Raw genomic sequence first — 54,839 nt, forward strand, 5'->3', positions numbered from 1 at the left:
TATTTTTAAGATGGGTTGGAATACTTTCATGACAAGGGTCTTAAAAAGAAGAAAAGAGAGTAAGAGGAGGAAGGCTACCTGTTTCCGCAACAATAATTAGGCTGCCTGAATGGTTTACGCAAACGGTGGTTTTTGTGTCCTTTCTAGAGGCAGGAATGGGGGAGTACTTCGGGGCTCACTTTATTAAACCCCATCATGACACGTTTTCTTCTTTTAGGTGCCGCCCTGCTGCTCGGGAGTACGGTGGCCACCAGTGCCCCGCCGCCCAAGCATGACTTGGTCAGTTACATCGACCAGGCTCAGGACCAGTTTAGCCAGCAGCTAGAGGTGCATTTCACCGAGCAGGCCACTGTCGACAGCCCCAGCGTGAGCACCCTGGTGCCAGCGGCCGCAGCGCCCACCCGGCTCTACCAAGTGGCCGAAGGCGCTAAATTCCGGACTTATCACAGTAAGCAGCTGCGGTACCGGAGTAGGTGGCACAAGATTCAAGGCCGCTGGTACAAGTTTTATCACCTGCCCGGACGAAAACGGCCCCTGCCCAGGGCGGATAATAAGGCAGAATCAGATCGAATCGGCTAAAAACTGCCACTGAATCTGCCACTGACAAATAAAAAAGGCCTCTAGCGTTGCGCTAGAGGCCTTTTTGGTGGTCGTATAAGTAAACGGACCGGCCGGCACAGTACAGCAAAAGGCGGTAAAAGGTGGCAAGATATGGCAAACACGTCGGCTTTATACCGTTTGCTATTTACCATGCTTTACCGCGCCGTGCCACGCCTTGCCGCCATCCGTCACACACCATTGCCTTCGGTGTGCGACGCGCGTAATTGTTGGAAGGCGCTTTTCGTTGCTGCGTGCCGCTTCGGTTCCCGGCTCTTGGCATAGCGCCGGGTGGTCTGAATAGCGGAATGGCCCATGCTGTTTTGTACCTGGCCCAGGTCGGCGTTGCCGTCGAGCAGCAGCGTGCCGAAGGTATGCCGTGCGACGTGGCAGGTAATGAATTCCCAGTAAGGGCCGCGCCGCTCAATGCGGTGAGGGCCGCGCATGCGTACCTGCAGGATAGGACGGTCCAGTCCGGCTTCCTTGGCCACAAGCTTGATGGAGGTATTGATTTCCGTATTGGCTGGTACGCGCAGGTTTCCTTCGTAGCGCTGCCAGATTTCCAGGGCTACCTCATCCAGGGCTACGCGCACTTTGGTTTTTTTACGCCGGCCCTTGTGCTGCACATATTCTAGGATGTACTCGCCATGGTCGAATACTACATCAGTAGGCTGCATCGAGCGCAGGTTGCTGTAGCGTGGACCCGTGAAGCAGCCGAACACGAAAATATCCCGGATGTGGCCCAGGTGCTCAGTCGGCATCGGAGCATGATAGAGCTGCATCACCTCATCGAAGCGGAGAGGTTCGATTTCCACTTCATAGGTGTACTCATCCGTCAGCCAGGCAAAAGGGTGGCCGGCGAACTTGAGCAGCTGGCGCAGGGCCTGCACGTAGCGGCCCACCGTGTTGCTCTCCAAGCCGATGCCACCATCCCGGCGCACGGCTTCTTCAATTAGGTATTCACACCATTCCTCGACCAGGTTCGAGCGGCGGGTTTTGGGGTCAGGCAGTATATCCTCCAAGGTGGTGCCCGGCCGGAAGGTTTCCCAATGGGTCACCATGGGATCTACCTTGCGCAGGTAGTTGGCCGAATGCCGCGCCTTATAGAAGCTCTTCCACTCAGCCGCCACATCGGCAATGGTAGGCAGCCCAGCGGGTGCCGAGTCCTGAGCAGGAGAGGTGCCAGCCTGGGTATCCTTGTCCTGGGCAAGTATCAATTCCCAGAACAGCTCAGGCGTCAGCGTCTGTTTCTGCAGGCGCGCCTTCTCCAGCACGTCGCCGGCCCACTCTTCCAGGCGGTTGAGACGGCTGTTTATCTCGTGGGCCTTGGTGTCTTTCTTAACTCGCTGCTTATCGGTGAAGTGGGCCGGGTCGCACTTCTTGCCCGTGCTCTTGCGCAGCACCAGGGTTTCCGAGCGGTATGCACCGGGTTGCTCTGGGAAGCGGATTTCCATGTAAATAGCCCGCTTCGGACTATTCGCATAAACCTTGCTGTGGAGGTAGAAACGGACGGTCATTTATTTATAAATCGGACCCCGCTTTTTTAGCTGCAGCTTTCGCATCTTCCTCCTTCTGCTTTGCTATTTCAACACTGGAAAAACTAACTGTAGTATCATGTGTCACACTATTTTCATCATATGTGCCGTTCACTTTATTACCAAACCAATAGTAGTTCTCCAGATAGCGGTTGCTTTTATAGCCACTCCCGTATTGAGTTTCTAATGCAGCAAGTACTTTGCGGCTATCTACTATGCCCTTAATTCGAACAACCACATAGTGTAATTTTCCCTTGTAAAATCCGTAAGTGATGCTATGCAAATCTGCGTCACCAATCTTCAGATTCTCATCGGTTTTTGTGTAGTACTTAGTGTCTCCGCTCTTTTCTACCTCTTTGAGACCAGGAATGGTGCTGACATCATCACCAAAGTGATAAGTTCGAAACCCATTTTTATCATCCAGAGCCGCCAGTTTTGCATCCTTCTTTTTGGCATCAGCTAAAACTGTGTTGATGCTTTCCTGTACGGAAGGCTCCAAGTTGCTTTTTCTGGTGAAATAAACTTTGTTTTTAAATTCAACAGCCAGCCATTTTGGCGAGGAAGTCGTGCCAACGACGTAGTAAAAAGGCGGCGTTTTGCCGGTATTTTCTATTGTAGGGGTGCCAGCCGTGTCGCTAAGGGATTTAAACAAGCCAACCTTTTCAATATTTTCCTTTCTATTAAGGAAACGTAAATCACGCTCGGTTTTGGTGTATTCTTGGGCGACCAGCGTTAATGGTGCCGACAAAAGGGATAGGCAGAGCAGGTGCTTAATCATGGTATAAAAAGGGTGGGTGAAACAATTAGTTCTTAATCTTCAGCAGGCATAAAAGTGGCTTCACCTACCTTCCACATGCAGTTGATGTCGCCCAGCGTGATTTCCATTTCATCGCCATTGTTGTCGCTCTTCAGGCGTAGGATGCCGTTCACGTTATTTACGATGCGCTTAATGATGAACATCTCACTGCGCAGAGCTATAGCGTGCACGCCCAGGGCATGTTGCCAGTTGCCGTCGGACACGGGCCGCACGACGTGGCAGCTGCGCTCGGGGTAGCGCGGGGCCATGCTGTTGCCGCGTACCTCCAGCACCACGGCGCCGGTGTAGTCGACGCCGGGCTGTTTGACAATGCGCACGGTGTCGAAGTCGCCGTAGTTGCGGTCGTGGCAGCTATTGGTAAAAGAGCCGTAGGCGGATGGGATAATAAAGGGGAGTTCTAGGAGTTCCTGTAAGGAGGTGTCTACAAACACGAAGTTGCTTTCTGGGTGAGGGTCGGCTGGCTTCGAGTTCTTGCCAGTCTCTATGTATTCCGGTGTGGTTTTATATGCAGCAGCAAATTTCTTCAGCACGGAAGGCTTGATGTATATGGTATCATTCTTCTCAATCTTACTGATCTGAGAGAATGCCAGCCCAACCGCTTCCGCCGCTTCTCTAAGCGTCAACTCTGCCTGTTGCCGAAGGCGTTTCATCCGTTCACCGCGGACGTTGGTTGTGTCTATTGCTGTCATAATGGACACTAAGTAGCACAAGACTACACGTCACTACAAATATTTTGTCCTCATGTGTAGCTTTGTTTCCAAAAGTGTCGTATACTTGTCATATCAATTCACCTATTACCGCGCCATCATGGTCGACACTTCTCAAACCAAAGCAACAGACACGACATACCATGTCCGGTGTCTCGGGTCTGCAAAGCTGCGCCAAGCGCTGCAAAACGAGCAAGCCAGAAGGTTTTTACAAACAGGTCAAAAGGTCAATGTCATGGACATTGCCTCTGAATGGCTTGAGGAAAAAGCTAGCCAAATGGCAGCTTAAAAAATTTATCCTGTTTGTTTCCTTTTGTTTCCAATAGTTTCCATTATTCTACTTTTTCACTCATCACAATGACTTCCCCCGTAACCAATCAACACCTCACTGCTGCCCCCGGTGGTGCCCAGCAAAACCCGCACTGGGTACAGATGCTGGAAATCAATGCCCGCGCTCAGGCAGATGCCGAAGTTCTGAACCGGCGCTACGTCCAGAGCCCGAAGCAGACCCAGGGCCTCAACTACGATGACCGCCTGCATGTGCGCCTAGGCTGCGGCAAGACCAAAGCCTACGAGCTGCTGAATGCCTATACCAATGGCCAGCAAGGTGGCCTGCGCCATCAGCGCATCGGCAATAAGTACATCGTGACCGAGCAGGCAGTACGCGAGTGGTTCGGTGATTTCGGAATGCAGGCTTCTAGCAGCAAGGCAGCCTAATGAAACTGCATTACACCACCCCGGCCCCAACCAGCGAACTGCCCGCCACTTCTACTGGGAAGCCCTGCATTCGGGACTACTCAGAACTGGTAACCAAGATAGTACCCGAGCCTGTGGCTCAGTTGGTGCCCCTGCCTGAGCTGCGCCGCCGCCTCTCCGAAGTAGTCCGCAAGGATAAGCGCTATGCGGAAGAGGCCCCCATCTACCTCCAGAACGAAACCAACCGCCGCGCTGCCTTCGATGGCGCCCACCTCCGCTAACTGCCATGCACTTCCTCTCCACCGCCGCCATTAACCCTTCCCTGGTGCTACTCCCTTCCCGGATGCTGGCCCGCACGGCCTGCGAGTTCTGGCTGAGCAATCCACTGCTGATAATCCAGCATACTGCCCTGGTTGAGGAGCGCACGGAGCAATACCCTGGCTGGTCGGAAGCAGAGCAGCGCAAGCTAGCTACCCGCCTTTCCACGGCTCGGGACAAGGCCAAGAACATCGTTCCGGTAAAGCCTGCCCAGCCGCCCATGTCGGAACTGCTAGCCGAGCTGGACGCCCACGAGACGGTGATTGAGGAGAGTGAACTGCGGCAAGCCCGGCACCTGGCCATGACGTGCCACCCCTTAGAGCGCAGCTGGCTGCTAGCTCACTTCCGCTCGGTGCTCAAAGCCCGCCTCGTGGTGATGGAAGAGCAGCATGAGCAAGACGAGGAACAGTACGAAGAAGCCGCCTAATCAACCCATTACACCCTCATCACTCAGACTCATGCAGAACTCAACCAAGGTGCCGAAGATGTCGGCCGCCGGCTCGATGCAAGATATCCGGGATGCGGCCCGCGCCGCGGCTATCCGGGCCAACAGAATAACGGTGGTAGTGATGGTCAGCCTGCTGCTGGCCCAGGCCTGCCACCGCAAAGCCTTCACCCAGAGCTCGGGCACGAAGCACACCCGGCCCGCCTGGAAGCGCACCAGCCTCAACATGCTGGACAAGGAGCAAGCCAACCCTTCCCGCCTCTAAAACAAACGAGGGCTGCGCCCGGCATGGCGCAGCCCTCATTAAACCTCTTAATCACAAAAGGTCATCACACGGCACAAAGTTATGCAAACCAAAGAACAACTAGAAACATTCCGGAATCTGTGCAAAGCCAACGGGCTGGGTAAAACTGATGTATGGCAGCACAAACAGTCCGGTAACTGGATCATCGGCCGGGCCGGCATTGAGAAAATCCAGGGCCTGAACAACATTCAGATCGGCATCGAGCTGGCTGCTGCCGGTGTGGACTTCGCCGTGGTCAAGGCCTCCGCCGCCCGCACCGTGGAGCGCAAGAAAATCAAAGTAGAGTCGCTGGGCTCGGCCAACGCCAAGAACAGCCAGGTGAGCTACTACGCCGAGATGGCCGAGAAGCGGGCCAAAAGCCGCAGCATCCTGATGCTGATGGGCTTCTACGAACTGGGGGTGTACGGGGAAGAGGAGTCCGACGAATTCAAGCAGTCCAAGAATGTGGGTGCGCCTACGCTGGATGATGTTGAGGCCGCGCCCACTGCGCGCCCTATCCAGCCGGCCGCCGCACCCGTGGCCACGCCGCCGGCTTCAACAACCCCTACTCAACCCGCGGCACCCGCCCAAAAAGTAGTAGGTCACACAATGCCCCAGGATGATAATATGGGAGAGCCTGTGCCTGTCTACGGTGTAACTGCTGAACAGCGTAAGCGCCTGCTCCAGCAGCTGGAAAGCCCACTTATCACCGAAACCGAGCGCACCAAGTCGACGGCCCGCATTGATTCGCTTACGGAGCGGGAAGCTACGGACGCCATCGTGAAGATGGAAGGCATCCTGGCCTGGCGCGCGGCCAGCAATGAGCTCTACGAATTCGCCAAGATGAATGAGCCCGAGTTGGGCCAGGCTGAAACCGGACGCCTGCTGGCCCTGTGCAAGGATACCAGCGTCACCGCCGAGGCCCTGCTGAAGGAAAAGGAGTTGGGCCTGGCCTACCTGGCTGACGAGGCCACGCTGCCCCTGCCCAGCCTGGAAGATGCGCGGCAGAACCTGCGCGGCTTTGCCGACGACAACGCTGCCAAGCTGGGCTCGGTCGAATATGACCGCCTCGTGAAACGCTCCCAGGCCAAGACGGCCAATGCCGAGGAGCTGGTGCAGGAGCTGGTTGACGCGCAAGCCCGCCTGCAGCCGATTGCTGCCTAGTTCACATGCCCCGCTGCCGCTGGTGGCGGGGCTTTCTCGTGCCAATTCCAACGCATTGTACTCATGGAGGTTAATAGCAATTCTAGAATATTCAGGGGGGGCATTACTTCCGAAGAGAGGAAGCGCAACCGGCTGAAGTACCTGCGCCGCCGGCTTCGTCTCTTCCTGCCTGCCGTCAACATGACGCTCGATACGCAGGTGCGGCGCATCAACGTTCCGTACGATTTCCAGCCGGAGTTGCTTCCGGCGAAGGCGCAGCCTTACTGGCGGGAGCTCGTGCAGAAGTACGGGTATGTGGCTCAGGTTTTCATCTCCTAGCAGATGGCTAAGAAGTCCACCGCCAGAAAGGCCCCGTTGACCAAAGAGCAGTGCTTGCCACTGCTGGGCACCTATGTCAGTAGCACAGGCGGCATATTCTTGGCTGCCTGGCAGGATGGTGGTTTCGGGTTGTACCGATTGCCGATGACAGGTGCAGGGCAAAGCAAGCACTTGAATTGTGCCCACGCCTTCAAGCGCTTACTTGGCTTTGGTGCCTTTACGCTGGTGCCGAGTGAGGCACTCGTGGTGCCAGATCCACAGCCGATGATACCGGCTGCAGCTTTGCCCGCTGCAGCCTTGCCAGCTCAGCCCTTATCCACCCTTCACTTCCTGGCCGACTTCACGGCTATCGACCTGGAATTCCAGGGCACGGACCTACTCGAATTGGCGGCCATTCGCTACCAAGACTGGAAACAGGTGGGCCAGGTGAACTCCTTCGTTCGGTTCCGTGGGCCCATTAAAGGCATTGTGTCCAGCCTAACCGGCATTACCTCGGCCGATGTATGGAATGCTCCCGAGGAAAGGGCCGTGCTGCGTCAGTTCAAGGCCCTGGCCGGCGACTCCCTGCTGGTGTGCCACAACCTGAGTGCCGACCGGCGCATCCTGGAAATTGCCCGCACCCGCCAGGGCGCGCCCGCTCCTTTGCCCAACGAATGGTTTTGCACGCTGGCCCTTTCCCGCCAGCGGCTACCCACTGCACCCAGCCATAAGCTAGGCGACCTGTGCACCAGCTTTGGTATTGCTGCTCATGGCGCCCACCGGGCCCTGCGTGATGTCGAAATGTGCGCCGGCCTGCTCCAGCGCCTGCACCAAATGGAACCCATCAACGGGCCGCTGGTGGCCAAGGCCAAAGGCAAGAAGGCCGCGGCTGGTACCCCCTCACTCTTTGAAGCTGCCGCCTGATGAGTGCCCAACGCTTTCTCCACGCCGACGGCCCTACTGCTTTGCCCTCGCTTACCATCCCGACTACCCGCCCTATGCTTCCGATTCGTCAGCACCTGAAAACCTCCCCCCTAAAGCCCGGCCCCAAAGCTGTGCTGATGGAGGTGTGTGAGTTGCACGAAAATGGCAAGAAGGGCGCCTGCTTCATCTCCAATACCGAACTGGCCAAGAGCCTGGGTATTTCCCTCAAGACAGCAACGCGCACCATCCAGGCGCTGGTTGCGGGTGGGCTGCTTACTTCCCGTGTAGTGGAGGCCGAAGCCAACCGCCGTTACCTGGCACCAACTGCCCCTGTTCGGGCCTGCTACATGGGGGGTGACATTGCAGCGCAACTCTTGGCTGCGTCCAATTTGACTATAGTCAGAAGTAGCGACGATGAAGAGCTGACTATAGTCAAAAGTGAATCTGACTATAGTCAAAACGGTACCGTGACTATAGTCAAAAATGACCCTGACTATAGTCAAAACGCCTCGCGCGTATATGGAGACAATCAGGACAAGCATTCTACAAGCAAAGAAGAAGTAGAAGCGCTGCGTGCCACCCTCGCCGCCGCCGAAAAAAAAATAGAGGCATTGCAAAATGAAAATGCCACGCTGACGGCTAGCCTGGAAACCGTTACTCACCAGCGCGACCAACTTCGCCACACGCTGAAAGCCCAACCCACTACCGGGAATACCCGGGGGGCGGGGCCCGCGGCCCCCGCAGCCGATCCGCACAAGGTGCCCTTTGCTCAGAGCCGCCACGCCACGCCCGAGGGCTTTGCGAAGCTGGCCACGGCCCTGAACTACGGGGCGGCCAGCTATGCCCACTACCGCCCGCAAATGCTGGTCAAGGCTGGCGATGAGCTTCGAGACGAGAAGGGCTGGCAAAACTTCGTGCAGCGCTACCTGACCAATGATGCCAACTCGGAAACCGGACTTGTGACCAAGGTGGCTAAAACGCAACCATCAGCCGCTGGCCGCGACTACGCCGCCCAGCAACAGCAACAACTTCAAAAAGACTACCTGTAATGGAATCTCCTAAGAATTTCAATCACGTTCCCCCACACGCCGACGATCTGGAGTTGGCCGTCCTGGGTGCCATGCTGGTCGACGCCGACGGCCTGCGCATGGCCATGGGCCTGCTCGGTACCACCGAGGAAGTCTTCTACCAGATGCCTCACCGCTTGCTCTTCCGTAGCATGGTGCGCCTCTTTACCGCCGGCCGGGCGGTGGATGCCGTTAGCCTGCACCTGCGCCTGGGCCAGGATGGGGCACTGCCCAAGTACGGCGTAATGGATGCCTACGAAGGTATTGTGCAAAGTGTCAGCACCTCGGCTCACGTCGAAACCCATGTGCTCCAACTGCTCGAGCTCTACACCAAGCGCCGCATGGGGGATATCGGCCGGCTGCTCGTCTCGAAGGCCTACGACTCCATGCAGGATTCTTTCGAACTGCTGACTGAGGCCCAGCAGCTGCTCAACTCGGCCCATGCTGTCCTACAGCTCAAGCGGCCCCAGGCGGTAGGGGAGGTGTACGACTCCATCATCGATGATATCGTACGGGCCACCCAGCAAACGGGTGGGCTGACCGGGGTGCCTTCTGGCCTGAGCCTGCTCGACCGGCTGACCGGCGGCTGGCAGGATTCCGACCTGGTGGTGATTGCGGCTCGCCCCGGCATGGGCAAAACCAGTCTAGTGCTGTCCAACGGGGTCTTTGCAGCGAAGGCAGGCTACCCGGGGGCTATCTTCTCGCTGGAGATGGGCCTGCGCCAGCTGGTGCGCAAGATGATTGCCTCGGAGGCGGGCTATACCACCCAGCAGCTACTCAAGGGCAAGCTCGACGGGGGGCAGGAAGAGGCCGAAGCCATTCGCCAGCGGGCCAGCGCACTCAAAGCCATCGGCCTCTACATCGATGACACGGCCTCGCTGAGCCTGGGTGAGTTGCGGGCCAAGGCCACCAAGCTCAAGGCCGAGCACGGCATCCGCTGGATTGTGGTGGACTACCTGCAGTTGATGACGGCCCCCGAGGTGAAGGGCAACCGGGAACAGGAAATCAGTGCTATCAGCCGTGGCCTGAAGAAGCTGGCCAAGGAACTGAACATCCCCGTCATTGCCCTTTCCCAGCTCAGCCGCTCGGTCGAGCAGCGTGGTGGCGACAAGCGGCCCATGCTCAGTGACCTGCGCGAATCGGGCGCCATTGAGCAGGATGCCGATATGGTCATCTTCCTCTACCGGGCCGAGTACTACAAGATCCTGGAGGATGATATGGGCAATCCCACCAAGGACACAACCGAGCTGATTGTGGCCAAGCATCGCAACGGTAGCACGGCGGTCGGTGATGAGGCCCTAATCGTGTCGTCGAAGATGGCCTTTGGCCGCTACTCGGATCTGAACGAAAGCCCAGCCCCTGCTGGGGAGCGGCCCTTCTACGACAAGGAAACCAAGCAGACGGTGCAGCTGGGCAAGCTGCCGGCCAGCAAGTTCGAGGAGGAAGTTGATATGCCTTTCTGATGGAAGCTTACTCCCCCGAAATGGCCCAGTGGGTAGCCAAGGTGCTACGCAAGGCCAGCCCCAAAGACTTCGAGAACCTGCGCAAATACTACCAGCAGCGCGGCGGCCCAGGCCTGGAGCTGGTGCAGGCCGAAGAGGAATACCGCAAGTATAAACGGGCAGCCTGATGACTATCGGACAATCTATTCTCGCCGGCCAGACTTGTCCCTACTGCGAAGGCCAAAGCGCCCTGGTTGATACCAGCGTCCTGTATGGTGGCAACGCCACGGGCAAGCACGCCTACCTCTGCCAGCCCTGCTGGGCCTACGTGGGCTGCCACCCCGGCACTACTGTCGCACTGGGCACCCTGGCGGATGAAGACTTACGCACCTGGCGCAAGCACACCCATCAGCTTTTCGATACGCTCTGGCGGGGGCCTGGCTCCTCGAGGAGCAGAACCCAAGCCTACCAGTGGCTGGCCGAGCAGCTTGGCACCAAGCCTGAGCACACGCACATCGGCATGTTCGATGAGGAACTATGCCAATGGACCCTGCATCTGGTGCAGGCTGAAATCCAACAACGTCAACTTTCTACTTCCAACTCTTAACTCTCCATCATGGAAACCCCCTCAAAATTCGAAGCCTGGGCCATTCTCGAAATCATGGGCCACGTCAAACTCGCTGGCAAGGTCAGTGAAACCACCATTGCCGGCGCGCCCCTGCTGCGTGTCGATGTGCCGGCTACCGACGTGCATCCAGAATTTACCCGCTTCTATGGGGCCAGCTCTATCTACTGCCTGACGCCGGTATCGGAAGAGGTGGCCACGCTGGCAGCGAAGCGGATGACGGTGAATCCCATCAACGTCTACATGCCCGAAATCCAGCCGCTGAAGCAACTGGCTGCCCGTCGGGATGATGAAGAGGCGGAAGAAGAATGTGAGCAATGTGGGTGGGCGCAGTCGCGCTGCAACTGCATGTGATGAGTGCCATCACCAAAATCAAAGCGCGCCTGCGCACCGAGCACACGGAGGGGCTGCCGCGTTTGCTGCGACTCTATGCCCCCGATGCCGAGGCCCGCAAACTCATCCAAGCCGAAATCCGCCACCGACAGCAGCTGGCGGACATCAAAGCCAAAGTTCAACGATACCGCAAATGAAAGTCCCCGCTATTGAAATCCTGAAAGAAGCCTTCGATGAACTAAACGAATGGCAAGAGCACACCAGTACACCCGAAGATCTGTGGCCATCGGCCATGCTGCTGGTGGTAGAGCCCTCTCACAACCCGAATGCCCGGGCCCGCATTACCGGCGACCCTGACCTGTTGGTGCAGGTGCTGCACATGGCGCTTAAGGACCCGAGTAATGCCGAGTTCGTCCGCGCTTTTAACGAAGCATTCCAGCAGCCCACCGCTGAACTTCAGGAAGCAGCCCGCGAAGTTCAGCGGTGGGCGCAGGAGCTTAACAATGCTCAGGTTAAAATTCAGCAGCTGTATGCCGAAATAAACGACGGTGCAGCCTACTGTGAGCAGCTCGAAAGAGATAACCAGCGGCTGACAGAGGAAACCCACCGATGGAGTGATGCGGTGAAGAAGCTGGAATCTCAACGCACCCAGCAGCCCGCGGCCGTCTGCCACGCCAACATCGTGTTTCGCCGGCGCCACGAGAAGATTCACTGCCGTTTGTTCAAATGGGAGCTGAAGCCGGGCCCCGTGCTCAACGGCCTGCTGGCCCAGGATGAGCTGGAGGGGAAGCGGGTGCGGGTCACGATTGAGGTGCTGGAGCCTGCCATGGATATGTTGCTGAGCAAGCGGGCTCTGAAGGCCCTATCCTTCCAGCAAAAGGTGGCCCTGTGTGACGAGGTGGGCGTGCATTTCGCTTTGCTGGATGCGGTGTTGTTGCAGCCTGGAGCCCAGCAAAGCTCCTTCACTGCGACCCAGTTTTCGCACCTGATGAACCTGGCGGCCGCGCGCTACGAAGTCGTTGCCAACATGCTGGAAGGAGGTGAGGGGAAATGAAGACCTACGACGAATGGGAAGCCACTGAGGTGAGCCTGACCCAATACCTGCAGCCCTGCGACGAAATAGACGAGGAGCTCTACGACCACATGGGCGGCGTGGTAAGCCCGCAGTACTGCACCCAGCGGCTGCTGCAATCCGGAGAGCCTGAGCGCGAGGAACGGGGCGTGATGCACTACCTCAGCTTCATGGCCCGCGAAGACGGCAAGTACTTCTACCTGGGCATCCTGCCCAAGTTCAAGCAGCCAAAGCATTAAATGGCGAAACAACCCGCCCCACCCAAATCAACAACCCCGCCCGGGTATGCCGTCGCCACCGGTGTGCCCGGGCGCGTGGTGTTTACCAATGCCCCGCCCGAGGTGATTGCCGACCTGCACCGGCTGGCCAAGCACTACGGTATCCGCTGCATGAACCTGACCATTACCGCCTCTCACCTCGACGAATAGCCCAAGCCATGGCAACCACCGTTCGCACTAGCCCTATTTTCCTGCCCATTCTGGCCCAGGCGCCCAGCCAGCCCTGGCAGCAGCACGCCGAGTTCCTGCGCCAGGCGCTGGCCCAGCTCGACCCCAAGGAGCGCCGGCGCATCCTCGACTACATCAGCATGCCTCCCGAGCCGCCGAAGCCCAAGGCCTATCCCATCGGGGAGTGCATGAAGGCCAGCCGCCGGGTGGCTGAGCTACTCCAACTGCATCAGAAGTGGACCCAGGCCAAGGCCCGACGGGAGACGGCCCGGGAGCTGGGGGTAAGCCCGGTGCAGCTGCGCCGGATGCTGCGCCACGTCGAACAGTAAACTGCGCGACGTTTTGCCCCAGCTCCGCGACGTTTCGGGCTCTGGGCGTTTTGTACCCACCCGGGATGGTTGGAGTTTCGTGGTATGGCTATACATGCTATTCAACTCGTGCCCATCGAGCAGGTTCAGCTTCACCCGCAGAACCCGCGCCTGATCAAAGACAACCGCTTCGAGCAGCTGGTACAGTCGCTTATTGACTTCCCAGATATGCTCCATGCGCGGCCCCTGGTAGTCGATGAGGACTTCATCGTACTCGGTGGCAACATGCGCCTGCACGCGGCCCTACGCTTGGCCTACGCTGAAATACCGGTGATGCAAGTCACTGGTTGGAGCGATGCCCAGAAGCGCGAGTTCATGATTAAGGACAACGCCAGCTTTGGGGAATGGGATTTTAGCATTCTGGCCAACGAATGGAGTGAGGAGCCGCTGGGGGCCTGGGGTATCGACCTACCCAAGGACTGGTTGGAGCCAGAAGAGGAAGCCACCAGCAGTGGTAGTGGATCTGGTGATTCGCCGGATGGTGAAGAGGAAGAGGAATACAAGCCCGAGCCGCGGATGATTATCACGTTCCCGTCGGCTGAGGACCTACAGCATGCCGAAGCCGATGTGCAGGAGCTGCTGGACCGCAAGTACCCAGGTGCACGCTTTACGGTGCAGGTAGGAGAGCGGAATGGCTAGGAATACCGAACATACCGCACAACAAAAAAAGAAGATGTTGGAGGCGCTCAGGTCAACCTTGGGCGTCGTGGAAACAGCATGCCAACGCGCCAGCATCGGGCGTACCACGCATTATGATTGGCTGAAAAAGGATAAGAAGTATGCCAAGCAAGTAGCAGACATTGATGAAGTAGCCATCGACTTTGGTGAAACGCAGCTTATTAAGCTGATGAAGGGCTACGACCTACCCGATAGCAAGGTGTTCTTAGTTGACCACATTGAGCTAAAGTCCGGTAAGACACTGACCACGAAAAAACCGCTGGTAGTGCCCATTACAAAGCATTTTGGGCCAGATGCCTCATCGGTCATTTTCTTTCTGAAAACCCGAGGCAAGAAGCGTGGCTATGTTGAGAAGACGCAGGTAGAGACGGAGAACAAAGTACAGGCACTCAATGCCCAGGTTACAATTGTGCCCGCTGTGGGTGGCATTCCTGTAGCCACTAGCGAGAAGGAGGTGGACGGTGTTTAAGGCAGGCCCTCTCTTTGCAGCCAACTACCAGAGTAGTGCGGAAACCTTGGTAAATCAGGGCGGCACTTCGTCGGGTAAGACCTACGGCATTCTGCAGGTACTCTTCACTAAGCTCTCCCAGCTCACTCGCCGGGTGTGCACCGTCGCCGGCCAGGACATTCCCAACCTGAAGGCCGGCGCGCTGCGGGATGCGCTGGATATCTACAATAACAGTCCTGAGTTGCAGAGCCTGATCAAGTCCTACAATAAGTCGGAGCGCATCTTCGAATTCCATAACGGCTGCGTGATGGAGTTCAAGAGTTACACCGATGCCCAGGATGCCAAGAGCGGTAAGCGGGACTTCCTCTTTGTCAATGAGGCCCAGGGTGTAATCAAGCCCATTTACGACGAGTTGCAGCTGCGCACGAAGGAGCAGGTGTTTATTGACTACAACCCCAACGCCGAGTTCTGGGTGCATGAATCGGTTCTAGGCCAGTCCGGGGTGCAGCTCTTTATCACTGACCACCGGCACAATCCCTTCCTGCTCGACAAGCAGCGTTCCAAAATAGAGGGCCTGAAGGCCAAGGATGAGGAGTTGTGGAAGGTGTATGCCCGCGGGCTCACGGGCAAGATTGAGGGCCTGGTGCTGCGTAACTGGACGCTGTGTAACCACGAGGACATTCCGGCCGGGGCCCGCTTCCTGGGCCGTGGCATCGACTTCGGCTTCACCAACGACCCCACCACCGCCATCGACGTGTACCTGTCTGGTGGTGAGCTGTGGGTGGATGAGGTGCTCTACGAGGAGGGCCTGACCAATCCGGATATCCACCGCCGCCTGCTGGCCGAAGACCCAGCGGCCACGCTGAAGGTGACCATTGCCGACTCGGCCGAGCCCAAGAGCATCGAGGAGTTAAGGCGCCTGGGCTTCGCCAAGATTGAAGGGGCCGTGAAGGGCGCCGACTCGGTGAGCAACGGCATCGACATCCTAAAGCGCTACCACCTCAACGTCACCCGCCGCAGCACCAACCTGCGCAAGGAGCTCAGCAACTACAAATGGCGGGTAGATCGGGCCACGGGCAAGTCCACCAATGAGCCAGTCGACGCCTTCAACCACTGCATTGACCCACTGCGCTACGTGGTCCTGAATGTCCTGGGCAAGCCCCAGGCTGCCCCCATCACTCACTTCCAATCCTTCGGCACAACCCGCCGCCGCTAAGCTTATGCTCGCACTTCACACCTTGCCCACCGAGTGGGGCGCTGTTACCCTGAAACAAGCAGCTGGCCTGGCTGCCCTCGGTGACGAGGCTCCCATTCAGGCCTGCCTGGCCGTGCTGCTGAACTGCCCGCCCACGGACCTGCTCACGATGAGCCCGAAGGAATTGGGCGCGGCCCTGCATCAGGTGCTGTTCCTCTCCGAGCCCATGCCCCACCGGGAAACATGGGCGCGCCCCTTATCCATCATGCTTGGTGAAGTAGAGGTGCCGGTGCTCGACACGCTGGAGGACCTGACCTTCGGCCAGGCCGCCGACATCGGGGCCGCCATCCAGGAGCTAGGCGAGGATGTGCCTGCTCTGCGCCTGCGGGTGCTGGCCACTATCCTGCAGCCAGCTTACCATGGCACTGCCTACGACTCGGATCAGGTAGCCGAGGTAGAGCAGCTCTGCGGCCAGGTGCCCTTACGCGAGGCGCTACCGCTCACCGATTTTTTTTTGCCGAGTTCGACCGCATCCGCCGAGAGCACGCCAGCAAGCTCAAGCGCATCCCCCTCAGCCAAGCCGAGCGGGCCGCCAACATCGGGCAGTTCTCGCAGGAGTGGGATACGCTGGCCGTCGTGGATGCCCTGGCAGGCGGCGACAAGACGCGATGGAGCTACTTCTACCAGCTGAGCTGGGCCGAGGTCAACACGATGATTGAGCTGGAAAACCACAAAGCCTACTACCGCCACCAGGTGCACCTGCAGCAGGAGCGGCAACAGAAACGATAAGCCATGAACAACCACCGCAACCTTGCCATTCTGGTAGATCCAGACAAATCCTATCCAGTAGCCTACACCATTAAGCAAAATGGTGAGAAAGTCTGGGGGCCTACTCAGTTGGCCGGCCGTGACCTGACGGCTCCGCAGATTCGTGAGCTTGACCGCAAAGGACTCCTCTAACATGAACTGCAGCGAAATCCCCTTGGCTGTAGCCACAGACTGCCAGGGCAAGCCGCTGAAGCAGGCTCCCGACTGGGAATCCATCAGCGAGGCCAAGCGTGCCGTGGAGGCCCGCTATAGCCCCAAGAAGCGGCTCACAAAGAAAGCCGAACCATCCACCCAGGCCCGCAAAGCTGCCCGTCGTCGGGCGAAGGCAGGCCGCAAAGCCAGCCGGTAAAGATGGACCTCTGCCCCAATCGCCCGTCCTTCCTCACCATTTACAAGTGGTCGGAATTGCTTTCGGAAATCGACAGCAGCAAGATGCTGTATCTGTTCGCCCATGCTCCCTCGCAGCTGGCGCCGGTGGCCATGCTGCGGCTCGACATGACTGAGCCGGCCGGGTGGATTTCCTCGCTGTGGGTTCATCCTGAGCACCGCAAACGGGGCCTGGCTTCCTCCTTAATCAGCCGGGCCGTGGTGAACTGCAAAGAGCGTAGCCTGCAAACCATCGGGCTCACCGTCCACAACGACAATGCGGATGCCCGCAAGCTGTATGAGCGGCGCGGCTTCCTGCAATACATCAATAGCCACGAGGGCTACACGCAACTAGTCAAGGTGCTATGACAATCTACCACGCCATCAGTACGGCCACCTGCTCACCCGATAAGGTTGGCTCGTCCTTCAACATGCTAGTTAACCACTACATCACTAGCAACCCCGATAAGACTATCAACACCATTCAGCACAGCACGTGCTCCATTGGCTCCCCGATGTCGCCTTACATCCTGATTTCCGTGCAATTCACAGCTACCGGCGCATGAACTACCCCATCCCTACCATCCGCGTCTGTGCTGAGCAGGCCATTCCCGGCTGCCACTTCGTCCATGGGGAGAAGGAAGAGCAGAACATCGTTGTCGACCAGCTCACGCCCACCGAGCGCGTGGTGCTGGTGGAGGATAAGATGCTGGTGACGCCTACCATTAACAAGTTCGGGCAGCGCACCACGGTCACGTTTCAGGCCACCGTCAGCGTGTTTGCTTACTCGAACATCAACGATGATGCTGACACGCGCCTGCCGCGCATGAACGGACTGCTCACGGATGCCTTTGCTCTGCTGGCCGCCCTGGAAAAGCACCCGGCCCTGTCGAAGGTGGTGGCCCGCAACATCGTCAGCAGCTACAATGCTTTCGACGCCAACCTGGATGGGGTGGTGATGCAGCTCGACCTCACGCCCGCCGAGCGGGCCAGCCTCTGCTAAACGATGAACCTGGCCCAGTTGCTCAATACCGAAATCAACCGCACCCAGCAGGAGCTGGGCGAGAACATTGTGGCCAAGGGGCAGCGGGCTACCGGCCGCACCATTGCCGCCTTGCGCAATGAGTCGGCGCCCGAGCTGGCCCGGCTCTACGGCCCGGCCCACATCGGTGCCATGGAAGAAGGCAGCGGGCCGGCCGCCGACCCCAAGGCCAAGCCCGGCCGGGCCATGGTCGCCGATATCACCGCCTGGCTGCAGGCCCGCGGCTCGGATGCCAACCCCTGGGCCGTGGCCACTTCCATTCTGCGCCGGGGTACACGCTTGTTTCGCGGCGAGGACCCGCGCTTTGGCAAGCCCACCGGCACGCTGCGCGATGTGCTGGCCGCCAGCAAGGGCCGGCTACGGCTGGCCCTGGGGGCCGAGGTGCGCCGCTCGATTCGCTCGGAGGTGCTTTCCGGCTTCACCACTTCTACTGCCTACTAAGAACCATGCTCTATCTCTTTGGCCTGCGCTGGGAAGCCTACAACACGGAACGCTCGGTCTATTATGACGCAGGCCCGCCACGTCGCATCACGTTTGTGGATGCCCGAATTGAACCAGACCGGCCCCGTCTTACTCCTTCCGGGCCGCCGGATGGTGGCTACAACTTTGCCCCGGGTGCCGTTGTCCAGGAGCAGTTCTGCGAGGAAACCACAGGCATTACCATCTATGCCCAGAACGCGGCCCCTCATGCTTACCTAGCCATCGATGCCACGGCGGCCGCCTGCGCTGCGCCCACGGCCGATACGCTCGATGTCGGCCGCACTGTGAACGGCAAGCTGGTCACCTTCACGTTTACGACCGACCACCCACCGGTGCGCTATTCGCCAAATGATGTGAACTACGGCGACACCATTACTAGCCCCTACACGCTGCAGTACACCAACGGCAGTCATACCGTGTATTTTAAGGACTCGGCCAATAGCAAACGCACCCAGACCTTTATCATCAACGTCGATACTGGCGGCGGTGGCGACCCAGACCCACGAGCAGGAGAGAAACTCTTCAACTTCGAAACCAGCGACGGCGGGCTCTACGATGTGTATTATGAGGCCACGCCCACACGCCGCATCGTGTATTACTACAACGGCGGCGGAGAAGTAAACCGTCCCGTAGCCACCGCTGAAGAGTTAGGCTATGCCGATGGGGAGGAAATCACCTACGTCTGTGAGGCGAGTAACACCAAGGTCTTGTTTCGGGCTTCGCTGGACAAGCCGTTTGCAGTCTTCACCGTCGAGGCCAACAGCGTCGAATGCGGCTACGTCGACTGCTCGCTGGCTGTGTCGGGTTTGCAGGTCTACCAGCCCACCCAGGCCGGTGACTTGGGCAGCTTGCGGGTGGTCGTTGCCACCGAGGCTATCAGCTTCACGGCCTCGATAACGCAGCTGGCAGATAATACGACCGAGTTTCTGACGGGCTCTTTCAGCCCGGGCCCCTTCCAGCTCTACAACATCAAGCCCGGCGCGTATCGGCTCCACCTCACGGATGCCTACGGGTGCCAGTTACCGGTAGACTATACCATCACGGCCTTTGTACCGCCGGTGGAAGATCCGGACCCGGTGCCGCCTACCCGGTGGCACGCCGTGGGTGGGCTGCTGCCCCGTCCGGCCTTGCTGGCCACGCCCGTCACGAGTCTGACCGACACGAATAACGAGGCCCGCTTCGGCTTGCATGTGGAGGTAGAGCTGACCCGTGAAGGAGACGAGCAGCCTTTCGCCCGGTTGCGAAAGACGGCCCGACAGGTAAAGGAAGTAGTCGATGTATCCACGCTGGTGCACGCCCAGCTACGGCCCGAGCTGGCCTACCCATTGGGCATTGTAACGCCCGACCGGGCCGCGTTTCTTGATTTTCGGTACCGCTACCGCGAAGTAGATGCCCTGGGCCCCTCGGACTGGGTAGAGACACTGGGCCTGCAGCGGGCCGCGCTGTGCGCCCTACCCATCGGGCCCTTCGACGACAACGACCCGGGCCTGTATGTGGCCTCGGCCCAGGACCCCGCTTACCTGGTGATGGCCTTTCCCTCGGGGCAAGCGGTGCAATGGGTGGGCCTACCGCAGGAGGTGACCGTGTGGCTGCCGGATGCGCGCGAAGCGGACCTGTTTGCCGAGTTCGTGTACCGGGATGCGGCGGGGGCCGAGCTCGAAATCAAAACCCGAGTGGTGGCCCCGGAGCTGCCCGCCGGCGTCACCCGCATTCCCTTGCCTTCGAACCCGCTGCCCTGCGCGGCCACCGTCACTTTTACGCTGACGGATACCGACCGCGCGTACGCTGGCAGCTGCGTGGAGGCTGGCCCGGTAGATCCGCCAACCACCTCGCACGACTTCAATATTTCTGATCTCTCCGATAACGATTTCCGCTAATGGCACAATCCCTGGTAGTAAAAACCGCCGCCCAGATTCAGAGCGAACTGGCGCAGCTTAGCCTTGACCTGGGCAACACCCTGCAGTCCGGGGCCAACGTGGCGGGCCCAGTGCTCGGCGCGCTGCTCACCCGGCAAGCCAGCCTGGTAGCCGACCTGTGCACGCTGCAGGTGTCGCAAGCGGCCGCCCTGCGCTACGGCTCCGGGGCGCCGCTCAACACGCTAGGGGTGGACAACGACCTCTACCGCAATACGCTGACCGGAGACGAGTATCAGAAGGTGAACGGGGCCTACGTGCTGCGCTTGAATATCAAGGGCCAGCCCGGCTATACGCCCGTCAAGGGCAAGGACTACTTTGATGGAGAGGACGGCAGAGACGGCACCGTCACTTTTCTGGAAACCTATCCGCCCGATAATGAGCAGGGCGAAAACGGAGACCTGTGGATTTACATCAACGTTACAGACAAAACGGCCTCGCACTACAAAAAGGTAAAGGGCAAGTGGCGTCTGATTGGCGTGCCCATTGGGGGGAGTAGCGCAGTTACTCCTACCACGTACACTAGCACCTATACCACCACGGCCCAGGATTGGGTTGCCAAGTGCGGAGCAGGTACCAGTGGTGCCCCGGTGACGGCTACGAAAACAGCGAATACCCAGGAGGCAGCCGATGCGGCCGCCAAGGCCGAGGCCATTGCGGGCATTACCTGCGCCGTTTTTACCTCCACGCAACAGAGCTACACCGTCACGCAGGCCGACATCGATACCAAGTGCGGGGATGGCACTACGGCGTTTCAGGCCATTACCCGGAACAACAACACAGCCACGGGCAACACGCAGGCCAACGCCAATGCGGCCGGCCTAGCGGCGGCCAAAGCGGCGGCCCTGGCGGCCATCGTGTGTACGGTGCCGCCGCCCAGCTTCAACACGACCTACAACCCCGGCGACAACATCAGCACCGTGACGTGGAATGCGTTGGCTGGCGTGCTGCTCATGCTGAACCTGCCCCTGAGCACCAACACCGATACCAACCCGGCGACCATGTACGTCTTCGCCCCAGATGGTGTGACAGCGCTGGGCCAGGCCGACTACAACGGCGCCGATACGGGCGCGGTCTGCGGCATTTTCTACAACAACACGCTCTACGTGAAGACTCTCACCAACGGCAACCTCATCCTCAGCTAATATGGCCCTGATCACGCTACCCGTCGGTATTACTATTGCAGTATGGACCGGCCCCGCTACCACGCTCAGCTCGGCTTCGTGGTTTACGAGCACCAATCTGAATGCTATTTATAAGCAGTCAGCCAACCGCCTGGGCTACATCAGCGCCAAGCCGGGTGCTGCCTTTCCGGGCTTTGCCAGCATCACGCCGGCCCCAGCCGGGCAGATTCCGGCCGGCTACATCTTCAACGTGAAGACGGCCTTTCAACTAGATGATAGCCTGCTGGGTGTCATTGCCAGCGGAGGTGGGCCAACGCAGCTAGCGGCCCCGGCTAACTTCCAGGCTACGCCCACCTCGGCCTTGGCCGTGAGCGTGGCTTGGAGTGCACCCGCGGGTGCCCCGGCCGGCACTACTTACGTCATTCAGCGGGCCACGAATAGCGGCTTCACGGCGGGCTTGGTGACGATTTACACCGGACCCAACACGTCGGTCAACAACACCTCGGGCCTGACGGCTAGCACGCAGTATTTCTATCGGGGCAAGGCCCAAGCCACCGGTTTTACTGATTCTGTCTACTCCACCGATGACGCTACCACGCTGGCTGCCGTAGCCACAAATCCTGACGTGCTGCTCTATGCCATCAGCCAGAGCAACTGGAGTAAGCTGACAGAGCGCAACACCCTGGCCCCAGGCCAACTCGAAGCCGCGGACCTGACTTCCCTGGAAGCCCAACGCACCCGTAGCCGCATTGCCATCACCAACACCAGCAATATGCAGCTGCTGCAGCTGGGCAAGAACGGCCGTAGTGAGTTGACGGAAGGCACGCCCAGCGAAGCCCTAGCCGAAGGCTCCAGCCTGTTGGCCTGGGAGTTTGAAAAGCGCAGCACGGGTATTCTCAACGTTGGCTTTTATTACCGCAACGGGGCACCTTCGGAGTGGTTTAAAAAGGGCACCAGCTTAGGCAGTGGCTACGTGTACAACACCTGGCTGGCCAACTGCTTGACGGCCGCCAATGACTTCGCAGCACGAGGCAAAACCAGCACAGCTCAGAATACCTTCATCCTGATTCATCAAAATGAATCAGGTGGAGACTTACCCACGTGGTCGACGGACTGGCAGCAGATTATTGCTGATTTCAAAGCTGACATGGCCGCGGCTGGCCGGCCAGTGCCGGACAACGTGAAGGTCATTGTGTTCAAGCCCAAGACGCAAACGGAGTCAGGCAACCTGGCCCAGGCCCGGGCCAACGTCGAGAGCTTTGCCACGGCCTACACGGCAGGGCCCGTGGCCGTGCTGGACATGATCGGCATGAACCTACAGGAAGAGGGAGTAGCCCCGTCCCAGCGGCACCACCTCGATATGTTCAGCAGCATTGTCGAGGCCAAGCAGATCATGCAAGTGATTCTGAATGAGCCTACGCAGGTGCTCTATGTGTCGCCACCGGTAACAGTAAGTTGCCAGCAAGGCTATACAGGTACCCCCGTGACACGGCAAGCCTACGCCCTGACTGCAAATGATGCCTACGATTTGGCGGAGGTGGAAGCTGAGGGCTTGCTGGAGTGCGAGTTAGGTCCCGTTGGGCCATACACTACCGAAGACGCTATCTGGAGCCAGCTTAGCCCGAACCTGATTGCCGACGGCAATACGATTTCGGACAATGGCAGCGGGGGCAGCGCCTTCGCCCGAGTGCACATGGGTATCGGCCTGAACACGACGGAAACGGTACTGGGTGGCTTTAAGTGGCCCTTGTCGGCTCAGTTGTCGACAGACGGATTTCCGATCAACAATGAATTCATCATCGGAGCGGTCTACAATCCGGGCAACTCGGCTACCTACGATGATATGCTGGGTGGCTTCTACCTGAAGCTGGATGCCGGCGGCGAAACCCAGGGCTTTGGCATGGCACCCTTCTGGACCGGGGCCGGGGTTGGGTTTATTCCTACGCCCTTGGGCACCGAGGCAGAAATCCGAGTGGAGAAAACCAACGACCCCGCTACCACGGGAATTCGCATGCTCCGGGGTGGGGTGAGTGTTGCTTTCAACCCTGTGCCGATTACCGGACCTGTATACCTGGACATCAGTTTGGGCATCTGGCAACCATACGCCCAGGTCAAAGATATGGTCATCTATGCGGCTGATCCGGTGCGTCTATAAGCAACACCGGGAGAATTTTGAAAAGCGCTGGCAGCTCACCCTGTCAGCGCTTTTTTGTTGGTAGTACAAGTTGCGCGACGCTTTGGACTACGTACGCGACGTTTCGGGCCTAGCTGATTTTGTAGCTTATCGGGATGGTTGGAGTTTCGTGGTATGACGCAACCCTACACCTTGCAGCTTCGCCCAGTGTGCCCCGCGCATGGCGTTTACCTGCGCTGGCTTAGCCCGCTGGGCAACTGGGAGCCGTGGTTTTTTAATGGCGACATGGACGCCACGACAGTACCAGAAGCCGGTACCGTCTTTCGTTCAGAGCAAGGGCCGGCCCAGCTGCTGCGCCGTGGTGGCGTCGACAAGCTGCTGTTGCGGGCCGGCAACCTGACCCCGGCCCAGCATGCGGCCCTGACCACACTGCTGGATTCCCCCCAGGTCTATATGCAGGAAGCCTCCGGCCGCCTCACCTCCGTGCTCGTGACGGCGGCCCCGGCCGGCCGCACGTCCTCGGACAGCCGCACCACCTTCGATGTGGAAGTGGTGCTGCGTCCACGTAATCCTCTTACCCGCGTGTAATGGCAGCCTCTCTGGTATTAGCCGATGGCAGCCGGTTGCCGCTGGGCGCGGAAGAGCGTGTGGGCCTGACCGTGCAGGCCAATAACCTGCTGAAGGTAAACTCGGTGCAAAGCGACTATTCCTCGACGCTGACGGTGGCCGATACGCCCGAGGTGCGCGCGGCCCTGGAGCAAGCCCAGCACGGGCCGGCCCTGACGCAGCTGCCCTACCAACTGCTTCCCTGCACGCTGGAAGCTGGCAGCCTGGAAGTGCTACCCAATGCCGTGGCCATCGTCGAGCAGCACGAGGCGGGCAAGGGCTTTCAGGCGCAGGTGGTGGGCGGCAATGAACCGTTCTATGCGGCCATTCAGGATAAGAAGCTGCAGGAGCTGAGCTTCCCTGAATCGACGGAACACGACTGGCTGCATGCCCAGGCCGTCACCGGTGCCGCCCACACTTCCTGGGAGCAGGGCTATGTGTACGACCTCTACGACCGGGGCAAGGGCGGGCCGGCCGAAGGTGATAAGCTGCATCTGTTTACGGATGACGTGTTCCCCAGCGTGTATGTGCGGGCCGTCTGGGAGCAACTCTTTGCCGAGTCGGGTTACCACTGGGCCGGGCCCCTGCCCGAGCTGTTTGATCGGCTGCTGCTGCCCACCACGGTCATGGCCGGCTATGGCGAGGAGTTCCGGAAGGCGCGCAAGCTCCGGGCCGGGATCGGCCCGGGCAACGCGCAGTATGGTAATGCCTACGAGGGCCGGGAGGAAAGCGTGTTTACCGTGCCTTACGACTCGGTGGATGCGAAATACGCCTATGCGGACCCGACGGCGAAAGGCGTCTACAACCCCGTCACGCGCAGTTGGAAGGCACTGGAGCCCTGCTACATCAATGCCAGCGCCCTGACCAACGTTATCATTGACTCGCCCTATGGTAGCGGCCGGGCCCAGCTCTTCTTCTACATGGGCTCGAAAGAGCTGACGGGGGGCACGTTGATTGAGAGCAAGAAAAACGGCGGCCACACCACCGTGTCGCCGTCGGTGAACCTGAACCGCTTCCTGCTGCAGGCCGGCGATGAGCTGCACGTGCGCATCAAGCTCAGCCCCGGCGAGGGACTGCTGGCCAAATGGGGGTTCGAGGCCTTCAACAGTGCCGTGTATGCCGTCAATGGCACCGTGCTGACGCTGGACAACTTTACGGTGGAGGTCTTGCCGGATTTCCCGCCTGGGGGCCGCATTCGCTTACAGGATCTGCTGCCCGACCTCTCCCAGCAGGATTTTGTCAAAGCCATCATCGGGCTGTTCGGGCTTACCCAGCAAACCGACCCCTACACCCGCACGGTGCGCTTCACGCCCACGGGGCCGGCCCTGGCGGCGGCCCTGAGCCAGGCCCCGGACTGGCAGCCGCGCATCGATGCCGATGAGCCCGCGCCGCGGCTTTTCCATTTGCCGGGCGTAGCCCAGCAAAATTGGTTTCGCTGGAAGAAGGACGAGACCAACCCGGACGGCGCCAGCGAGCTGGGCAACGGGTTTCTGGCCTGCAACGATACGACACTGGAGCGTACCCGCGACGCGCTGACCTTGCCGTGGGCGGCTACGGCCATCTCGGAAAGCGGCCTGCTCTTGCTGCCCACCTACAAAGTGCGCGAAGGGGAAGTTTCGGTGGAAATAGTGTACGATGAGAAGCGCCGGCCCTTCTTCCGGCGCCGAGGCACGGCGGTGGTGACGCCGGTGTACGACAAGCAGACGCCGGCCCCTCGCCTGGTGGTGCAGGGGTTCCAGACGCGCACTGTGACCTTAGAGGATGGGCAGAGCTCAGCCGTTATCCAGCCTCGCGTCAGCACGTTTGCCGGCCTGGACTTCGCCGCCGACCTGCTGCCGACCTACTACCAGCACCTGCGGGCCGTGTACGCCCGGCCGCTGATTCTCAAGCCCTCCGTGCGCCTGAGTGCGCAGCAGGTCATGGACTTCAGTCAGCTACAGCCCGTGTGGCTGGAAAAGGAAGGCAGCTACTTCTACTGCAATAAAATCGACAACTGGGAAGAGGCTGACGCCTCCACGCCCGTTGAACTCTTACGCCTGACCTTCTAATGGAACAGCTCATCGCGCACCTGCTTGGGGATTATGTCATGCAAAGCGACAAAATGGCCCAGCTTAAGACCAAGAGTCACAAGTGGGCTTTGATTCATGCCTTGATCTACGCCTCACAATTCGTCTGGCTAGCGCCCTCAGTGCAGGCTTGGCTGGTGATTTTTGGCACGCACTTCTTCATCGACCGGTACCGCATCGCTCTGTATTGGATTCGCTTTTATAACGGGGTGCCTGTAGAGCATGCTGGCCCTTTTGGCTACCCGGCCGATAAGCCGCCCTTTATCGCGTTCTGGCTCATGGTGCTCATCGATAATACGCTGCACCTAACTATCAACTACCTCGCTATCCGCTACCTGTAATCATGGCCAACGACCAAACCGAAAAGGTTTTATTTGAAATTCGTCTGGGCTCCGAGCAGCTCAAGGCGGAGATGGACAAGGTGCGCATCCAGCAGCGCGGCCTGACCACCGACATTGCCAAGACGCGGGAAATGCAGAAGCTGCTCACGGCAGACTTCAAAAATGGGAGTGTTTCCGAAAAAGAGTACGGCATCGAGGCCCAGCGGCTGAGCGAGCTGCTGCGGGCCCAGACCAAAGAGCAGGCCGCGGCCAGCAAGCAGCTGGAGAACCTGGGCAAGGCCAGCGGCGAAGCGGAGGGCTCCATCAACCAGCTGCGCGCGGAACTGGCCCTGACCACGGCCAGTTATAATGCCTTGAGCAAAGAGGAGCGGGAAAACTCAGAAGCTGGCAAAGCCTTGCAGGCCCGCACCCGGGCGATCAGCGATGAGCTGAAAGTGCTGGAGTCGCGGGTGGGCGACAACCGCCGCAACGTGGGCAACTACTCGGGTTCCTTCAAGGAATTGGTGAAGGAGATGGTCAAGGCCCAGGCCGAGCAGAAGAATATGGCCGCGGGCTCCAAAGAACTGGCGGATAGTCAGCGAAACGTGGCCGGCTTCCTGACGGCTGCTCAGCGGGCCGCCGCCCAGGCCGGGCAGACCTACGAGGAGGCGACCAAGACCATTGAGAGCTACGCCAAGGCCATCACGCCCGCCGTGGAGAACTTGGTGGCACTCGAAGCCGAGCAAGCTCGCATCGTGGAAACAGCCGGCGAAGTCTCGGAGGGGTACCGCAAAATTGGCTTTCAGATAGCTGCTGCGGAGAAAGCGGTGGAAGAGGCCACGCCGGTCACGCAGTCCTTTTCAGGAGCCCTGCTGGAAGCCGCTGGCGGAAGTGACACGCTGGGCGGGGCCGTTCAGCGCGCCACCGGTGTGCAGGAAAAGTATGTCCAGGTACAGAACTTGGCCCGCCTGGCCATGGGGGCCAGTACCGGCGCGGCTAAGCTACTGCGCCTGGCCTTGATTGCTACCGGCCTCGGGGCGTTCCTCGTGGTCGTGGGCAGCTTGATAACCTACTTCACCCAGACGGCCGAGGGCGGCCGCATCGTCGAGCAGGTCATGGCCCAGATCGGGGCCACCATCGACGTGGTAACCGACCGCATCGGCACGTTCGGCAAGGCCGCTTATCAGTTCTTTACCGGCAACTTCTCGCAAGCCGCCGAAACGGCCCGGCAGTCCTTCCGTGGTATTGGTGATGAAATCGAGCGGGAAACGCAGTTGGCCCTGGACCTGAGCAAGGCCCGCCAGCAGCTCGAGCGCGACAACATCAACAACATCGACACCAACAAACGGCTGCTCAACCAGGTGGAGCGGCTGAAGAACATCCGGGATGATGAAACCAACTCCATCGCCAAACGCATGCAGGCCAACGAAGATGCCTACAAAGTGGAGCTGGAGCGGGAAAAGACCCTGGCCGATTTGGCCAAACGGCGGGTGGATATCCTCAAGCAGGACATCGAGCGCCGGGGCGGGGAGGCCAAAGCCAGCAACGACCAGCTGAAGGAGTACAAGGAGGCGCAGAACGAGTATTTCGATATCCTGGAAGATGCTGCAGGCAAGCAAAACGAGCTCATCACCAACCGGGTGAGCCTGCAAAAAGAAGCAGAGGAGCAACTGCGCAAGCTCCGGCAGGACTTCCTCAACCTGGAAATAGCGCAGATTGACCGGCAGCTACAGACCGTAGCTGATGCCAGCGACCAAGAACTGCAGCTGCAAAAAGATAAACTGGAAAAGCAGCGCCTATTGGAGTTGAGCGAAGCAGAGCTAACTGCTGACCGGAAAAAGGCCATTCAGGAAAAGTACCTGGCTGCTGTCGAGCAATTGGACCGGGAGCACCTGCAAAAGCTACGGGAGCAGGCGGCCGAGTCGCAGCAGATTGCCATCGCCACCCAGCTGGCCCGGGCCCGGGAAGGCAGCCAGGAGGAGTTTCTGCTGAAGGCCCAGGCTATCCAAGCGGACCTGGCCGCCAGCCTGGCCGGCATCGACCGGCGCCAGAGTGTTGAGCAGCAGGCCGCGCAGGAAGCCCGCATCCGGGCCGAGGCGGCCCGGCAGCAAGCAGGCCTGGAATACCAACAGTCGTTGGTGAATCTGGACAGCTACCTGAGCCAGGAGCGCACCCGGCTCAATCAGCAGTATGCCGATGGCCAGATCAACAAAGCCACCCACGAGCAAGCTCTGCAGGCTATTGAGCGGGCCGGAACGGCGGCCCGCATCGTGGTGCAGCAGGACTATGGGCGCGACGCCACGGCTGAGCGCGAACAGCTCAGCCAGCAAGACATTGCCGCGGCCGAGCAGACCACAGCCCGCAAACGGGAACTGGCCGAGCAGGAAATACAGATTCGCCTGGCCGTGGCCGGCACGGCGCAGGATGCGGCTGACTTGGTTATTCAGGCGCTGGGAGAAGAAACGACAGCCGGCCAAATAGCGCTGACGCTCAAAAAGGCGGCAGCCGTGGCGGAAATCGGGCTGAACCTGCAGAAGGAATTATCAGCCATCAGCGCCAACGCAGCCGCCAACCCCGCCAACGCGGTTACGTTTGGTGCTGCCGGCGTCTCGCAGGCGGCCGTACTTTCCGGCATTGCCATAGCCAAAGCCGTCCTGGCCACGGTGAAGGTATTGGCCTTCGCCGACGGCGGCCTGGTGCGGGGCCCGGGTGGGCCGAAGGATGATCTGATTCCGGCCATGCTCTCGGATGGCGAAGCGGTGATGACGGCGGAAGCCGTGCGCAAGTTCGGCCCCCTGTTGTCCTTCCTGAACGTGGCCGGCGGCGGCAAGTCGTTCGGCTACCGGGACCCCATGCCGGCCGCGACCCTGGCCCGGTACGCCGACGGTGGCGTGGTGCGCTACGATGCCAGCTACATGGCTCAGATGTCGGGCCGCTCGGGCGGGGCCCAGATCAACTATCAAGAGTTGGCCCGGCAAGTTGCCCAGGAATTGGGACCTGTTTTCTATGCAGCCAACAAGGCCCTGCCGGCACCGAACCTTAACCTCTCGGAGTTGAGAGAGAAGCAAAATAAAGTAGTTGTAAACGAGAAACGCGCCGACCGATGAAGGTAATCGACATCCTCAATAAACTGGAAGAGGGAGGCCATCTGACCTCCCTCTATCAAGCTGGGTGCATTAATATCCGCACTTATAATTCTCGGGACATCTACCTGCGCTGGCAGACGTTGCGGGCTTCCTTGCGCTATGAGAAAGACAATGCAGGGGCCGTGCGCCTAGTGGCAAATGAAATGGAAATCAGCTGTGATACCGTGTACCGCGCTATTTCTAGCATGGAGAAAATGACGGCTTAAAAGTCGCTGTTAGATACACCAGTAGAAGGAGAGGCTGTCAAAGCAGCCTTAATGCCGGCCTGGAGCTGCAGTACTGCGTCATTTGTTTGAGTCCGATAACTGGCAAAAATAGGGCGCAGCTCGCCTTTTTTGGTGTGAGTCCGTTCGTTGTGAAGCGTCAGTGTTTCATCCGCTGGGGTACGGGCCGTTTGGGCCGCGGCGCTCATAACGGTCACCCGAGGGTTGTACTCGCCTTGGTATTCCAAATCGGTAACAATACTGCGGTAGCGACCATCTTTTACGTCTATTTGCACTAGAAACCACAGTTTCATAGGGTTAGCAATGCCCAATGTAACAATGTTGATTCTGGTCCAGCCACGGGCTATAATTCTGCCTGCTTCAGCATCCGTTAGCTGTACCGTGGCATCCGTTGAGGGGAAGGTTTTGGCCGCCCATAGTTTGGCCCGGCTGTAGAGGTCTGCTTTGCTGGCACCTGGCACCTGAATAACTTCAGAATAGGTGACTTTATGCGTTGCTGAATCTGTGGGAATAGCTATTTCCTGTTTTTGAGCAAAAACAGGAGCCGCTGCAGAGAGAAGTAAAGCGAGGAGAAAATAGCGCATGATGGGGCAGGTGTAGGAAAAGCGTCACCAAGATAACAAGCTGACGCAGAATGCTGCGTCAGGAGTTCAACCTTCCCGGAATAGTCCTGTGACCTTCGTGGCATGTCTGAAGCGAAGGTATTTATTACGGGCCCCATTGTTGCCAACTCTGAGGAAGCAGGCAATGCATGGCCCTATACGACTCTGGAGGATGTGCTCAGCCAGCTCGAATGGCAGAAGCCTTTCGACTCGGTGCTGGTAACCATCAATTCCCCCGGCGGCCGGATGGACAAGGGCATGGGCATCTACGACCACTTGCGTAGCCTGCCCAATGTCACTATCCGCACCGAGGCCATCGGCCAGTGCAGCAGCATTGCTACGGCCGTGTTCCTGGCCGGCTCCGAGCGGCGCATCTATCCGCACACCGAGTTCATGATTCACCTGCCCCAGGGCGGGGTAGTCGGTACGGCCGAGGCCATCCAGCAGTATGCCGAGGATATGGCCCGGTGGCAGCAAGATCTGATCGACTTGTATGTGGACCGCGCTGGCGTGGACCCTGTGGCCATTGCCGAAATAATGCGCAAAGAAACCGACCTCTCGGCTGACGACTGCCTGAGCATGGGCTTTGCCACGACCATCGTGCAGCCTATCACGGCCCTGGCCACGCTGCCCGGCCGCGCCCCCAAAACCGCTACTTCTCAACCGCAGCCGGCCGCGCCGGCACCCTCTGTTATGTCCAAACTCGCCACCATGGCCCGCGACCTGCTGGCCGGCATCAATGCCCTGGGCAAGAAGCCCGCTACCAACTTGGCCGTGAGCACGGCCGGCGACGCTCCTGTTACGCTCACCATCGACACCGGTGACCGGGAAGCCTACGAGGTGGGTGACGGGGTGACCGACGCCGACGGCAACGCCGTGGCCGATGCCGACTACGCCCTGACCGATGGCAACACCATCACTACGGTCGACGGTGCCATTACCGTCATCGTGGCTACGCCCACCGATCAGGCCCCAACTAACCAAGATGGCGGCGAGGATGTGCAGCAGCAGATCCTGGAAGCCCTGCAGGGCCTGACCAGCGTGGTGACGGCGCAGGGCAAGGCCATTACCGCCATGCAGCAGAAGCAGGCGGCCACCAATCAGAAGATTGTGACGCTGGCCGCCAGCACCGGCAGCAAGGCCGTGGTCGATACGGATGATGTGCAAACGCCTTCCCAGCAGGGCACCTCTTCGGATCAGGACCCGCACCAGATGGCGGCTGACCGCCGGGCGGCTCGGGCCAATAAGCGCATTGGTACGCGCATCTAACTTCTTCAAAACTCCTGCCCAGTGGCCCGTCCGGCGCGGTTCGTCGGTGTATTTCTACTGCGTTTTTCTACGTAAATGGCAACTACTGCTGCAATTCTTAGCACGGCGCTCCTGGGTGGACTGTCCGTCGTGTACGGCCCCGAGCAATTTCGCGAGCTGGTACTGAAGCCCGTTATTGAGTCGCCTGATGTGGCGCAAATCTTCACCATTCGCAATGGCGTGAAGGCCAAAGAAGACGTGCTCTTCGTCGGCAAGTTTTCCAAAATCACCCATTTGGATGCCGGGTGCGGCTCGACGCCAACCACCCCCGAAATCCCCATCGACAAGCTCACCTGGGACCCCGTGAAAATGGAGGCCTGGATTGCTGAGTGCGCAGACGAGCTCGATAAAACTTTTCTAGCCTGGGGCCTGGATGTGGGTTACGAGCGCTACGACCTGGACCAGGCTCTGATTAAGATCAAAGCCGCTGACCAGTCGGATGCGCAGGCTATCAGCTACTGGACTGAATTTATTCAGGACCAGTTCACCCAAGCTCTGCGCTCCGACATCTTCCGCATCGGTTTCTTTGGCAACAAGGACATCACGGCGGCCAGCCTCACCGCCGGTGCCGCTGACGTGAAAAACTACAACCAGGTAGATGGCGTGTTTGAACAGGTCTTTGCCATGGCCACGCTTTTCCCTTCAGTGCGGGCATACACGATTGCCGCCAATGCAACGGCCGACCAAGAGCTGGCCGCTGGCGTATCGAAAGCCATTTTCCGCGCACTGGTTAAGAACGCCCCCCGCCACCTCAAGCGCGACCCTGACCGGATGATCCTCTGCACGCAGTCGATTGCCGATAACTGGGCAGATTACCGCGAAGACAACGACAACGTGTCGGAAAGCTGGGTGCTGCAGGAAACGGGCATTGAAGGCCCGAAATATCGCAAGGTGCCCATTATTCCCGTCGATGAATGGGATGAAATCCTGGAAACGGATTTCAACGTGGCAGACCAGGTAGACTTGCCTCACCGCGCTATCCTGACAACCAAACGCAACCTGCAGCTGGGCTTTGACAGCTACGACGCTGCTACGCAGGTAGCCGCTTGGTTCAACATGGAAACCAAGATGAACCACATGCGCTCGAACTTCAAGTTCGATGTGAAGGTGATGAGCAAGGACCTGGTTGCTGCTGCTTACTAGCCTATCCTAGACGAAACCGCCCCGGCCACGCTAGGCTGGGGCCATTCTTCACGAAACTCATAGGAGGAACAGAGATATGGCATCCTGCCGTCAACTGAAAAAAGGCTCGTCGGCCCCGTGCGAAACGGGCGCTGCGGGCATGAAACCCAAAACCGTGCTGGTGCGCAAGGCCGACATCGCCGGCGTTTCGCGCAACGGCACCTTGAAAAAGGCGGTCCTCATTACGCTGGTGGCCACCAAGAAAGGCTTCCTATTTGAGGGCCTGGGTAGCAGCAACGCCGCCCGCGCGGAGCTGGTGCCGGGCAAGTACAAACCCAGCTACAAGCACGATTTCGACCTAGTGGCTTTCGACCCGGGCCCAGAGCAGGCTGAAACCATGGAAGATTTGGCCGCCGATGCGGAAGGCGTGGTTTCCATCACACCGGATAACAACGGCTATTACAAAGTACTAGGGCTGAATGCAGGCCTGCGCCCCTCGGCTATGAAAACCGACAGCGAGGATGCAGATCTGGGCGGTGGTATCCCTGCCACGCTTTCCTCGGACAAGGAAATCGGCCTGGCCGATTACTTCATGGTAGTCACCGATGGCGTCTACGACGCGGCGGCCACCAAAACGGCCTTTGAGGCACTGTACGCCTAATGCAGGGGGTGAGTGAGCAGTGGGCGGAAAGGGCTCGTCAGATAAAACTGGCGGGCCTGAGCCGCACCGACTCGGCGGAGCTGGCGGCCGTGCATGCCGGCTTATACCCCACAGCGGAGCCCGTTCGGGTAGGCTGCTACAAATGCCTGGCCGAAGCCTTCCAAGCCATCCTGCGCGCTGTGCGCACCTTAACCGATTCCCCCAACCCTTCTTTTCCAGCCCCTACGGCCATGAACAAAGTAGACCGCAAGTACTCGTTTACCGACCCCAAGCAAACCTACCGTCCCCACAACTCGCCGGTGGTGTTCTCCAATGAGAACCTGACCGACGCCCGCGTGGCCATGATTCTCAAAGGAGACCCGGCCGCCGCCGTGCACTTCGGCATCTCCGAAGAAGAGGGCCAGGCCTTCGTCGGCGAGCAGGAGGCGGTATTGGCAGCCCTGGCCCTGGGCCAGCAGCCTACGGACGAAACCGGCACAACCATCACCATCAAAACGGGCGTCAACCCGCTGGCCAACGAGAACAGCGAGGAATACAAGGCCGAGTACGCCAAGCTCGACACGCTGAAGCGCGACGAGCTGGATACCCTGTTTTCGACCGAGGTGGTCGACGGCCAGGACCCGAAGACCTTCGCCAACAAAGGCGAGCTGATCAAAGCCCTGCTGGCCTTCCGCGTCAAGTAAGCTTCCTGCTCTGATTCCAGGAAAGGCCCGCACCGCGCTTGCGGTACGGGCCTTTTTTCTACCCTTCTTCTTTTGCTTGCCGTGTCCACTGCTCCAGCTGCTTCAGAAACGCAACCCCTTGCTCCATTAGCCCAGGCCCAGCGCCAGGTGATTAAGGCCCAGGCTCCCTTGCGGCCCGAGATTATCACGCTGAGCACGCCCACCGACTACCCGAAGTGGGGCGACGACAACCTGTATCCGCAGCGCCTGCTCTCGGCCATGGCAGCCAGCGGCACGGCCTCGGTGTGTGCTGAGCGCAAAGCGCAGTTCATTGAGGGCAACGGCTTTACCGATCAGACCTTCTACCGGGCCGTCATTGACCGCGCCGGCGGCACCGTCGATGCATTGCTGCAGCCAGTCGGCAACAACACGGCCTACCTGGAAGGTTGGGCCGTGCGGGTGAATATCAACGCCAACGGCTTTCCCTGCGAAGTACTGCACCAGCCCAAAGAGCAGGTGCGGCCCTACTACCCGGACGCCGATGGCGTTACCCGCTGGTGCGGCCTGGTGCGCAACCCGGCCGCCGTGGCCCGGCGTGGAGCTACCTACGCCAGCCGTTCGGGCCTGCAAAAGGTGCCCGTGTTCAACCCGCGTGAAAAGCCCGAGGAGCGGTTGAAGCGCATTTCGGAGTGGAAGAATGAGAAGGGGGAATTGGTAGGCCTGAAGGGCTACCCGGGGGAAATCTACTACTGGTTCCAGAAGCGTACCGGGGCCTACCTGCACCCGCGCCCGCTCATTGATGCTGTGCTGGACGATGTGTATTCGGAGCCACTGCTGAAGCGGAGCCGGGCTGCCGACCTGGACGGCCGCTACTCGGCCCAGGTGATGATTACTGAGTTCGGTACCGCCACGCCTACCCAGGAAGTGCTGGACGCCAACCAGGTGAAGTACGGGCAATTTGTTGGCCCTGATGGCAGCCGCATCTTGCTACAGTATGCTGATCGGCCAGAGACCAAGCCTGCTGTTGATACGCTGACGGCTCCCGATGCCAGCAAACGCTACGTCACCGACGAGGACGCCATCAAGGGCAACATCCGCGAAGCCATGCAGATGCCGGGCGTGCTGCTGGGCCGCGAAATAGCCGGCAAGTTGGGTAGCTGGCAGGAATTCCAGGATGCGGTGGCCTACGTGCAGGCCCTGGTGGTCAACTCGGCCCAGCGCAGCATCGAGCGGGGCTTCGAAGCCGTGTTCCGCAATTTCCAGAAAGCAGATGGCACGTTCCCTTTCCAGCAGCTGCAGGATTTCTCAATTCAAAACCTGACACTGGAGCAAGCCGCACAGCTAGCCGGCGTGTCGCAACCCGCCTCAACAGATGGAACATCTGCTCTTTAGCCTGGAAGATTTCGCCCCCTATCAGGAGCTGCCCGAAAATATCCGCTTGGACCGCATGGCTCCCCACATGCGCGAAGCCCAGCGGCGGTTGAAAGGCGTGCTCACGGAGCCGCTGCAGGCTGAGCTGGTCCGGCGCCACAAAGCTACGGAGCTTACCGGCGACTACCTGGAACTGCACAGCAAGGCAATACCGGTGCTGGTGCATGCCGCACTGGCGTACTTCTGGCCCTTCTCGCAAACGACGCTTACCGCGGTAGGCCTGCGGCAAAAGAATAGCCAGTACTCGGACCCAGTGGACCCGCGCACCCTGGCCAGCCAGGCGGCGGTGTTCGACGGCCGCGCCCTGAGCTACGAGGTAGAGCTGCGCGCCTGGCTCATTACCCATGCAGTCAGCTTCGTCGGCTTCTATCCGGATGCCTCGCACTGTGGCGCCCAGCCGGCCCCGAGCCGCATGCCTACCGTGGTGGTGCAGGCAATCCGTCGACTCCGCTAATTCTCTTTCCATGAATCCCGTGCGCCATACCCATACCGAATTCTTTAAGCTCCTGGGCTTCCACGGTGCACGGGATTTGTTTGCCTCGGCCTTCGGCCTGAAGGCCTACCCGCTACCGCTGCTCAAAATCCAGCTCAGCGGCACGCTGCTGGCGGCCGTGGTGGCCTTCTGCGCGAAGTGGATCTGGAGCCCGCCTTCGGCTCTGTTCCTGCTGCTGGCCCTGGACCTGCTCAACGCCCGCTACGGCTACCTGGCCGACGTGAAACTACGCGGGGGCCGCTTCAAGTGGGACGAGCTGCAGCGCACGGCCGGCAAGATGCTGGCCACGCTGCTGGTGCTTACGGCCGTCAAGAATGCCATTAACAGCTACGAGTACTACAGCTACGCCGCGGACGTGGTCTTTGCCTGGCTCTTCACCCACAAGCTGCGCAAGCTGGTGGTGAAGATGGTTGCCCTGAAAGTCGTCGAGGGCGGCCTGCCCAAACTCATCCTGGGCCTGCTGGCCAGCAAGTTCGGCCCCTACATCGTCGATGCGGTGCAGAAGAAAGAACCGGCCCCTGAACCTGATTCCGAATTGGTAGCCGCCGGCGGTACTCCACCACCTGGCCCAGCTACTCCCTAACCTTATCGAGCATGCTACTCACCAAACAACTCCTAATGGCGGCCGTGACCGGCTGCACGGGTACCGAGGCCGACAAGTTCCTCAAACCCCTCAACGACACGCTGGCCCGCTACAACATCAGTACGCCCTTACGGGTGGCGCACTTTCTGGCCCAGATCGGGCACGAGTCCGTGGGCCTGGATGCCGTCCGGGAATACGCTTCCGGCGCCGCCTACGAAGGGCGCAAGGACTTGGGCAACATCATCCCCGGCGATGGGGTGCGCTTCCGTGGGCGGGGCCTGATCCAGATTACGGGCCGCGCCAACTACTACGCCCTGAGCCGGGCCTTCGGCGTGGACTTCGTGGCCAACCCCGTGCTGCTCGAGCAGCCCCAGTACGCCGCCCTGTCGGCCGGCTGGTTTTGGAAGGGCCGGGGCCTGAACGAGCTGGCCGACGGCAACTTCTTTCTCACCATCACCAAGCGCATCAACGGGGGCACCAACGGCTATGCCGACCGGGAGCGGCGCTTCCTGGTGGCCGCCAAAGCCCTGGGCGTGCCCGGCGGTGTGGCACCCAAGGTAGCATAGCTCCACTAACTAGGTCCACCAACTAACTCCATCAACTCCATCATTTCACCTAATTCTGTTTGCTATGAAACTGCCAATTCCTGCTTTCGCCTATCCCATCATCCTGCTCTGGGTGCTGGCCATCGTGGTTTCGCTGACGCACTACCACCCCGGCATCCTGACCTACCGCCAGTTCACGGGCGGACTTTTCTTCACGGCCCTGGTGGCCTCAGTGCTCTGGCTAGTGCTGGGCATTCGGGCTCAAAAGAAGTAAGCCGTGTTCTGGCTGCTGTTCCAACTCTTCGCCGCCGTGGACGGGCTCTGTGATGCGCTACTCTACGGGATGCGCGGGGCCGACTCGTTCAAGTGGAATGAGCACGCTCCGCTCGTAACTCGCCGCGTGCTGGCCGTCTTAACGGCTTTGTGTGCTAGTGCTGATGCTATGCTCATTGGTGTTGCCTCGATTGGTGACTGGCCAATCTGGCTGGTTTGGTTCCTTTGGCAAACTGTTGCTGCAGGGCTGAGCTACTCGCTCTTCCATAACGAATCCTACAACTTCGGCCGGGTGTGGATTCGGGAGCAGACCCTGGCCAAGGCCTGGGCCGAGTTTCGCTTCAACTATCAATCTTCTACCACGTCGGCCCGCTGGGACTTCGATGGCACCCAGCGCTGGGTGATGGCCGGCGCGGCCGTCGTCGTGATGGGCCTGGGCTTTCTTCTTTTAATGAAACTATGATGGACAGTAAACCACTTGCGCAGTTCGTGCGCTTCCTGACTTGGTGCAGCTTTGGTAGCCTACTTCTGGTGCTGGTAACATTTATCGTTGGGCTTGCCCTAATGCTCACCAGTTGCACCACATCGAAGCCAGCGGCCCAGATGCACGAAGAAAATGCACTATTGCATCAGACAAATACAGCCGTTGGAGAGCCTGTTGACAGTATTGTACAAAAAAAATGCACCATTGCAACAGAAAATCCAGCGCTAAAACGGCGCCTTTTTGGCCTGCTGCCGCCTGCTCAACCTCGCAAGTTCAAGAACAAGGGCACCATCATCTACCAGGTAGGGGAGGGCAACACAGCAGCCAGTGCTAATAAGCCAGGCACCATGGCCACTGGCGCCGGGGCCACGGCTACCGACGCACAGAAAACCGAAGGGCCGGTGCAGGTGGGCCAGAACAATCAGGCTACCGACAATACCAAGGCGGGCCAGCGGGGTGGTGCAGCAGCTACGGGCGAAGGGAGTTCTGCCACGGCCACGACGACGAAGGCTTCTTGGCTATCGGCAGTGCTGCCCTGGGTGGTTGGCATCCTGGTCATTTATTCAGTGCTGCCCTTTCTTCCCATTCCGGGTGCTGGATGGTTGCTGTTACTGGCCATCCGACGCGGCCGAAGTAGGGAGCCAGAAACAGGCTAATTATTTTATTTAATAAGAGCAAAAAGCCCCGGCGCAGGTCGGGGCTTTTTTGTTTCTTAGAGCATGGGCTGCTACTACCAATCCGACTACGAAGATCCAAACGGCATGCCCTGGTGGGCAAAGGTGCTGGGAGTGGTGCTACTCATCGGCCTGGCCCGGCTGCTCATGTGGCTGTTCCCGTAAGTTAGGCGGCGAGTTGCACCTCGTGGATCAGCATGCGCGCCCGGTTGAACTCGCCAATCATCACCCGCATGGAATGATGCAGCCTAATCTGGTCGATACTATCATCTGACCGCTCGGGCATCGTTTTGTAGTACTCTTCTAACGGTGCAATATGAGGCAAAGCGTTGTCGAGGTGTTGGGACTGTTGTGGTAGTGTCACTGTAGTATATCTTTAGACGCTGCGAAAGGTACAGCAAATGTTCAAGAGAAAAACGCTGTTGAAAGCTCAGCAGAAGTATTTCTATTGAAAAAGTATATAGGCGAAAATCTATGGAATCTACTACACACGGTGTTGTCTCTGCCCTCATTTCTCATAAAGCGGAGATCTATAACACTATTGAAATTTCTCCTGGCTTCGATGACGAGCCATGGCGCATGGATCTAGACCATCGTATCAGCAAACCAATGGGACCGGAGAAGGCAGCGTCATACGTGACCGAGCGGTACTTGCTCGACCATCCGTATCAGTTGTTAACTGTGGGCCGGGCCGCTATAACAGAAGCTGTCCTGCAGGTGTTGAACGGGGGCCAGGAGTAGGGTAGAGGTTATATACTCTGTCTGCGTCGCACACTGTTTCGCACACCAAAAACAAAAAACCCTCTTTGCAGCTTGCAAAGAGGGTTTTTCTTGTAATCTGTGGTCGTATAAGGAGTCGAACCTTAAACCTTCTGATTCGTAGTCAGATGCTCTATCCAATTGAGCTATACAACCATTTACTGTTTTGGTGCTGCAAAGATAAGAGCAAAAAATCGGGTCAAGCAAATGAGAGCTAAAAAATCTTCTCAAAAAAGACCCTAAGAAAGCACAAATCGTTGAAAACCAGTTTTAATATTTTATTGATTCGTGGTGCTCCGGCTCAGGGCTCGTTTTAGGGCGCGGTTGAAAATGTAGTAGAGCCCAAACAGGGAAATAATGATGAGGCCCACGAGCAGCAGCTTACCCGTCGTACCGGTATCGGGGTTGCTCACGAGCAGAAACACGTCCTGGGCCTTGGTACCGAGCCAGTAGAAGAATAGGCTGCGCGGCAGCATTCCCAGCACGCTGCCCAGTAAAAAGCGCCGCCGGTCGATGCGCATCACGGCCAGCACGAAGGTCATCAGGGCGAAGGGCAGCACCGGGGAAATGCGGGTGAGAATGATGAGCTGCAGGCTCTCGTTTTTCAACTCCCGCATCACGGCCTCGGCCTTGGGAAAGTGACTCAGAAACGTGGTCATTTTGCCATGGTCGAGCCGGGAGGCCATTTCGTAGCCCACCAAAGCGGCCAAGGCATAGGCAATGACCATTCCCGGCAGCCCGACCCAGTCGAAGTAGAACCCCGTAACCAGGGCCACAAACGTGGTCGGCGTCAGGGCAAAGGCCATGGTAATGCCGATAATCAGGAAGTAAAGCAAGGCTTGGGCCGGGGAGAGGCGCTGCAGCAGGTCCTGGTAGTTGTAGAGCAGAATGGTAAGGGAGGTGCTGCCTACCACCGGCATGGCCACCAGCATGCCCATCGACAGGAAGGTGGAGGCGTTTTTTTGAAAGAGCTCTTTAAGAAAAGCCATAGGCAGGGCGGAAAACAAACGGGCCGGCTAGGAGCAGCCGGCCCGAAGGTAAAACGAAAGAACTCGGCAGAAGGCTGCATCGGGCCCCGGCCGTAGCGCGCAAGCCCCGATTTATTCCTCGGCGGTCTTGGTGCCAAAGAAGCGGCGAATGGCCGTCCAGCCCCCGGCCACCAGGGCCAGAATAACTTTCCAGAACTTCACAATCAAGGCGAAGAAGCCCACTTTGGCCAGCACCTTGCCCGCCACCAGGCCCCCGATACCATAGGCGGCCACTTCGTCGAGCTTGGGGTCGAAGTCGGCGTACTGCTGGCCTTTGGCAAACTCCACGCTCTTGATAATGGCCGGAATCGTGCTGCGGATTTCGGGCAGCTGGTCCATGCCGCCAATGGCGTTCAGGTTGAGCACGCCCTTGCGGCCCAGCAGGCGTACGTTGTAGTTGAGCGTGTTGTCGGCCGAGCTGCTGAAGCGCAGCTCCTTGGCCCAGTGCAGCACATTAAGCTTCTGGTCGTAGAAGGGTTTGGCCGCCCAGCCAATGAGCAGCACCCGCCCGAAGCCGGCTTTTTCCCGCTCCTCGTTGGCCGCCTCCGTGTCGTCCTGCATTTCCTTGAGCAGGTCGTCGTAGTCGATGTCGGCCGCGTCGTCGTCCTTCACGTAGCCCGAGGGGTCGTACTCGACGGCAAAAGCCCAGCTGTCGGCATCCAGCGGCCCGCGGTTCTCGGGAAACAGCATGCCCAGCGACTCCCCGTCGGGGTTGCCCCAGAGCTTGGTCAGCACGTAGTCGCTCTGCTTGACATCGAGGTAGCGGAAGCCCTGGGGCACGTTGAGGGAACCCAGGTTGTTGGGCAGCACAATGTGGCCGGTCTGGTAGTGCAGCGTAGCCTGCACCGAGTCGATGTAGGCCTGCTCGCGGTCGACGGAGTCGGCGGCGGGCGTGGGGGCTGCCTGGGCGGCCATGGTCAGACCCACCAGGGTCCAGAGGAGTAGAAGTTGTTTCAAGTACGTATTGCGTGAGGTGTGAACAGGATTTTGCCACCAAGTTACGGCTTCAAGGGTTGCGGTTGCGGGTAAATCCGGGGCCGCCGAAACTTTTCTCTGTCCGACCTTCTTACCTTTGGCGCCCTAAGCCCCGAGCAACGCGTCCACCTTTCTGATTTCGTTAAAAATCACCCATGAAATTCGGTACCAAAGCCATCCACGCCGGCGTGCACCCGGACCCCACCACCGGGGCCATCATGACGCCCATCTACCAGACGTCCACCTATGTGCAGCGCTCCCCCGGCGACCACAAAGGCTACGAATACTCCCGCACCCACAACCCCACCCGTACCCAGCTGCAGGATGCCCTGGCCGCCCTCGATAACGGCAAATTCGGCCTGGCTTTCGCCTCGGGCATGGCCGCCACCGACTGCGTTATCAAGCTGCTGCAGCCCGGCGACGAGGTAATTTCGACCAACGACCTCTACGGGGGCTCGTACCGCATCTTCACCAAAGTATACGAGCCGCTGGGCATCAAATTCCACTTCGTGCCCATGCACGACATGGAAGCCGTGCGCGCCAAGGTGACGGAGCGGACCAAGCTGATCTGGGTGGAAACGCCCACTAATCCGCTGCTCAACGTCATCGACATTGCCGCCGCTGCCGCCGTGGCCAAGGAAGCCGGCGCCCTGCTGGTGGTCGACAACACTTTCTCGACGCCCTACCTGCAAACTCCGCTGGAGCTGGGCGCCGATATCGTGGTATACTCGCTGACCAAGTATATGGCCGGCCACTCCGATACGGTAATGGGCGCCATTGTACTCAACGACGAGGAAACCCACCAGCGCCTGAGCTTCTACCAGAACGCCTGCGGCGGTACGCCCGGCCCCCAGGACTGCTTCCTGGTGCTGCGCGGCCTCAAAACCCTGCACATCCGCATGCAGCGCCACTGCGAAAACGGCCGCAAAATCGCCGAGTTTCTCAAGGCTCACCCCAAGGTGGGCAAGGTATACTGGCCCGGCTTTGAGGACCACCCCAACCACGAGGTAGCGGCCCGGCAGATGAACGACTTCGGCGGCATGATTTCCTTCGTGCTCGAAGGCGACCGGAAAGAAGACGCCGTAGCGGTGCTCGAAAAATTCCAGCTGTTCTCCCTGGCCGAAAGCCTGGGCGGCGTGGAAAGCCTCTCGGGCCACCCCGCCACCATGACCCACGCCAGCATTCCGGCCGAAGCGCGCCGCGCCGCCGGCCTGTCCGACTCGCTGATTCGCCTCAGCGTGGGCATCGAAGATGTGGAAGACCTGATTGAGGACCTGCGCCAGGCCATCGGCTAGGTCATTAGCACATGCATTCTACTCTGGCGGCCCTGCTGTTGGGCGCTGGCACGCTGACGGCTACCACCGGGCACGCCCAACGTGCTGAGCTACAGCCGGCACCTTTTCGTAAGGCCAATACCCTGGTGGTGTTGACCAGCCTGCCCGCCGACTCGGTGCTGGATGTGGTGGCCCGTACGCTGCAGCAGCGCGGGTTTCAGCTGCCGGAGCCAGCCGCCGGGCAAGGCCCTGAAATTCGGACGCTGCCGGGCATAGAGGCGGGCGTCGCGTGCTGGCCCCTGGTTATTCGGGCCGAGCCCATCAGCGGCGGGGTTCGGCTGACGGGGCGTTACCAGATGCCCGAAATTGCCGGGGCCCAGGAATTTCCCGCCGAGTTCCTGGGCTTCGAATGGTCGCCGGCGAAATGCAGCTTCCGGCAAGTAGAGCGGATTGCGCAAAGCATACCCCGGGCCACCATCACGTACGGCCGTTATTAATCAGCGTAGAAACCGCCCGGCCACTTGGTCGGGCGGTTTTTTTGGGCCGTATGGCTGGGCAAAAGCCGGGGCAATCTGAGTGGGGGCGGGCGGCGTATATGTCCACAGTCTGTCCCTTCCCTGCGTATGCGTTTTCTGTTTATTCTGGCCGTATTTCTGAGCTTCGGCTGCACCCAGGACAAAGCGGCGGCCGTAATTCCCGGCTCGACTACTCCACCCGTTACTAGCTCGGGCGCCACCTTGCTGTCGTTGGGCGACTCCTACACCATTGGCGAAGGCGTGGGTGAGGCCGACCGCTGGAGCGTGCAGCTGGCCCGCACGGCCGGCCTGGCGACGCCCGACATCATTGCCCGCACGGGCTGGACCACCGGGGAGCTGCAACGCGCGGTGCAGGACGCCAACCTGACGAAAACCTACGACCTGGTTTCGTTGCTCATTGGGGTCAATAACCAGTACCGCCGCTTGCCGCTGGCCAGCTACCGCACCGAGTTTCGGGCCTTGCTGCAAACCGCTACGCGCCTGGCGGCCAACCGGCCCAGCCGGGTATTCGTCTTATCTGTTCCCGACTGGGGCCGCTCGCCTTTTGGGCAAAGTACCGACCAGCAGCTCATCAGCCGGGAAATCGACCAGTTTAATGCCGTAGCGCGGGAAGAGTGCCAACAACTGGGCATTGCCTTCGTCGATATCACGCCCCTGACCCGGGCGGCCGCCGGAGACGCCACCCAGTTTGCCCCCGATGGCCTGCACTACTCCGGCAAGCAGATGCAGCTGTGGGCCCAGCAGGCGTTGCCAGTAGTACGTATGCTGCTGCAGTAGGAAAATGAGAAAAAGTAGTGGCTGGATAAAGTAATCCGGGCCGGAAGGCGTCTGCGGGAGCAATTGAGTTTGTTCTTGCGTCTGCTTATGAAAACCGCCTCCCAGTTTACCGGCAAAAAATACCTGAATTCCCTGCCCACCAGCATGTCGATGGACTACGGGCGGATGCTGCGCCGCTGGCTGCGCGGTACGGAAGAGCGGGAGCCCAAAACGGCTCTTGGACCTTTCCGGGCTGATGTGGCCGCCTTGGCCGAGCCGGTACCGGCCAGTGCGCTACGCGTAACGTGGTTGGGCCATTCTTCGACACTGATTGAGCTGGATGGCAAACGGTTTCTGACCGACCCGGTGTGGCGGCTGCGGGCTTCCCCCTTGAGCATGGCGGGCCCCAAACGGTTTTTCGCCCCGCCGCTGGAGCTTTCCGAGTTGCCCCAGCTCGATGCTGTTATCCTCTCCCACGACCACTACGACCACCTCGACAAGGATGCCATCCGCTGGCTGAGCCGGACTGGGGTGCCGTTTTTCTGTCCGCTGGGCGTGGGTGGGCACTTGCGCCGCTGGGGCGTGCCGGCCACCCAGATTACCGAACTGGACTGGTGGCAGCAGGTGAATCTTGGGACTACGCACATGCTGGTAGCTACGCCGGCCCGCCACTTTTCGGGCCGGGGTCTTACCCGCGACACTACCCTGTGGGCCTCGTGGTGCGTGCTCGGGCCGGAGCACCGCGTCTTCTTCGGTGGCGACTCGGGCCCCTACGAAGCGGCCTTTCGCGAAATTGGCCAAGCTTACGGGCCTTTCGACCTGACCATGCTCGAAGTTGGCGCCTACGATGAGCTGTGGGCCGATATTCATATGGGACCCGCCCACGCTTTGGCAGCGCACCGGGCACTGCAGGGAAACACGCTTCTGCCCCTGCACTGGGGCACGTTCAATCTGGCTTTTCACGGCTGGACGGAACCGGTGGAGCAGCTGCTGAAGCTAGCCGCCGCCCACGGCGACACCCTGGTAGTACCGCGGCCCGGGCAGCGCGTCGAGGTAACGGCGGGAGCATACAACTCGCAGTGGTGGCGGTAGGGCCGTGACGCTAAAAATCAATACCCCGTGGCGCAGCAAGATTTCCTGCGCCACGGGGTATTGATTTTTCTAGTCGGGAACTACGTCTACTTGGCGCCAGTGCGCAACAGGCGGGCCGTTTGCTGACCATCGGCGCTCCGGGCAAAGTAAAGACCGGCTGGCACGGAAGCCTCCGGTTGCCACACCACCAGCCCGTCGGGGCGGCTGGTGAGCTGGGTCACGACCCGGCCCAGCTCATCGGAAACAATGACTACCTGGGTGCCCTGGGCCGGCAGCTGAAACTGCACCCGGTCTTGGAAGGGCATGGGAAAAGCAGCCAGGGAAGTTGTTTGCTTGGCTTGGGTGCTGAGCACGATTCGGCTGACCCGGAAGGTGATGGTGCGCACTTCCGTCCCGTTGAGCGGGCAGCCGTTGTCGGCCAGCGTCACGGCGCAGGAATACAGCCCGGAGGGTATATCGGGCACCGACCAAGTCAGGCGGGCTTGGTTGGGACCAGTCGTCTGGAACGAAGCGCCGGGTATAACGCTGGCTACGTCGCTGCTCAGGCGCACGGTTTGGCCGGCGTCGGCGTCGGTGGCGTTCAGAGTCAGGGAAATAAAGGAGCCGGTGGCTACATCGATAGGCAAATCCAGCGGGTAGTCGATGGTGCTGCCATTGATGCGGGCCGTCGTGACGGTAGGATTGCGGTTGCCGCTGCCCTCAAACACGGAGTAGACCACGTCGCGCAACACGCTGCCAATAAAGGTGCGGCGGTTGCTGCCGCTGCTCAGCTTGCGGTACTCATCTACCCGCACGGCCACCACATACGGGCCGACCTGCTTAACGAGCGGAAAGGCCGTTAGCTCGCCCGTCGCGGCGTTAAGAGCAAAATAAGGGGTGGCGATGCCATTTACGACCTGGAAGGAAAAAAGCGGATTTTCGGCGGAAAATGTACGGGCCGGGTAACTGATGGTTTGGCCGGTAGCGGGGTCCTGAAAAGTGCCGGCCGGGTAGCTGGCGTAGGGAAGGGGCGTGCCGCACGAGGGCTGCTGCCCCGATACCAGGGGTTTGGCGGGAGCCACCGAGGTGTAAACCAGCGAGTCGCCCTCGCCATCGAAGGCGCTGAAGCTGTAGCGGTGCGGCTGGCTGGCGCAGAGGAAGGGCAGCGTGGTGGACGTAAACTTAGCCGAGTTGTTGCGTAGGCCGGTCGAATTGTCCAGCACGGCATTTACATGAAAGCCAATGGCTTGCGACTCTATCAGGTTCCGGCTACCGGGCGTGCGGTTTTCCAGGGAAACATTCAGCGACCAGCGAGCGGGCGGCAGTTGTACGACACTCTCAAAAAGGATGATTTCGTACTTGAAGTCATCAGCGCAGCCCAAGGGGGCAGTAGTGGTTTCACTGATACGTTTCATCTGAACCACAAACCCGTTTGGTGCAGTAAAGTCGCAGGCGCTGCTGGTTATGGCCAGATCGACTGTATAGTTGGTAATCATTGACCTCAGGTCGCGGTAGAAGCGGGCCGTAACCCGGTACTGATTGGGCTGGCTGGCCGTGCCGGCATACTCGTAGGCTATGTCGCCGCCCAGCAGGTGGGTGGCTTGCGCAGCTATGGGGCGGCCCAGGCAGAAAATGCCCAGCAGCATAAGGAGAGAAAAGGTATTGCGCATAGAGTAGTTGTTGAAAGGTGCTAGAGAAACGTGAATCGGGTGACAAAAAGAAAACCTAGTGGAGCGTAATAATCCTTTGAAAACTAGGAGCAAAGTACCATTTATTAGGCGTTACACAAGGTGCAGCTCCGCTGGCCGTCGGAGCTGAAGTAGCGGTTGGGAGGGGGGGCAGGACTTCTTGATTTGGCGGTTGTACTATTTGGGGGCCGTAGCAGCGTCGCGGGGTTAAGTTGCTAACTGCGAATTTGCTCCTGCTATCCGTGGGCTTATCAGCAGAATACTATATTGTGGAAAAACCGGCCTGATTTCTTACCAACCGCCTTTGTAACCGGGTGTGCGGCTTCCCGCAGCTTCTGCATTAGCCGATTCTTAACCACTTACATATTGGGTTTACATGAAAACACGCCTACTCTCCACCTACCTATTGCTGCTGTTGCTGCTCTTGGGCTCCGGGCCGCTATGGGCCCAAAATGTCACCGTGACGGGCCGCGTCACCGGTGCCAGCGGGGCGGCTCAGCCCGGTGTCACGGTGCTGGAAAAAGGAACCACCAACGGCACCTCTACCGACAACGATGGTCGTTATAGTCTCAGCGTGCCCACCTCGGCTACCCTGGTTTTCTCGGCCATCGGCTCCCAAACCCAGCAGATTCCGCTCAGTGGCCGCACCACCCTCGACGTGCGCCTGCTCGACGCGGCCACCGACCTGAACGAAGTGGTGGTAACCGGTTCCCGGGCCTCTGAAGGCCGGTCCAATATCCTGACTACGGCGCCCGTAGACGTTATTTCAGCCCGCGAAATCAAGGTCTTTGCCCAAACCGACGTGGCACAGATTCTAACTTATGTGGCGCCCTCGTTTCAGTCGTCGCGTCAGGCTATTTCCGACGGTACCGACCACGTGGACCCGGCCTCCCTACGCGGCCTTGGGCCCGACCAGGTGCTGGTGCTGGTGAACGGCAAACGGCGGCACTCCTCGGCTTTGGTCAACATCAACGGCACGGTGGGCCGCGGCTCGGTCGGCACTGACTTGAATACCATTCCCAACGCCTCCATTAAGCGTATCGAGGTGCTGCGCGACGGGGCGGCGGCCCAGTATGGCTCCGACGCCATTGCCGGCGTGATTAACATTCAGCTCAAAGACGATACCACCGGCGTGCAGGCCAGCAGCACCGTGGGCGAAACCTACGAGGGCGACGGCCGCCTCTACCAGGCCGATGCCAACGTGGGCGTGGGGCTGAACGGCCGCGGCTACCTCGACCTGAGCGGGCAGTTCAGCAACCGTGGCTATACCAACCGCACCGGGGCCGACACGGCTCCGCTGATTTACCTGGGCGGCAACGGCGGCAACTACCCCGCCAGCGCCGATTCCGAGCAGAAGCGGCGGGAGCTCAAAGCCCAGGATGATGCCCTGGTGGCCCAGAACGGCTACGACCGTAAAAACCTGCGGCTGGGGCAGTCGGAAGCTCGCAACTACGGCGGCTTCCTCAACTTTGGCTATACCTTGCTGCCGACTATTGGGCTGGAAGCGTACATCACGGCCGGGGCCACGCACCGCACGGGCAAAGCGGCCGGCTTCTACCGCCTGCCCAACCAGCTCACTCAAACCGACGCCTCCATCTACCCCAACGGCTTTCTGCCCTTTATCAATACGACCATCGGCGACCAGTCCATTATTTCGGGGCTGCGGCTGCGAGTAGCCGGGTTCGATGTAGATTTGAGCAACACCTACGGTCGTAACGCCCTGCGGTTTGACATCAGCAACACCCTGAATGCGTCCCTGCCCGTGGGCCTGAGCCCGACGAATTTCTACGCCGGCACCATTGCCTTCCGGCAGAATACGAGCAACCTGAACTTCACCCGCCGCTTCACCGATGTGGCGGCCCTGAGTACGCTGAACGTCGCCTTTGGCCTGGAGTACCGCGACGACAACTACCAGATTGAGGCCGGGGAACGGGGCTCCTATGCCAGCTACGGCCGCCTGATTGCCCCCGGCACGCCGGCCGCCGCCGGCGCCCAGGTGTTTCCCGGTTACCAGCCCACCGACGCCGTCAACCGCTCGCGCAACAACACGGCGGGCTACATCGATCTGGAAAGCGACATTACCGAGAAACTGTTGGTGAGCGTGGCCGGCCGGGCCGAGCGCTACAGCGACTTTGGCAACAACTTCAGCGGCAAAGTGGCGGCCCGCTACAGCATTCTGCCCGACGTGGCCGTGCGCGGAGCCATCAGCAACGGCTTCCGGGCACCTTCGTTGCAGCAGCGCTACTTCACCAACACCAGCACTCAGTTTGTGCAGGGCGCTCCTAACCAAGTCCTGACCGTCAACAACGACAACCCCATTGTGCGCAACAGCTTCACGCCGGGCGCGACGGGCCAGCAGGGCTTCGGCATTCCCGCCTTGAAGCAGGAGGAGTCGCTGAACTACAGCCTGGGCGTTACGGCCCGGATTCTGCGCACGGCCAGCCTGACCGTGGATGCCTACCAGATTGATATTGAGGACCGGATTGTGTTGTCGTCGCAGTTTAGCCGGGCCAATGCCACGGTGGCAGCCATTCTGGGCTCGTTGCCGGTAAGCCAGGTACAGTTTTTTGCCAACGCCATTGATACCCGCACCCGGGGCATCGACGTGGTGGCCAACAACCGCCTGGACCTGGGACCCGGCCGCCTGACGCTGACGGTAGCGGCCAACTTCAACAATACCGAAGTGCGCAAGGTCAATAGCTCCTCGACCATCGACGCCGACCAGACCGGTTTGCAGAACACCTTGTTTGACCGCCAGCAGCGCGGCCGCATCGAAACCGGGCAGCCCCGCAGTAAAATCAACCTGACGGCCGGCTACTCCGTCGGGATCTTCAGCGTGGAGGCCCGCACCGTGCGCTTTGGCTCGGTGGAATACCGCGACGCCCGCCTCGACAACCCGGCGGCCAACAACGGCTTCCTGTTTTCCAGTATCGACCAGACGTTCTCGGCCAAGTGGGTGACGGACCTGACGCTCAGTGTGCAGCTGAACAAGGAAATTGGGCTGACGGTGGGCGCCAACAACATCTTTGACGTGTACCCCGACAAGTACCGCCTGAATGAGCTCAATAACGAGCAGAACTTTGCCGTGGGGGCCCTGGCCTACAACTCCTCCCGCGACAACACCAACCGGGGCCGGACCATCTACAACCCTAACCAGTTTGGCTACAACGGGGGCTTCTACTTCGCCCGCCTGCTGGTGAACCTGCCGACTTCGAAGTAAGAGTGCGGCGGAGGCAACGCAAAACGGCCGGCTTTCCAGGTGTGGAAAGCCGGCCGTTTGTATGTCTTCCGGAGTCAGACTGCTCCGATTACTGGGCTTAGCGCAACAGGCGGGCTACCTGCCGGCCGTCGGTGGTACGGGCAAAGTACAGGCCGGCCGGTACCTCGGCGCCAGGCTGCCAAACGACCAGGCCGTCGGGGCGGCTGCTGAGGCGGGCTACGGGGCGGCCCAGCTCATCGGTCACGACAACGGCTTGGGTGGTGCGGGCGGTCAGTTGAAACTGTACCCGTTCGTGGAAAGGTACCGGAAAGGCAGCCACGGTTTCTAGCTGCGCGGCCTTAGCGGCCAGCGTGGTACCGCTCACCCGGAAAGTCAGGGTCCGGACTTCCGAGCCATTATAGGGGCAGCTGACGTTATCGGCCACCGTGACCGTGCAGCTGTAGCGCCCAGCCTTGAGCGTGGCGGGAACCTGCCAGGTGAGTTGACCCCGGTTGTTGGTCAGGGTCTGAAACGAAGCCCCGGGAATAAAGCTGGCCACGTCGCTGCTGATACGGGTGGTTTGGCCCGCGTCGGGGTCGGTGGCGCTCAGCGTGAGGGTAATGGTTTGGCCGGCCGTCACGGGAATCAGCTGATCCGGGGACTGCGTCGTAGGATTGGTGCCAATTTGCAGACCGCTAAGTACAGGGTTGCGGTTGCCCTGCCCGTTGAAAACGGTGTAGATAACGTCTCGCACGACGCTCCCGATTTTGGTCCAGGTGCCACCCAGCTTGCGAAACTCATTGACGCGCACGGCTACTACGTACGGCCCGGTAGCTACGAGGACAGGCTTGGCCAGCAGCTCGCCGGTCGACGGGCTCAGCTGAAAGAAAGGCACAACCACGCCGTTGACAACCTGAAAGGAGGTTAGCGGATACGTCGCTGAATAGGTGCCAGCCGGATAAACACCGCCTTCACCGGTAACTGGGTCGACAAAGACGCCGGACCGGTAGCTGCTATAGGCAATGCCGGCTCCACAGGGGTTGGTGAGGGCCTGCACGGGGGCCTGGGGCTGCACAGATTCGTAGGTTAGGGAGTCGCCGTCCACGTCGAAGGCGCTGAAGCTGTAGCGGTGGGCCTGGTTGCCACACAGATAGGGCAGCGTATTTGACGTGAACTTAGGCGAGTTGTTAGTTAGCAGGGAGGTATTATTGAGGTAAGCTTCTACGTGAAACGCCTTGTTGACGGACTCGACGATATTGCGCATTCCATCCGACCGGTTTTCCTCGTTGATGCTCAGCAGCCACTGGCCGCGCTCCAGCATGATTTCACCTTCAAATATTTGAAGCTGGTAGGTGAAGCCCGTTGCACAACCCGTTGGGGCGACAAATGCCGAGCTGGTACGATTTAAGTTTGTTTTGAAACTGCCCACTTCACTCATATCACATCCATCCTTGCTGACGGACAGCGGCATCTGGGGCCCAAAATCGACAGAAGATGTGGCCCATTCCCGGTATACGCGGGCCGTAACGTGGTACTTGCGGTAGTCGTTGCTGGTACCTGCGTACTCATACGTCAGGTCGCCGCCCAGAATGTGTGTGGCGCGGGCCGGAGCAATCCAGCCTATTCCGAACAGGTTTAGAAACAGGAATCGAAGTAGTAATCGGTGCTGCATAAAAGGTAGACGTTGCGTGGGGATATATGAGAAATGGGCGACAAAAACAAAGCAGCCCGCCGGCTGCTTTGTCTATTATATTGCTTTAAAGTACTGACTATTCAGGCTAGAAAGCAGTAAGCCTTTCGGGCTATTTACCAGTAGTCGAGGTAGTCGAATTCGAGTCCAGAATCTTGAGCAGCTCGTTGAGCTTGGGCGTCAGAATAATTTCCGTGCGGCGGTTCAGGGCCTTGTTCTGGGGCGAGTCGTTGGCAGCCACCGGAATGTACTGGCTGCGGCCCGAGGCCGTGATGCGCTGGGGCTCCACGCCGCCGCTGGTGATGAGGCGGGCTATTTCGGTGGCGCGCAGCACGCTCAAATCCCAGTTGTCCTGCATGGCCGCCGTGGGCCGGCTGAAGGGCACGTTGTCGGTGTGGCCTTCCACTACTACGTTCACATCGGGCTGGGTTTTGAGCACGGCCGCCAGCTGCTTCAGCGCCTCCTGGCCTTTGGGGTCGACTTTGGTAGAGCCGGTTTTGAACAGCAGCTGTTCCGATAACGACACGTAGACCTTGCCGTCCTTCATCTTCACCTGCAGGTCGGTGCCCTGGAAGCCACGCAAGGCGTTGCTTACACTGGCTTTCAGGTCATTTACGGCTTTGTCCTTGTCGGCCAGGGCCTGGGTCAGCTCGGCCAGCTTGGCCTCGCGCACCTTCAGGTCGGCATTCAGCTTGTCGATATCGGCCTTGCTGCGGCGCAGGTTGGTGTCCAGCTCGCCCAGCTCAGCTTCGCGGCGGGCCAGGTCTTTGGCTACTTTATTGTAGTCGGCCGATTTGTCGGCCATGGCCCGGTCGCTGTTTTTGAGTAGCTTGTCGTAGCTGTCGGTAAGCTGGGTGTAGAGGGAGCGGGTGCGGCGCAGGGCGTTGCCGGTCTGGGCCGAATCCTCCACGAGGCGCTTGTTGGTCAGGCGCATTTCAGTCAGCTCGTCGGTGGTCTTTTTCAGCTCGGCCACAGCTTGGCGCTGCTGGCGCTCGGCCTCGGTCTTGCCTTGCTCGGTGGCTTGCTGGCGGGCCCGCAGGTCGTCGTATTTTTTGGAAGCCACGCAGCCCGGCAGCGCCGAACCCGCTACCACGGCCAATGCTACCAGAAGGGAAGAAGTCTTTTTCACGCAGGTATTATCTTAAATAAGCACTATTGTCAGGGCCGATTAACACCGAATCGACATCCCCGAAGCAAGGTAGCGAGGCTGGGCCGTATCTGCCAGCCAGGGGCCGTCCGTGGTTTGATTTTCAGCCTATATTTGCCCGCGTTTTAGTGCTTTCTCTCCCCACCTCACTTCCCACCCAATGGCTACTCTTACCTCCCTGAGCGCCGAAACCGAGGCGCTGCTCCAGCACGAGTGCAAAACCATCCGCAAAGACCTTATTCACCAGCCCGGCCCCGATTTTGTGGACCGATGCTTTGTGCCCAGCAACCGGCCGCCGCAGGTGCTGCGCAGCCTGGGGCAGCTCTACGGCCACGGCCGCTTGGCCGGCACCGGCTACCTGAGCATTCTGCCCGTCGACCAGGGCATCGAGCACACGGCCGGTGCCTCCTTCGGCCCCAACCCGATGTACTTCGACCCCGAGAACATCATTAAGCTGGCCCTGGAGGGGGGCTGCAATGCCGTGGCCACCACGTTTGGTACGTTCGGCACCGTGGCCCGCAAGTATGCCCACAAAATTCCCTTCCTGGTAAAAATCAACCACAACGAGCTGCTGACGTACCCCAATACCTTCGACCAGATACTGTTCGGCTCGGTCAAAGAAGCCTGGAACCTGGGTGCCGCCGCCGTAGGGGCTACTATCTACTTTGGGTCCGAAGAATCAAACCGGCAGATTGTGGAAGTCAGCCAAGCCTTCGAGCGGGCCCACGAACTGGGCCTGGCCACCGTGCTGTGGTGCTACACCCGTAACAACGCCTTTAAGACGGCCGACAACGACTACCACGTGGCCACCGACCTCACCGGGCAGGCCAATCACCTGGGCGTGACTATCGGGGCGGACATCATCAAGCAGAAGCTGCCCGAGAACAACGGGGGCTTCTCGGCCCTGAAGTTTGGCAAAACCCACGCGGCCATGTACGACAGCCTTTCCTCCGATAACCCCATTGACCTGGCCCGCTACCAGGTGGCCAACTGCTACATGGGCCGCATCGGCCTCATCAACTCCGGCGGGGAAAGCAAAGGCGCCTCCGACCGCGAGGATGCCGTGCGTACGGCCATTATCAACAAGCGCGCCGGCGGACAGGGCCTGATTTCGGGTCGGAAGGCCTTTCAGCGGCCTTTTGCCGAGGGCGTCGAGCTACTGCACGCTATTCAGGACGTCTACCTCGACCAATCCATTACGCTTGCGTAAAAGCTCTTCACGTCGGCGGCCCCAGATATAGGAAATGTATCCGGCAGCTGACTTACCTTTGCCTACCACACATTTGCTCAACGTAAGCCCTGGTGCTGGCGCTCCGCTGGCCTTTCCTCGTTTTACCTTGCAGCTTCTAACTTCTTACTAATAACAATGTCTTGGTTTAAGCGCGTAGAGAAAGGCATCGTCACCCCGACGGAGCAGAAGAAGGAGACGCCGGACGGCCTGTGGTATAAGTGTCCCGAGTGCAAAACCGTGGCCACCATGGCCGAGCACAAGCGGCTGCTGTATACCTGCGCCAAATGCAACCACCACGACCGGGTCGATTCGGCGGAGTATTTCGAAATCCTGTTCGACGACAACCAGTTCGTGGAGCTGGATGAAAACCTGAGTTCCGGCGACCCCCTGCATTTTGTCGATACCAAAGCGTATCCGCAGCGCGTGGCCGCCACGCAGAAAAACACCGGCCTCAAGGATGCCGTGCGCACGGCCCACGGCCGCCTCAACGGCCTGGACCTGGTCGTAGCCTGTATGGATTTCAAATTCATCGGCGGCTCTATGGGCTCGGTCGTAGGCGAGAAGATTGCCCGGGCCATCGACTATGCTCGGCAGCACCGCATCCCGTTCCTGATGATTTCTAAGTCGGGTGGGGCGCGCATGATGGAAGCCGGCTACTCGCTGATGCAAATGGCCAAAACCTCGGCCAAGCTGGCTCTGCTGTCGGAAGCGGGTATTCCCTACATTTCCATGCTGACCGACCCCACGACCGGAGGGGTTACGGCCTCTTTCGCCATGCTCGGCGACTTCAACATTGCTGAGCCCGGTGCCCTAATTGGTTTTGCCGGTCCGCGCGTTATTAAGGAGACGATTGGCAAAGACCTGCCCAAGGACTTTCAAAGCTCCGAGTTTGTCCTGGAGCACGGCTTCCTGGACTTCATTGTAGACCGCAAAGACCTCAA

65 protein-coding genes, 1 tRNA gene and 1 pseudogene (1 of these 67 running past the window's edge) are annotated in these 54,839 nt (G+C 59.5%); 56 read left to right on the top strand and 11 right to left on the bottom strand.

Going from position 1 to position 54,839, the window contains the following annotated elements; all coding sequences use genetic code 11:
• Window positions 1-195: 195 nt before the first annotated feature.
• Complete coding sequence (locus E5K02_RS20675) at window positions 196-579, top strand: hypothetical protein (protein WP_135397533.1); 384 nt, start codon at window positions 196-198, stop codon at window positions 577-579.
• Between the two features lie 209 nt (window positions 580-788).
• On the opposite strand, the gene E5K02_RS20680 is transcribed toward E5K02_RS20675, so the two are convergent.
• The 4 genes and pseudogenes from E5K02_RS20680 to E5K02_RS26275 form a co-directional block, all read right to left on the bottom strand.
• Complete coding sequence (locus E5K02_RS20680) at window positions 789-2,051, bottom strand: site-specific integrase (protein ID WP_167856514.1); 1,263 nt, start codon at window positions 2,049-2,051, stop codon at window positions 789-791.
• A gap of 67 nt (window positions 2,052-2,118) precedes the next feature.
• Window positions 2,119-2,910 (bottom strand): hypothetical protein, encoded by a 792-nt coding sequence (locus E5K02_RS20685; RefSeq protein WP_135397536.1) that lies wholly within the window; start codon window positions 2,908-2,910, stop codon window positions 2,119-2,121.
• Window positions 2,911-2,942: 32 nt separating this feature from the next.
• Complete coding sequence (locus E5K02_RS20690; RefSeq protein WP_240737379.1) at window positions 2,943-3,380, bottom strand: S24 family peptidase; 438 nt, start codon at window positions 3,378-3,380, stop codon at window positions 2,943-2,945.
• A 48-nt stretch (window positions 3,381-3,428) separates the two neighbouring features.
• Window positions 3,429-3,638: pseudogene (locus E5K02_RS26275) on the bottom strand (helix-turn-helix domain-containing protein); the annotation flags it as partial.
• Window positions 3,639-3,756: 118 nt separating this feature from the next.
• Here E5K02_RS26275 and E5K02_RS20695 point away from each other — a divergent pair.
• From E5K02_RS20695 to E5K02_RS20850, 37 genes are all read left to right on the top strand, one after another.
• Complete coding sequence (locus E5K02_RS20695; protein ID WP_135397540.1) at window positions 3,757-3,945, top strand: hypothetical protein; 189 nt, start codon at window positions 3,757-3,759, stop codon at window positions 3,943-3,945.
• A 68-nt stretch (window positions 3,946-4,013) separates the two neighbouring features.
• Window positions 4,014-4,373, top strand: coding sequence for a MerR family transcriptional regulator (locus E5K02_RS20700; RefSeq protein ID WP_135397542.1), 360 nt, complete (start codon window positions 4,014-4,016; stop codon window positions 4,371-4,373).
• Window positions 4,373-4,633 (top strand): hypothetical protein, encoded by a 261-nt coding sequence (locus tag E5K02_RS20705; RefSeq protein ID WP_135397544.1) that lies wholly within the window; start codon window positions 4,373-4,375, stop codon window positions 4,631-4,633. Before E5K02_RS20700 ends, E5K02_RS20705 begins: the two co-directional genes overlap by 1 nt.
• A 5-nt stretch (window positions 4,634-4,638) precedes the next feature.
• Window positions 4,639-5,097 (top strand): hypothetical protein, encoded by a 459-nt coding sequence (locus tag E5K02_RS20710; RefSeq protein ID WP_135397545.1) that lies wholly within the window; start codon window positions 4,639-4,641, stop codon window positions 5,095-5,097.
• Window positions 5,098-5,128: 31 nt separating this feature from the next.
• Window positions 5,129-5,380, top strand: a complete 252-nt coding sequence (locus E5K02_RS20715) for a hypothetical protein (protein WP_135397547.1) — start codon at window positions 5,129-5,131, stop codon at window positions 5,378-5,380.
• An 81-nt stretch (window positions 5,381-5,461) separates the two neighbouring features.
• A complete protein-coding gene (locus tag E5K02_RS20720; protein WP_135397549.1) occupies window positions 5,462-6,562 on the top strand; it encodes a hypothetical protein in 1,101 nt (366 codons plus the stop codon).
• Between the two features lie 180 nt (window positions 6,563-6,742).
• Window positions 6,743-6,880, top strand: coding sequence for a hypothetical protein (locus E5K02_RS25660; protein WP_167856516.1), 138 nt, complete (start codon window positions 6,743-6,745; stop codon window positions 6,878-6,880).
• 282 nt (window positions 6,881-7,162) lie between these two features.
• Window positions 7,163-7,783 (top strand): 3'-5' exonuclease, encoded by a 621-nt coding sequence (locus E5K02_RS20725; protein ID WP_167856517.1) that lies wholly within the window; start codon window positions 7,163-7,165, stop codon window positions 7,781-7,783.
• Window positions 7,783-8,832 (top strand): helix-turn-helix domain-containing protein, encoded by a 1,050-nt coding sequence (locus E5K02_RS20730; RefSeq protein ID WP_135397553.1) that lies wholly within the window; start codon window positions 7,783-7,785, stop codon window positions 8,830-8,832. The genes E5K02_RS20725 and E5K02_RS20730 overlap by 1 nt, the downstream gene beginning before the upstream one ends.
• Window positions 8,832-10,313 carry a replicative DNA helicase gene (gene dnaB / locus E5K02_RS20735; protein ID WP_135397555.1) on the top strand — a complete coding sequence of 494 codons (1,482 nt, stop codon included), beginning with the start codon at window positions 8,832-8,834 and terminating at the stop codon, window positions 10,311-10,313. Before E5K02_RS20730 ends, dnaB begins: the two co-directional genes overlap by 1 nt.
• Window positions 10,313-10,480, top strand: coding sequence for a hypothetical protein (locus tag E5K02_RS25665; protein WP_167856518.1), 168 nt, complete (start codon window positions 10,313-10,315; stop codon window positions 10,478-10,480). Before dnaB ends, E5K02_RS25665 begins: the two co-directional genes overlap by 1 nt.
• Window positions 10,480-10,899: a zinc-finger-containing protein gene (locus tag E5K02_RS20740; protein ID WP_135397557.1), complete on the top strand. Its 420-nt coding sequence runs from the start codon at window positions 10,480-10,482 to the stop codon at window positions 10,897-10,899. Before E5K02_RS25665 ends, E5K02_RS20740 begins: the two co-directional genes overlap by 1 nt.
• A gap of 9 nt (window positions 10,900-10,908) precedes the next feature.
• Window positions 10,909-11,271: a hypothetical protein gene (locus tag E5K02_RS20745; RefSeq protein WP_135397559.1), complete on the top strand. Its 363-nt coding sequence runs from the start codon at window positions 10,909-10,911 to the stop codon at window positions 11,269-11,271.
• Window positions 11,271-11,447, top strand: a complete 177-nt coding sequence (locus E5K02_RS25670; RefSeq protein ID WP_167856519.1) for a hypothetical protein — start codon at window positions 11,271-11,273, stop codon at window positions 11,445-11,447. The genes E5K02_RS20745 and E5K02_RS25670 overlap by 1 nt, the downstream gene beginning before the upstream one ends.
• Window positions 11,444-12,304 (top strand): hypothetical protein, encoded by an 861-nt coding sequence (locus tag E5K02_RS20750; protein ID WP_135397561.1) that lies wholly within the window; start codon window positions 11,444-11,446, stop codon window positions 12,302-12,304. Before E5K02_RS25670 ends, E5K02_RS20750 begins: the two co-directional genes overlap by 4 nt.
• On the top strand, window positions 12,301-12,561 hold the full coding sequence (locus E5K02_RS20755; protein ID WP_135397563.1) for a hypothetical protein: 261 nt from the start codon (window positions 12,301-12,303) through the stop codon (window positions 12,559-12,561). The genes E5K02_RS20750 and E5K02_RS20755 overlap by 4 nt, the downstream gene beginning before the upstream one ends.
• Complete coding sequence (locus E5K02_RS20760) at window positions 12,562-12,750, top strand: hypothetical protein (RefSeq protein WP_135397565.1); 189 nt, start codon at window positions 12,562-12,564, stop codon at window positions 12,748-12,750.
• Between the two features lie 8 nt (window positions 12,751-12,758).
• On the top strand, window positions 12,759-13,097 hold the full coding sequence (locus E5K02_RS20765) for a hypothetical protein (RefSeq protein ID WP_135397567.1): 339 nt from the start codon (window positions 12,759-12,761) through the stop codon (window positions 13,095-13,097).
• 84 nt (window positions 13,098-13,181) lie between these two features.
• Window positions 13,182-13,775 carry a ParB N-terminal domain-containing protein gene (locus tag E5K02_RS20770; RefSeq protein WP_135397569.1) on the top strand — a complete coding sequence of 198 codons (594 nt, stop codon included), beginning with the start codon at window positions 13,182-13,184 and terminating at the stop codon, window positions 13,773-13,775.
• 67 nt (window positions 13,776-13,842) lie between these two features.
• Entirely contained in the window at window positions 13,843-14,283 is a 441-nt protein-coding gene (locus E5K02_RS20775) for a hypothetical protein (RefSeq protein WP_167856520.1), read from the top strand.
• Between the two features lie 46 nt (window positions 14,284-14,329).
• Complete coding sequence (locus E5K02_RS20780) at window positions 14,330-15,478, top strand: PBSX family phage terminase large subunit (protein WP_167856521.1); 1,149 nt, start codon at window positions 14,330-14,332, stop codon at window positions 15,476-15,478.
• A 4-nt stretch (window positions 15,479-15,482) separates the two neighbouring features.
• On the top strand, window positions 15,483-16,148 hold the full coding sequence (locus E5K02_RS20785) for a hypothetical protein (protein WP_135397575.1): 666 nt from the start codon (window positions 15,483-15,485) through the stop codon (window positions 16,146-16,148).
• A complete protein-coding gene (locus E5K02_RS25675) occupies window positions 16,094-16,246 on the top strand; it encodes a hypothetical protein (protein WP_167856522.1) in 153 nt (50 codons plus the stop codon). The genes E5K02_RS20785 and E5K02_RS25675 overlap by 55 nt, the downstream gene beginning before the upstream one ends.
• Window positions 16,247-16,249: 3 nt before the next feature.
• Complete coding sequence (locus tag E5K02_RS25680; RefSeq protein WP_167856523.1) at window positions 16,250-16,417, top strand: hypothetical protein; 168 nt, start codon at window positions 16,250-16,252, stop codon at window positions 16,415-16,417.
• A 22-nt stretch (window positions 16,418-16,439) separates the two neighbouring features.
• Window positions 16,440-16,634, top strand: coding sequence for a hypothetical protein (locus E5K02_RS20790; RefSeq protein ID WP_167856524.1), 195 nt, complete (start codon window positions 16,440-16,442; stop codon window positions 16,632-16,634).
• A 2-nt stretch (window positions 16,635-16,636) separates the two neighbouring features.
• A complete protein-coding gene (locus E5K02_RS20795; protein WP_135397580.1) occupies window positions 16,637-17,020 on the top strand; it encodes a GNAT family N-acetyltransferase in 384 nt (127 codons plus the stop codon).
• Window positions 17,017-17,217 (top strand): hypothetical protein, encoded by a 201-nt coding sequence (locus E5K02_RS20800; RefSeq protein ID WP_135397582.1) that lies wholly within the window; start codon window positions 17,017-17,019, stop codon window positions 17,215-17,217. Before E5K02_RS20795 ends, E5K02_RS20800 begins: the two co-directional genes overlap by 4 nt.
• Window positions 17,214-17,654: a hypothetical protein gene (locus E5K02_RS20805; RefSeq protein ID WP_135397584.1), complete on the top strand. Its 441-nt coding sequence runs from the start codon at window positions 17,214-17,216 to the stop codon at window positions 17,652-17,654. Before E5K02_RS20800 ends, E5K02_RS20805 begins: the two co-directional genes overlap by 4 nt.
• Window positions 17,655-17,657: 3 nt before the next feature.
• Window positions 17,658-18,134: a hypothetical protein gene (locus E5K02_RS20810; RefSeq protein WP_135397586.1), complete on the top strand. Its 477-nt coding sequence runs from the start codon at window positions 17,658-17,660 to the stop codon at window positions 18,132-18,134.
• 5 nt (window positions 18,135-18,139) lie between these two features.
• Window positions 18,140-20,050, top strand: a complete 1,911-nt coding sequence (locus E5K02_RS20815; protein ID WP_135397588.1) for a hypothetical protein — start codon at window positions 18,140-18,142, stop codon at window positions 20,048-20,050.
• Window positions 20,050-21,231, top strand: coding sequence for a hypothetical protein (locus tag E5K02_RS20820; RefSeq protein WP_135397608.1), 1,182 nt, complete (start codon window positions 20,050-20,052; stop codon window positions 21,229-21,231). Before E5K02_RS20815 ends, E5K02_RS20820 begins: the two co-directional genes overlap by 1 nt.
• 1 nt (window position 21,232) lies before the next feature.
• Window positions 21,233-23,365 carry a phage tail protein gene (locus E5K02_RS20825; protein ID WP_135397610.1) on the top strand — a complete coding sequence of 711 codons (2,133 nt, stop codon included), beginning with the start codon at window positions 21,233-21,235 and terminating at the stop codon, window positions 23,363-23,365.
• Between the two features lie 153 nt (window positions 23,366-23,518).
• A complete protein-coding gene (locus tag E5K02_RS20830; protein WP_135397612.1) occupies window positions 23,519-23,932 on the top strand; it encodes a hypothetical protein in 414 nt (137 codons plus the stop codon).
• Complete coding sequence (locus E5K02_RS20835; RefSeq protein ID WP_135397614.1) at window positions 23,932-25,998, top strand: hypothetical protein; 2,067 nt, start codon at window positions 23,932-23,934, stop codon at window positions 25,996-25,998. Before E5K02_RS20830 ends, E5K02_RS20835 begins: the two co-directional genes overlap by 1 nt.
• The gene (locus E5K02_RS20840; protein ID WP_135397616.1) at window positions 25,998-26,357 is read left to right on the top strand and encodes a DUF3307 domain-containing protein; all 360 of its coding nucleotides are present in this window, start codon (window positions 25,998-26,000) and stop codon (window positions 26,355-26,357) included. Before E5K02_RS20835 ends, E5K02_RS20840 begins: the two co-directional genes overlap by 1 nt.
• Window positions 26,358-26,359: 2 nt before the next feature.
• Window positions 26,360-29,443, top strand: a complete 3,084-nt coding sequence (locus E5K02_RS20845; RefSeq protein ID WP_135397618.1) for a hypothetical protein — start codon at window positions 26,360-26,362, stop codon at window positions 29,441-29,443.
• On the top strand, window positions 29,440-29,688 hold the full coding sequence (locus tag E5K02_RS20850) for a hypothetical protein (protein WP_135397620.1): 249 nt from the start codon (window positions 29,440-29,442) through the stop codon (window positions 29,686-29,688). Before E5K02_RS20845 ends, E5K02_RS20850 begins: the two co-directional genes overlap by 4 nt.
• Here E5K02_RS20850 and E5K02_RS20855 read toward each other — a convergent pair.
• A complete protein-coding gene (locus E5K02_RS20855; protein ID WP_135397622.1) occupies window positions 29,685-30,290 on the bottom strand; it encodes a DUF4468 domain-containing protein in 606 nt (201 codons plus the stop codon). The two genes, E5K02_RS20850 and E5K02_RS20855, sit on opposite strands and share 4 nt — an antisense overlap.
• Window positions 30,291-30,392: 102 nt before the next feature.
• Between E5K02_RS20855 and E5K02_RS20860 the strand changes: the two genes are divergently transcribed.
• From E5K02_RS20860 to E5K02_RS20910, 11 genes are all read left to right on the top strand, one after another.
• Window positions 30,393-31,577: a Clp protease ClpP gene (locus E5K02_RS20860; protein WP_135397623.1), complete on the top strand. Its 1,185-nt coding sequence runs from the start codon at window positions 30,393-30,395 to the stop codon at window positions 31,575-31,577.
• A 75-nt stretch (window positions 31,578-31,652) separates the two neighbouring features.
• Entirely contained in the window at window positions 31,653-32,759 is a 1,107-nt protein-coding gene (locus tag E5K02_RS20865) for a hypothetical protein (RefSeq protein WP_135397624.1), read from the top strand.
• A 139-nt stretch (window positions 32,760-32,898) separates the two neighbouring features.
• Complete coding sequence (locus tag E5K02_RS20870; RefSeq protein WP_135397625.1) at window positions 32,899-33,399, top strand: hypothetical protein; 501 nt, start codon at window positions 32,899-32,901, stop codon at window positions 33,397-33,399.
• Window positions 33,399-34,082, top strand: a complete 684-nt coding sequence (locus E5K02_RS20875) for a hypothetical protein (protein WP_167856525.1) — start codon at window positions 33,399-33,401, stop codon at window positions 34,080-34,082. The genes E5K02_RS20870 and E5K02_RS20875 overlap by 1 nt, the downstream gene beginning before the upstream one ends.
• 81 nt (window positions 34,083-34,163) lie before the next feature.
• A complete protein-coding gene (locus E5K02_RS20880; protein ID WP_135397628.1) occupies window positions 34,164-35,453 on the top strand; it encodes a hypothetical protein in 1,290 nt (429 codons plus the stop codon).
• On the top strand, window positions 35,434-35,946 hold the full coding sequence (locus E5K02_RS20885) for a DUF6712 family protein (RefSeq protein ID WP_135397630.1): 513 nt from the start codon (window positions 35,434-35,436) through the stop codon (window positions 35,944-35,946). The genes E5K02_RS20880 and E5K02_RS20885 overlap by 20 nt, the downstream gene beginning before the upstream one ends.
• A gap of 10 nt (window positions 35,947-35,956) precedes the next feature.
• Entirely contained in the window at window positions 35,957-36,568 is a 612-nt protein-coding gene (locus tag E5K02_RS20890) for a hypothetical protein (protein ID WP_167856526.1), read from the top strand.
• A gap of 11 nt (window positions 36,569-36,579) precedes the next feature.
• Complete coding sequence (locus E5K02_RS20895) at window positions 36,580-37,134, top strand: glycoside hydrolase family 19 protein (RefSeq protein WP_135397633.1); 555 nt, start codon at window positions 36,580-36,582, stop codon at window positions 37,132-37,134.
• 64 nt (window positions 37,135-37,198) lie between these two features.
• The gene (locus E5K02_RS20900; protein ID WP_135397635.1) at window positions 37,199-37,387 is read left to right on the top strand and encodes a hypothetical protein; all 189 of its coding nucleotides are present in this window, start codon (window positions 37,199-37,201) and stop codon (window positions 37,385-37,387) included.
• A gap of 3 nt (window positions 37,388-37,390) precedes the next feature.
• The gene (locus tag E5K02_RS20905; protein ID WP_135397637.1) at window positions 37,391-37,849 is read left to right on the top strand and encodes a hypothetical protein; all 459 of its coding nucleotides are present in this window, start codon (window positions 37,391-37,393) and stop codon (window positions 37,847-37,849) included.
• Window positions 37,846-38,526, top strand: a complete 681-nt coding sequence (locus E5K02_RS20910; protein ID WP_135397639.1) for a hypothetical protein — start codon at window positions 37,846-37,848, stop codon at window positions 38,524-38,526. The genes E5K02_RS20905 and E5K02_RS20910 overlap by 4 nt, the downstream gene beginning before the upstream one ends.
• Window positions 38,527-39,385: 859 nt before the next feature.
• Here the strand turns inward: E5K02_RS20910 and E5K02_RS20915 are convergent.
• The 3 genes from E5K02_RS20915 to E5K02_RS20925 all read right to left on the bottom strand — a co-directional run bounded on the left by E5K02_RS20915 (window position 39,386) and on the right by E5K02_RS20925 (window position 41,288).
• Window positions 39,386-39,459 (bottom strand) — tRNA-Arg (locus tag E5K02_RS20915).
• Between the two features lie 122 nt (window positions 39,460-39,581).
• Complete coding sequence (locus E5K02_RS20920; RefSeq protein ID WP_135397641.1) at window positions 39,582-40,292, bottom strand: TVP38/TMEM64 family protein; 711 nt, start codon at window positions 40,290-40,292, stop codon at window positions 39,582-39,584.
• Between the two features lie 111 nt (window positions 40,293-40,403).
• Window positions 40,404-41,288, bottom strand: coding sequence for a DUF2167 domain-containing protein (locus E5K02_RS20925; protein WP_240737380.1), 885 nt, complete (start codon window positions 41,286-41,288; stop codon window positions 40,404-40,406).
• Between the two features lie 173 nt (window positions 41,289-41,461).
• Here E5K02_RS20925 and E5K02_RS20930 point away from each other — a divergent pair, with 173 nt between their 5' ends.
• The 4 genes from E5K02_RS20930 to E5K02_RS20945 all read left to right on the top strand — a co-directional run bounded on the left by E5K02_RS20930 (window position 41,462) and on the right by E5K02_RS20945 (window position 44,964).
• A complete protein-coding gene (locus E5K02_RS20930; protein WP_135397643.1) occupies window positions 41,462-42,601 on the top strand; it encodes a cystathionine gamma-synthase in 1,140 nt (379 codons plus the stop codon).
• 11 nt (window positions 42,602-42,612) lie between these two features.
• Complete coding sequence (locus tag E5K02_RS20935; RefSeq protein ID WP_135397645.1) at window positions 42,613-43,077, top strand: hypothetical protein; 465 nt, start codon at window positions 42,613-42,615, stop codon at window positions 43,075-43,077.
• A 126-nt stretch (window positions 43,078-43,203) separates the two neighbouring features.
• Window positions 43,204-43,893 carry an SGNH/GDSL hydrolase family protein gene (locus E5K02_RS20940; protein WP_135397647.1) on the top strand — a complete coding sequence of 230 codons (690 nt, stop codon included), beginning with the start codon at window positions 43,204-43,206 and terminating at the stop codon, window positions 43,891-43,893.
• An 87-nt stretch (window positions 43,894-43,980) separates the two neighbouring features.
• The gene (locus E5K02_RS20945) at window positions 43,981-44,964 is read left to right on the top strand and encodes an MBL fold metallo-hydrolase (protein WP_135397649.1); all 984 of its coding nucleotides are present in this window, start codon (window positions 43,981-43,983) and stop codon (window positions 44,962-44,964) included.
• An 86-nt stretch (window positions 44,965-45,050) separates the two neighbouring features.
• Here E5K02_RS20945 and E5K02_RS20950 read toward each other — a convergent pair whose 3' ends face one another.
• Window positions 45,051-46,613, bottom strand: coding sequence for a hypothetical protein (locus E5K02_RS20950; RefSeq protein WP_135397651.1), 1,563 nt, complete (start codon window positions 46,611-46,613; stop codon window positions 45,051-45,053).
• Window positions 46,614-47,007: 394 nt separating this feature from the next.
• Here E5K02_RS20950 and E5K02_RS20955 point away from each other — a divergent pair, with 394 nt between their 5' ends.
• Window positions 47,008-49,851, top strand: coding sequence for a TonB-dependent receptor (locus E5K02_RS20955; protein WP_135397653.1), 2,844 nt, complete (start codon window positions 47,008-47,010; stop codon window positions 49,849-49,851).
• A 97-nt stretch (window positions 49,852-49,948) separates the two neighbouring features.
• Here E5K02_RS20955 and E5K02_RS20960 read toward each other — a convergent pair whose 3' ends face one another.
• Window positions 49,949-51,502 (bottom strand): hypothetical protein, encoded by a 1,554-nt coding sequence (locus tag E5K02_RS20960; RefSeq protein WP_135397655.1) that lies wholly within the window; start codon window positions 51,500-51,502, stop codon window positions 49,949-49,951.
• Window positions 51,503-51,632: 130 nt separating this feature from the next.
• On the bottom strand, window positions 51,633-52,649 hold the full coding sequence (locus E5K02_RS20965; protein ID WP_240737381.1) for an OmpA/MotB family protein: 1,017 nt from the start codon (window positions 52,647-52,649) through the stop codon (window positions 51,633-51,635).
• A 178-nt stretch (window positions 52,650-52,827) separates the two neighbouring features.
• On the opposite strand from E5K02_RS20965, the gene E5K02_RS20970 reads away from it, so the two are divergent.
• Together E5K02_RS20970 and accD are read left to right on the top strand one after the other, a co-directional pair.
• The gene (locus E5K02_RS20970) at window positions 52,828-53,877 is read left to right on the top strand and encodes a class I fructose-bisphosphate aldolase (protein WP_135397657.1); all 1,050 of its coding nucleotides are present in this window, start codon (window positions 52,828-52,830) and stop codon (window positions 53,875-53,877) included.
• A 156-nt stretch (window positions 53,878-54,033) separates the two neighbouring features.
• Window positions 54,034-54,839 carry the 5' portion of an acetyl-CoA carboxylase, carboxyltransferase subunit beta gene (gene accD, locus E5K02_RS20975; protein ID WP_135397659.1) on the top strand. It continues 79 nt past the right edge of the window, so only the first 806 of its 885 coding nucleotides appear in the window; it begins with the start codon at window positions 54,034-54,036; its stop codon lies beyond the right edge, outside the window.

It is taken from the genome of Hymenobacter metallicola (assembly GCF_004745645.1).
GTDB lineage: Bacteria > Bacteroidota > Bacteroidia > Cytophagales > Hymenobacteraceae > Hymenobacter > Hymenobacter metallicola.

Coding starts and splice junctions, on each gene's coding strand:
- E5K02_RS20865 (WP_135397624.1), top strand. CDS start 31,653: ATGGCAACTACTGCTGCAATTCTTAGCACGGCGCTCCTGGGTGGACTG.
- E5K02_RS20940 (WP_135397647.1), top strand. CDS start 43,204: ATGCGTTTTCTGTTTATTCTGGCCGTATTTCTGAGCTTCGGCTGCACC.
- E5K02_RS20730 (WP_135397553.1), top strand. CDS start 7,783: ATGAGTGCCCAACGCTTTCTCCACGCCGACGGCCCTACTGCTTTGCCC.
- E5K02_RS20800 (WP_135397582.1), top strand. CDS start 17,017: ATGACAATCTACCACGCCATCAGTACGGCCACCTGCTCACCCGATAAG.
- E5K02_RS20900 (WP_135397635.1), top strand. CDS start 37,199: ATGAAACTGCCAATTCCTGCTTTCGCCTATCCCATCATCCTGCTCTGG.
- E5K02_RS20680 (WP_167856514.1), bottom strand. CDS start 2,051: ATGGAAATCCGCTTCCCAGAGCAACCCGGTGCATACCGCTCGGAAACC.
- E5K02_RS20710 (WP_135397545.1), top strand. CDS start 4,639: ATGCACTTCCTCTCCACCGCCGCCATTAACCCTTCCCTGGTGCTACTC.
- E5K02_RS20685 (WP_135397536.1), bottom strand. CDS start 2,910: ATGATTAAGCACCTGCTCTGCCTATCCCTTTTGTCGGCACCATTAACG.
- E5K02_RS20755 (WP_135397563.1), top strand. CDS start 12,301: ATGAAGACCTACGACGAATGGGAAGCCACTGAGGTGAGCCTGACCCAA.
- E5K02_RS20700 (WP_135397542.1), top strand. CDS start 4,014: ATGACTTCCCCCGTAACCAATCAACACCTCACTGCTGCCCCCGGTGGT.
- E5K02_RS20715 (WP_135397547.1), top strand. CDS start 5,129: ATGCAGAACTCAACCAAGGTGCCGAAGATGTCGGCCGCCGGCTCGATG.
- E5K02_RS20970 (WP_135397657.1), top strand. CDS start 52,828: ATGGCTACTCTTACCTCCCTGAGCGCCGAAACCGAGGCGCTGCTCCAG.
- E5K02_RS20930 (WP_135397643.1), top strand. CDS start 41,462: ATGAAATTCGGTACCAAAGCCATCCACGCCGGCGTGCACCCGGACCCC.
- E5K02_RS20845 (WP_135397618.1), top strand. CDS start 26,360: ATGGCCAACGACCAAACCGAAAAGGTTTTATTTGAAATTCGTCTGGGC.
- E5K02_RS20855 (WP_135397622.1), bottom strand. CDS start 30,290: ATGCGCTATTTTCTCCTCGCTTTACTTCTCTCTGCAGCGGCTCCTGTT.
- E5K02_RS20860 (WP_135397623.1), top strand. CDS start 30,393: ATGTCTGAAGCGAAGGTATTTATTACGGGCCCCATTGTTGCCAACTCT.
- E5K02_RS25660 (WP_167856516.1), top strand. CDS start 6,743: ATGACGCTCGATACGCAGGTGCGGCGCATCAACGTTCCGTACGATTTC.
- E5K02_RS20785 (WP_135397575.1), top strand. CDS start 15,483: ATGCTCGCACTTCACACCTTGCCCACCGAGTGGGGCGCTGTTACCCTG.
- E5K02_RS25665 (WP_167856518.1), top strand. CDS start 10,313: ATGGAAGCTTACTCCCCCGAAATGGCCCAGTGGGTAGCCAAGGTGCTA.
- E5K02_RS20945 (WP_135397649.1), top strand. CDS start 43,981: ATGAAAACCGCCTCCCAGTTTACCGGCAAAAAATACCTGAATTCCCTG.
- E5K02_RS20875 (WP_167856525.1), top strand. CDS start 33,399: ATGCAGGGGGTGAGTGAGCAGTGGGCGGAAAGGGCTCGTCAGATAAAA.
- dnaB (WP_135397555.1), top strand. CDS start 8,832: ATGGAATCTCCTAAGAATTTCAATCACGTTCCCCCACACGCCGACGAT.
- E5K02_RS20795 (WP_135397580.1), top strand. CDS start 16,637: ATGGACCTCTGCCCCAATCGCCCGTCCTTCCTCACCATTTACAAGTGG.
- E5K02_RS20890 (WP_167856526.1), top strand. CDS start 35,957: ATGAATCCCGTGCGCCATACCCATACCGAATTCTTTAAGCTCCTGGGC.
- E5K02_RS20770 (WP_135397569.1), top strand. CDS start 13,182: ATGGCTATACATGCTATTCAACTCGTGCCCATCGAGCAGGTTCAGCTT.
- E5K02_RS20850 (WP_135397620.1), top strand. CDS start 29,440: ATGAAGGTAATCGACATCCTCAATAAACTGGAAGAGGGAGGCCATCTG.
- E5K02_RS20950 (WP_135397651.1), bottom strand. CDS start 46,613: ATGCGCAATACCTTTTCTCTCCTTATGCTGCTGGGCATTTTCTGCCTG.
- E5K02_RS20960 (WP_135397655.1), bottom strand. CDS start 51,502: ATGCAGCACCGATTACTACTTCGATTCCTGTTTCTAAACCTGTTCGGA.
- E5K02_RS20955 (WP_135397653.1), top strand. CDS start 47,008: ATGAAAACACGCCTACTCTCCACCTACCTATTGCTGCTGTTGCTGCTC.
- E5K02_RS20750 (WP_135397561.1), top strand. CDS start 11,444: ATGAAAGTCCCCGCTATTGAAATCCTGAAAGAAGCCTTCGATGAACTA.
- E5K02_RS20820 (WP_135397608.1), top strand. CDS start 20,050: ATGGCACAATCCCTGGTAGTAAAAACCGCCGCCCAGATTCAGAGCGAA.
- E5K02_RS20830 (WP_135397612.1), top strand. CDS start 23,519: ATGACGCAACCCTACACCTTGCAGCTTCGCCCAGTGTGCCCCGCGCAT.
- E5K02_RS20740 (WP_135397557.1), top strand. CDS start 10,480: ATGACTATCGGACAATCTATTCTCGCCGGCCAGACTTGTCCCTACTGC.
- E5K02_RS25670 (WP_167856519.1), top strand. CDS start 11,271: ATGAGTGCCATCACCAAAATCAAAGCGCGCCTGCGCACCGAGCACACG.
- E5K02_RS20835 (WP_135397614.1), top strand. CDS start 23,932: ATGGCAGCCTCTCTGGTATTAGCCGATGGCAGCCGGTTGCCGCTGGGC.
- E5K02_RS20920 (WP_135397641.1), bottom strand. CDS start 40,292: ATGGCTTTTCTTAAAGAGCTCTTTCAAAAAAACGCCTCCACCTTCCTG.
- E5K02_RS20805 (WP_135397584.1), top strand. CDS start 17,214: ATGAACTACCCCATCCCTACCATCCGCGTCTGTGCTGAGCAGGCCATT.
- E5K02_RS20870 (WP_135397625.1), top strand. CDS start 32,899: ATGAAACCCAAAACCGTGCTGGTGCGCAAGGCCGACATCGCCGGCGTT.
- E5K02_RS20695 (WP_135397540.1), top strand. CDS start 3,757: ATGGTCGACACTTCTCAAACCAAAGCAACAGACACGACATACCATGTC.
- E5K02_RS20675 (WP_135397533.1), top strand. CDS start 196: ATGACACGTTTTCTTCTTTTAGGTGCCGCCCTGCTGCTCGGGAGTACG.
- E5K02_RS20935 (WP_135397645.1), top strand. CDS start 42,613: ATGCATTCTACTCTGGCGGCCCTGCTGTTGGGCGCTGGCACGCTGACG.
- E5K02_RS20840 (WP_135397616.1), top strand. CDS start 25,998: ATGGAACAGCTCATCGCGCACCTGCTTGGGGATTATGTCATGCAAAGC.
- E5K02_RS20825 (WP_135397610.1), top strand. CDS start 21,233: ATGGCCCTGATCACGCTACCCGTCGGTATTACTATTGCAGTATGGACC.
- E5K02_RS20765 (WP_135397567.1), top strand. CDS start 12,759: ATGGCAACCACCGTTCGCACTAGCCCTATTTTCCTGCCCATTCTGGCC.
- E5K02_RS20705 (WP_135397544.1), top strand. CDS start 4,373: ATGAAACTGCATTACACCACCCCGGCCCCAACCAGCGAACTGCCCGCC.
- E5K02_RS20895 (WP_135397633.1), top strand. CDS start 36,580: ATGCTACTCACCAAACAACTCCTAATGGCGGCCGTGACCGGCTGCACG.
- E5K02_RS25680 (WP_167856523.1), top strand. CDS start 16,250: ATGAACAACCACCGCAACCTTGCCATTCTGGTAGATCCAGACAAATCC.
- E5K02_RS20885 (WP_135397630.1), top strand. CDS start 35,434: ATGGAACATCTGCTCTTTAGCCTGGAAGATTTCGCCCCCTATCAGGAG.
- E5K02_RS20910 (WP_135397639.1), top strand. CDS start 37,846: ATGATGGACAGTAAACCACTTGCGCAGTTCGTGCGCTTCCTGACTTGG.
- E5K02_RS20760 (WP_135397565.1), top strand. CDS start 12,562: ATGGCGAAACAACCCGCCCCACCCAAATCAACAACCCCGCCCGGGTAT.
- E5K02_RS20810 (WP_135397586.1), top strand. CDS start 17,658: ATGAACCTGGCCCAGTTGCTCAATACCGAAATCAACCGCACCCAGCAG.
- E5K02_RS20815 (WP_135397588.1), top strand. CDS start 18,140: ATGCTCTATCTCTTTGGCCTGCGCTGGGAAGCCTACAACACGGAACGC.
- E5K02_RS20745 (WP_135397559.1), top strand. CDS start 10,909: ATGGAAACCCCCTCAAAATTCGAAGCCTGGGCCATTCTCGAAATCATG.
- E5K02_RS20720 (WP_135397549.1), top strand. CDS start 5,462: ATGCAAACCAAAGAACAACTAGAAACATTCCGGAATCTGTGCAAAGCC.